Raw genomic sequence first — 57,158 nt, forward strand, 5'->3', positions numbered from 1 at the left:
CCGCTGACCGGCTGCCGGCTGCCCCGCCTGTGCTTTACGGCGGCAGCGTCAACCCCGGCAACGCGGCCGAACTTATCGGCCAGCCGCATATTGATGGCCTGTTCATCGGCCGCTCGGCGTGGCAAGCGGAAGGCTATATCGACATTCTGAGAAAGGCGTCGGCCGCCATCGCGCGCTAACCGCGCGAGCAATTCCGGGAAAGTGTGAAGCGGTTTTCCGTCCGGAATTGCGTCAAATCAAAGAGACAGAGACAAAAGCAAAGGAGTTCATCATCATGAAGATCGCACTCGGAGCCGACAGCGCCGGCAAGCCGCTGCTCGATGTCATCGCCAAGCATCTCGCCACCAAGCCGGAGTTGCAGGTCGTCGACCTGAGCCAGGCCGGCTTCTACGCCGATATCGCCGCCTCGGTCGGCCACGAAATTCTCGACGGCAACTACGACCGGGCCATCCTGTTTTGTGGCACCGGCATCGGCGTCAGCATCTCTGCCAACAAGGTGCCGGGCATTCGCGCCGCGTTGACCCACGATACCTATTCCGCGGAGCGCGCCGCCAAGTCCAACAACGCCCAGATCATCACCATGGGCGCCCGCGTCATCGGTCCCGAACTGGCGAAATCGATCGCCGACGCATGGCTTGCCTCCGAGTTTGATCCGAATGGCCCATCTGCCGCGAACGTGCAGGCCGTCGACAAGCTCGACGCCAAGCGCTGAAAGACGCGGCAAGTCCGCTGATGATCAGTCGGTCAAGGCGGTCCGCATCGCCTCGATCACGGTGACGGCGGACGCAGCGCCCGGATCCATATGGCCAAGCGAACGTTCGCCGAGGCGTGATGCCCGGCCCTTGGTGGCCACCATCGCTTTGGTCGCTTCCGCGCCTGTCTCTGCCGCCTGGGCGGCGGCCTTGAGACTGGCGGCCAGATCCTTGCCTGAGGCCAGCGCTTCGCCCGCCGCTTGCCCCGCCGGCGCCCATGCATCGATCATCGTCTTTTCGCCAAGCTCTGCCTTGCCGCGATCCTGAATGCCCTTGGCCATGGCCTGGAACAGGGCGACCACATCCGCGTCGTCGAGCGCCGTCTTGCCCTTGACGGCTGCCGCGGCGCGCATGAGCGCGGTCGCATAGAGCGGACCGGAGGAGGCGCCGACCGCATTCAGGAACGACTTTGCCGCCGTGTTCAGCAAGGTGGTCGGATCGGTCGCCGCGGTGTCCAGTCCGGCCACCGCATCGCGCGCAGCGGAAAATCCAAGCTCCATCGCGATGCCGTGGTCGGCGTCACCGATAACCCCGTCAAGCGCGCACAGCCTGTCCCTGTCTGCTGACATGGAGTTTGCGATCGCCGCGAACATCGTGACAAGGCGGGCAGTATCGATTGTCGTCATGTCTTAGTCCTTGCCACAGAGTGGGTTTAGCCGGCGCGAAACATGGCGCAGTCGCAGGGGTGGTCCAGCATCGTCTGCAACTCGCCGTCCAGCCGATGCAGCGTGATCGAGGCCCCGGCCATTTCGAGCGAGGTGCAGTAATTGCCGACCCAGCTTGCGTGGATGGACACACCGATCTCATCAAGCCTCTGCTTCACGCGCAGGTTCATGATGTAGAGTTCCATCAGCGGCGTTGAGCCCAGCGAATTGACGAGCACCGCGACCTTGTCGCCGCGCGCCGGCGCCATCTCGTCGAGGATCCTGTCCAGCATCTCGTCGGTGATCTCATCGGCTGTTTTCAACTTTTCGCGTGCGATGCCGGGCTCGCCGTGGATGCCCATGCCGATCTCCATCTCGTCCGGCCCGATCTCGAAATTTGGCCGGCGGGTCTGCGGCAGCGAACAGGGCGACAGCGCCACGCCCATGGTGAAGGTGTGGTCGTTGGCCTTGCCGGCGATGCGCTCGCATTCGTCGAACGACAACATCCGGTCGCAGGCGGCGCCGGCCGCCTTGAAGATGAAGAAATTGCCGGCGACGCCGCGCCTCTTGTGCCGCTGGTCGCGCGGTGCCGAGGCGACGTCGTCGGTGCTCAGCACCGTGCGCACCTCGATGTCGTCCATCGCCGCCATCTCGGCCGCCATGTCGAAATTCATCACGTCGCCGGCATAATTGCCGTACATGAACAGCACGCCGGCGCCGCCGCTGACCGCCTTGGCGCATTCGAGGATCGGGTCCGGCGGCGGCGAGGCAAAGACATTGCCGATGGCCGCAGCGTCAGCCAAGCCCTTGCCGACAAAGCCGAGAAAGCTCGGCTCGTGGCCCGAGCCGCCGCCGATGACCAGGCCCACCTTGCCCTGGCGCGGCCCGTCGCGGGCGACGATGGAGCGTGGACTGCCGTCCACGCTTTTGAGATGGCGGGGATGCGCTGCCAGGATGCCTTCCAGCATCTCGTCGACGGCGCGGTTGCCATCGTTGATGATCTTCTTGGTCTGCACCCGGCATCCTCCCGACTTCGGCATTTTCGCAGATAATACCGGGTGTTACCGGGATTTCCACCCGGCAAGGCGTATTTCGCGCGCTGAGATGTTCCCACGGCCAACACCTGGACGCAGGCGCTGGCTGTTTCAACCGCCGAGGCCGTCGCGGATGGCTGAGAAATAGCGATCGGTCCCGACCTGGCCGCCCTTGAGCGCGACCTCCAGTCCGTCGATCGCCTTGACGCGCGAGTGGGCAACGCAAAGCGGGGAACCCGGCGAAGCGGGCAGCGGCATGCGAATTGTCAGGGCATCGACGCCCGTCTCGCCGAGTGCGTGGCTCGACGTGTCGCCGCCTGCAATGACCACGCGACGCAGGCTCTGTTCCACCGTCAGGTTGCGAAGGATTTCTCCGAGGCCGCGGCCAAGCCTGTGGCGGGCGCCTTCCTCCCGGTCGATTTCGGCGCCCCTGTCGGCAGTGGGGCCAAGCGCGGTGTAGAGGATGACGCTGCGCCCGGCTTGCAGACTGGCACGGCCGCTTGCCGTTGCGCGCGTGATCGCCTGCTGCGAGGCCTCCGAAACCAGTTCGACCGGATCGACCTCGATGCCGTCGAAACCGTCGGTCAGGGCATGCCGGATCTGTCGTTCGGTGGTCGGCGAGCAACTGCCCGACACGACGGCTATCCGCTCGGCAGCGCCCGGCGGTGTGAAGCCTGGCCCAGCGCTGACGACGCCATTCGACGTCCATTCGGCCAGCAGCGCATATTCGACACCGGACGAGCCGACGACAAAAGAACCGCCGGGCTTGCGAACGCGCCACAGTTCCTTGCCGGCCAAAACCTGCGTCTCCAGACTGTCGACATCGACAAGCACGATGGCGGTGCCGTTTCCGGTCAGGCGATCGAACGCCGCCGACCGCGATGCCGACTGCAGCGTCGCAAGATCGACCAGCCCGGAGCTCAGCGCCGTCTGCCGCGACAGATGGATCAGCAGATCGGACTCATCCATTGGCGTCGTCGGGTGACGGCTCATCACCGGGTGGCGATCAATGCGGAAATATTGGTCGCGATAGGCCGCGAACAGATGGCCGAAAGCGGTATAGCGCTTGAGCTGCGGCGCGCCGACCAGCAGCGGCACGCTATCCTGCGCGAACACCGAGCGGCCGACCTCGATGGCTCGGCCGATGCTGCCGATCGTCGGGCTGGAATCGAAGGTCGAGCAGACCTTGTAGTGGCAAATCTCGGCGTTAAGCGTCTTCAGCCAGGCGAAGGCATCGCGCAGATGCGTGTCCATCCATTGCGGCGTCTCACTGCGGCTGGTGCCGGCCAGCCCTATCGCCCGGCAATGGCCAAACCGGGACAGCAGGGCCGCGTCCGGCTGGCGCATGAACAGCACGGTCGGCACGCCACCGAGCTCGAGCGCCTCCATGACATCGGTCGAGCCGGTCAGGTCGTCGCCATAATAGCTGAGAAGCAGGTCCTGCATCGTCTCAGGCTGCCTTGCCGTCGCCGAATTTTTCGATCGACCGCGCCAGTTCGGGATGGTTCAAGGCGAAGTCGGCCAGCGGAATGCCGTCGACCGCCGATTGCCAGGCTTGCTGCACGGCACGTACGCCGGCGCCCGGTCCGTCCGGATGGCTGACGATGCCGCCGCCGCAGAGATAGAGAAGATCCACGGTCCGGCCGGTTCGTGCATATGTCTCGGGCGCCTGACCGCCCCACTGGCCGGAACCTGCCACCGGTAATGCGCAGTCCCCAGCCGAAAAGATCGGCGTCGTCACCGCCTTGAAGGATTCGACGAAAGAGTCATCCGGTTCCCAGTATTTCGAGGCGATGCCGTTGATCTGGAACTGGTCGACGCCGAGCAGTCGCCAGAATTGCTGCCAGACCTTGAAGTCCATGCCGAGGCCGGGGTGACGGGTGAGGATGTCCCAGCCGTTGCGATGAGCATGCAGCACCAGGCCGGAGCGTTTTCTCAGGAATGCCATGCCGCCAAAGCCGATCGAATTGATGTTGATAACAGCACAATTGCCGCCGGCCTTCGCCACCAGATCGTGGTTGCGCATCATCTCGTCGGGATCGGCGTGCGAAATGCCGAAGGCATACATCACCTTCTTGCCGGTCTTCTGCTCGTGATCGAGGATCAGCGGCATGATTGCCTTCACCCGTTCCGACAGGGGCGAATAGGCCGGGCTCATCAGCTTCTCGTCATCCTTGATGAAGTCGACGCCGGCGGCGATCAGTTCCGCCACCATTGCCGCCGTCTCGTGCGGCCGCAATCCTAGCGCCGGCTTGACGATCGTGCCGATGATCGGGCGGTCAGTCACATTGGTCAGCCGGCGGCTGCCGGCGACACCGAACTGTGGGCCGGGATGTGCCCCGCGATACTCCTCCGGCAATTTCATGTCGACGACGCGAATCCCGGTAAGGCCCTTGATCGAATAGGTGCCGCCGATGGCAATCGTCATCAGCGCCGAAAGGTCGGTGCCGATGGCATCGAACGGAAAGGCGATGTCGACATCGGCGCGCCTGAACGGCCCCTTACCGTCATTGGGAAGCGACGGCCGCTCGGCATCGGGCAGAGGCCGAATCGCCAGCACACGTGCCGCCACCCGGGCCTTCAGTTCCTCGGTCTCGCCGGGCAGCGCTACGAAGGTGCCGGTCGACTGATCGCTGGCGATCTTGGCCGCCAGCGCTTCGATGCTTCCAGGCGTTTCGATGCGGTAGGTGAGGGTGATCATGGTCCGCTGTCTCAAGCCGAGGCGTTCGAAAAAGGTTCACTGGTGTTTCGAATCTGGTATAATGAGTACATAAGTATTGCAAGTCATATCCGGCAGCGGGATCGACAGACGGCAATTCCGGGAATTGTGGCGGCAGTGTTAGATAGGGCCGGGTCAAGGGAGTGATTCGCGGCGATGAACCGTTCGGAACCGATTGTCCGGCGCAAGCTTTCCGATGAGGTCTTCTTGCGGCTGAAGCGCCTGATCACCAGCGGCGAGCTGATGCCAGGCGACGACATGCCCTCGGAGCGCGAGCTGATGGAGCGCTTCGAGGTCGGCCGCCCCGCGATCCGCGAGGCGATGCAGGCGCTGAGCAATATGGGGCTGGTTGCGATCTCGCATGGCGAACGCGCCAAGGTGCTGCAACTCACCGCCAAGTCGATCATCAAGCAGGTCGACGGCGCCGCCAAGATCATCCTGTCGTCATCGAAAGACACGCTGGAGCACCTGAAGACCGCGCGCATCTTCTTCGAGCGTGGCATGGTCAGGGAAGCCGCCGAAAAGGCCACCGCCGAGGATGTGCTGCGGCTGCGGGCCACCGTTGCCGAACAGCGCGGCTTTCGCGGCGATTCCGAAGCCTTCATCTCCGCCGACATGAAGTTCCATACACAGATCGCCGCGATCTCCGGCAACCCGATCTATGTCGCCGTCAGCGAGGCGATGCTCGGCTGGCTGAAGGAATACCACACCGAAATGCTGATCTGGACCGGCAAGGAAAAGTTCACGCTCACCGAGCACGAAGAGATCATCGGCCGCATCGAGAAGAAGGATGCCGATGGCGCCGAGAAGGCGATGATCAAGCATCTCGAACGCTCGCGCGCGCTCTATGTGATGAACTCCGAAAAATAACGTCAGTCGATCCGGACGATCTCGTAAGGCGTCATCACGAGATGGCCTCGGCCAAAAGCTGAAATGTCGACTTGCACGTCGTCCGCCGTCAGGTTCGCCAGCCACACGACAGTGTCGCCCGAGGCCGAGCGTCCAGCCAGCGCCAGCACCTTGGTCTCATCGCTCGTCCCTGCGGCCACATGCGCAAGGCCGGCCAGTTCGCAAAGCCCCTTGATGGCTCTGAAGAGCGGCCGGGGCGATCCTTCCGCGACGGGTTCTCCGGATGACGCCAGCACGCCGAACGGTCCGGTGAAGCTGGAGAGCGTGAGCTGTTCCAGCCCAGCGGCTGCGACGCGCGCGGCATAGCCGACCGTCCAAGCCGCCGCGAACTGGCCGGCATGGCGCGGATCGCTGTCGGCCATGGCAATGCGCTGTCCCCCGGGATTGGGTTTGGTCGCTCCGCCATAAGGGTTCTGGCGCATGGCAATCGTCGACGGTCCGATCCGGTAGGGCTTTGCCCCGAAGATAGCCCGTGCCGATTGGGTGATGAAAGGCAGCGCCTCCAGCGACTGCATGACGCTGAGATCGTCGGCGGCGTGCACGATCGGGCAGGTGCAATGGGTGACGAAATCGAGCTGGTCTGCCGGAACGCGCTTGCGGTTGAGTTCGGTGAAATAGCTGAACATGCCGCCGCCGAGGCGGATATCGGGGAATGCCCGCCGCGCTGCGGCATAAATGTCGTCGAGCGGCGGGCATTCCGGCCACGCGCTGCCCGGCGGTGTCGACTGCCGGTCGACCGACGGCGACACGGCAATGGCCGAGAGTTTTAGCCCGGCCCGGCGAACCAGGTCGGCGACGCCGGACAACTCGGCGTCAAGATCACCAGCGCAGGCAACGACGCATTCGAGGGTGGTTTCGGCTGCGTAGGCAGTTGCGAGCCGGGCGAAAGCGCGCAAGGCATCGAGCCCGTGGCCGCGCGTCGGATCGTGGTGAAACAGCAGCTGTTGTGGGCCGAGTGCCGCCAGCGTGGAGAGGTTCGCCAGCGCCGTCTCGACATCCTCGGGATAGATGACCACGCCGACATCGGGCAGCCTTGCTCCCGCCTCGCCGAGTTCGACCCTGACCGGTTCGCTGGCCACTGCGGCAGCCGGCGCTTTGCCTTCACCTGCGATGCGCAGGCTGATCGTCTGGCTCAGGGGCTGGCCGGCAGGCAGCACATACGGCCACGGCAGCACCAGCGGCCGCACATAGGTCTTGTAGGAGGCGTCCGACCAGTTGCGCTGGTCCTCCATTTCGAAAGTATCGCCTTCCATCCGGCACTCAGCGATGACACCAGGCCGAACCTGATGGGAGATGGCGCGGATATCCTTGAAAGGCTGCCAGGGGTCGATCAGCTGGGGAAGTTTCGTCGCCACCACGCTGCCGTCTGTGTGCTCGACCATGACCGGGCTACCGGCGAGGTCGGCGATCGGGTGCAGGATACAGAAGCCGCAGCGGTTGGTTTCGAAATCGTTTTCGGGAAGGGCGCTGACGTCGAAGACCAGACGGCCGTCGGCAGAGCCTTTGATGGTGGCGCGGAAGCCGAGCCGGTTTCCATCGGGGGCCAGGCAGCTTGCCGAATAGCTGACCGAAAAAGCGTCGGCACCCTGCTCGATCACCAGGTCCGTCAAATTTGGCTCATAGGTGCCCCAGTCGCGGTCACGCACGATATAGGCGATGGCGCGCAGCACTTCGGTGCCGCCATGGCGGATGGTGCGCAGATTGCCGTTGACGAAGTCGGCGCTGAGCGAGCCTGCGCTGAGCCTGACCGGCTCGGCCTCGACCACGCGCGTGCCGTAGAGCAGGAAAGTGCCGGCGGTCATTTCGGCAAGGCGTCGAGTTGCACCGGTTGCCGGCTCGCGGCCCCAGCATAGGCGGCCTCGACCAGCGCGAATGTCCTAAGATTGTCGGCGCCCGAGGTCGCCGGCTCGGTCCCCTTTGCCAGGCAGTCGACCCAGTGCTGCTGGATGGCTACGACGCTTTCCTGGATGTTGTGCCAGGGCCGCGACGCCCAGGCCAGCAGCGGCGGCGAGACGTCGGTGACGGCCGTGCCGCTCTTGCCGGTGACGGTCAGCCGGTATCCCTGCGCCAGCCGGATCGTGCCGTCGCTGCCATCGATCTCGATCAGCGTTTCGGGAAACGGCTCGGTGGCGAGCTTGGTCGCGTAGCTGCAGTCGACCACGGAGGTTGCGCCGCTCTTGTGGTCCATCAGCATGGTCGCCACATCCTCGCCCGCAATGGCGGGATTGATGCGGGCGATTCGTGTCGTGATGGTCGAGACGTCGCCGAGCAGGAAACGGGCGATATCGAGGATATGGATACCGAGGTCCTCGATGATGAAGCGCTTTCCCGTCGCCAGATAGGGCTGACCGGAAAACACGTCATAGGCCGAGCGGAAGGAGATACGCCCGAAGAAGGGCGTGCCGATCTCGCCGCTATCGAGCACGGTCCGCACCGCCTGGATAGGTGACTGCCAGCGAAAATTCTCATGCACCATCAGCGGAACGCCGGCTTCCGCGCATGCCTTGACCATCGCCTTTGCGTCGGCAAGCGTCGGCGCGAACGGCTTTTGGCAGATCACCGGAACGCGGTGGGCGGCCGCCATTTCGACAAGCGGACGATGGCTGGGCGCGGTGGTGGCGATATCGACGAAGTCCAGGCTTTCGCCGGCAAATAGTTCCGCCGCATCGGTATAGCGCTTCGCAATGCCGAACTGGTCACCGACGATCCGCAACCGTTCCGGGTCACGGTCGCAGATGGCGATGATCGAGGCGCCCGCTATGTCGCGCCAGGCATGCATCTGGTTGACGGCAAAGAAGCCGCAGCCGATCAGCGCTCCCCGCAGTTCCGCCATGCTCAGCCTGCCTTTGCCATCTGCATCAAGGTGACACGTTGCTGAAGCCGGCGCTGTGCCTGGTCGACGACGACGGCGACGATGATGACGAGGCCCTTGATCACCATCTGCCAGAACGAACTCACGCCCATCATCACCAACCCGTCCGAAAGAATGCCGATGACGAAGGCGCCGACGATGGTGCCGCCGATCGTGCCGCGGCCGCCCGACATCGAGGTGCCGCCGAGCACTGCCGCCGCAATGGCGTTGAGCTCGAAGCTTTCGCCCGTCGCCGGATGCGAGGCCATCAGCTCGGACGAGATGATCAGGCCGACGATCGCCGCGCAGAAACCGGAGAACATATAGACGAACATCTTGACCATGTTGACCCGGACGCCCGAAATCCGCGACGCCCGTTCATTGCCGCCGACGGCGAAGATATGGCGACCGAGTGGCGTGTACTTGGCGAGATAGGCGGCTCCCAGTGCAACGACGATGAGGATCCAGATCGCCACCGGCAGGCCAAGCAGCCGACCGGCCCCGAGGAAGCCGAAGCCGGTGGTGCCAAGCTCCGGCTTGCCGACGAGGTTGGGAAAGGTGCGGCCATCCGACGACAGCAGCGCCAGGCCGCGCGCGACATAGAGCACGCCGAGCGTGGCGATGAACGGCGCGACGTTTAGCCTGGTGATCAGCAAGCCGTTGACGGCGCCGATCAATATGCCGACGGCAAGCGTGATCAGCGCGATCTCAAAGACGTTGAAATAGATGGTGTAGCCGATCTGCAGGTCGATGCCGTTGAGCACGAGATACCCGGCCACCATACCGCACAGGCCGACGATCGAACCGACCGAAAGGTCGATGCCGCCGGTGATAATGACGAAGGTCATGCCCATCGCCAGGAACGCATTCAGCGCCACGTGCTTCGACATCAGGATCAGATTGGCGGTCGACAGGAAATTAGGCGCCGCGATCGAAAAGAAGATCAAGACGGCGATGAGCGCGATGAAGGTTCTCGCCTTCATCAGCGTCAGCAGCAGCGAGCCGCTCGAGACGGAGGGGACAGCCGCCTTGGCCGGGATGTCAGTCATGGGCGGTTTTCTCCGTGTGCGGGGTCGGCCCGTGGCCAAGTGCCGAGGCGGAGACAAGGGCTGCCTCCGTCGCCTCGGAGCGATCGAACATGCCCGTCAGTTTTCCGTTGCTCATCACCGCAATGCGGTCTGACAGCGCCATCACCTCATCGAGATCCGAGGTGGCGAAGAGAATGCCCAATCCATCGCGCGACAGTTTGCGCATGGTGCGGAAGACGTCGGCCTTGGCGCCGACATCGATGCCTCGGCTGGGCTCGTCCATCAGCAGCACCTTGGGCCCGGTGAGCAGCGCCTTGCCGATCACCACCTTCTGCTGGTTGCCGCCCGACAGCGACGACACCTCTTGCGCCGGGTCGGCGACCCTGATCGCCAACTCCCGCACCACCTGCGTCACCGCCTGCCTTTCGTCAGCGCCACGGATGTGGAACAGGCGGGCAAAGCGCGACAGGCTGGCCAGCGTCAAATTGCTGGCGACCGAAAGGATCGAGACAAGCCCTTCGCGCTGGCGATCCTCGGGGATCAGCGCCAGCCCGCGCCGGATGCGCCGCGTCGTATCGCGCTCCTTGACCTTTCTACCGCCAATGAAGATGTCGCCGGTCGAATGGCCGTGGCGGCCCATGATGCAGTCGAACAGTTCGCTGCGCCCGGCGCCCATCAAGCCGTATATGCCGAGGATCTCGCCGGCACGCAGCGACAACGACACATGGTCGACGGCAAGTCCGCCGGTGGCACGAGGCAGGCAGATCTCCTCGGCACGAAAAATCTCTTCGCCCGGAAGATGGCCGTCGGCCTTGGCGAAGTCCTTGGCGTCGGAGCCGATCATCTGGCGAACGATCCACTGCGTGTCGACGTTCTTCATCTCTTCCTGGCCGGTGATGCGGCCGTCACGCAGCACGGTGATGTAGTCGCCGATGCGGATCAGCTCTTCGAGCCGGTGCGAAATGTAGACGATCGCCACGCCGCGCGCCTTGAGGTCGGCGATCACCTTGAACAGGATCTCGACTTCCGCAGCACTCAGCGCCGAGGTCGGCTCGTCCATGATCAGGATGCGTGCATCGAGCGAAACCGCCTTGGCGATCTCGACCAGCTGCTGCTGGCCGATGCGCAGATCCTCGACCAGCATGTCGGGCCGGATGCCGGCCTGTAGGCGTTCCAGAAATTCCGCAGCGCGGTTTTCCTGTTGCGCGTGGTCGATTTTGCCGAAGCGGTTGGTGATTTCTCGGGTGGCGAAAATATTCTCGGCGACGCTCATATTGCCGAACAGGTTCAGCTCCTGGAACACCATGCCGATGCCACGGTTCACCGCGTCACCGGATGACGAGAAGGAAACCTCTTCGCCTTCCAGCAGGATGCGGCCGGCGGTCGGCCGTTCGACACCGGCGATGATCTTCATCAGCGTCGACTTGCCGGCGCCGTTCTCGCCGACCAGCACGTTGACCGCGCCCTTGCGCACCTCGAAATTGGCGCGCTTGACCGCAACGGTGCCGGAATAGACCTTGGAGACGTCCTCGAGCTTCAGAATGATTTCGCGCTCCGCGATCGCGCTCATGGCTTCGGCCCGATCTCTGCCTCCGCCGGCGTCACCAGCGGCAGGTCCTGGCCGCTCCCCAGCGTATAGGCGCCGAGCACCTTGGCACTGCGGCCTTCCAGCGCCTCGCGCGGCAGCTTGGAAAGCACCGTCTTGTCGGCATAAGCGTTGAAAGCCTTGCCGAACTGGGCGAAGTCGATCTGGTTGGTGAAGTCGTTGAACTGGATGAAGTCCAGGCTGTCGCGCAGCGCGGTACCGCGCACCGCCGGTCCGATCTGCACCCGTGCATCGGCTTTGCCGTCGCCGTCGACATCGACGTCGACCGTTGCCGCACGCGACTGTGTGTTGGCCGCGATAATCTTGCCTTCCAGCCGAACCGCGAAAGTCCAAGGCGAATTCGCCTGCTTGTTCGGATTGCCGTATTTGGCGCCGGCAGCCGCTGGGTCGGTTGTCGCCAGTGTGTGAACCTGCGCAAACGGTCCGGCTTTCTGCTGGAGATAGGGCACGACCTTTGCCGCCCATATCTCTTCGACCATCTTGTCTGGATTGAAGGTGGCAGCGTTGTTGCCGTCGTCCGATTTCGTCGGCAGGATCTTGCAGGCGGTCAGGCTGATGCCGACCATCACGGTAAGGATCGGCCAGTTCGGCTTGGTGTTCAGCATGGCGGCCTGTCGTTCAGCATCGTGGGCGGCCCACGGAAAATGGCGGCGAGGGGCGATCCTGGGTTCGCCCCTCGCTATTCAAATCACGCTGGCTCAGTTCGTCAGCGCGAAGGTCTCCAGCTTGGCGGCATTGTCGCCATTGACCAGAACGCAGTCCATCAATTGCTTTTCCTTGGCCGGCGACTTCTTGTTCTTGATGAAGTCGTTGGCCTGCTCGACCGCCATCTGCGCCTGCGCGAAGGCGGGCTGCAGCACCGTTGCCTTGATGCCGCCCGAGGTGATGGAGTCGCGAACATCGTTCGATCCGTCGAAGCCGACGACGATGACATCCTTGCGGTTCGCCGCGGCAAGTGCCGCATAGGCGCCCATCGCCATCGTATCGTTGCCGGAGATCACGCCCTTGATGTCGGGGTTGGCCTGCAGGATCGATTCCATCTTGGAATAGGCTTCCGTCTGGCTCCAGTTGGCCGACTGCTGGGCGACCATCTTCAGGTCCGGATAGTCGTCGATGACGTCGTGATAACCCTTGGAACGAATGCCGGCATTGGTGTCGGATTCCTTGCCGACCAGCTCGACGAAATTGCCCTTCTCGCCCATCAGCTTGACGAATTCCTGCGCGCCGAGCTGGGCGCCCTGGTAGTTATTGGAGACGATCTGCGCGACGGCGACGCCGGTGGCGTTGATCTCGCGGTCGATCAGGAAGGACGGAATGCCTGCGTCCTTGGCCTTCTGTACCGCGGCGACGGTGGCGTCGGCGCCGGCATTGTCGAGGATGATCGCCTTGGCGCCGCGGCCGATCGCGGTGTCGATCAGCTCGGACTGCTTGTTGGCGTCGTCGTCATGGACCAGCACCAGCGCCTCGTAGCCGAGTTCCTTGGCCTTGGCTTCGGCGCCGACGGCTTCCGCCTTGAAGAACGGATTGTCGTGCGAGGGCGTGATGATGGCAATGAGATCCGCCGCATAGGCGGGCACGGCCGTGCCAAGCGCCAGCATGCCGGCGAAAGCCGCAAGCGTCATTCTGCGTGTAAGTTTCATGAAGTCCTCCCGTTTGAAAAATTGCCTTGGTTACCGAAAGCATCTGTCGGCATCCGAATTCGTCAGGCGGCGCGGGCGGCGGATCGCTTCGGGGCTAAAGAGCCGTTTGCCGGCTTCCCTCCACGGATCGTTGCTCCCCAGCCATCCTCCACTCGCCCACCGTACTCCTGCCAAAACCCTGTCGATCCGAGCCATGAACAGCTAAGCCAACTGGTATGATGAGTCAACCACGAATTCAGGTGATATGTACCTGATGAGCTACGATGCCGAGCGTCGGCAACGGTACGGCGACGTCGCGGCGGCAGCGCCTCTCCTCTTCAGGTGATACGCTGAATGCTGGCGGCGATCTCTTCCGGCTCGAACACGCGCTTCCAGTCGTCCCGCATCAGCACCGGCTTGCCGAACTCGATCGCCTTGTTGCAGGCATCCGAGAAAACGCCCTTGGTCTCGCCGAAAATGACGGCGCCCAGCACGTTCATATGGCCGAGCAGGAAGTCGAGCGCCGCCTGCTGGTCGACGCCGCGTGCCACGACCTCGTCGACGGCTTCCTTCATGACCACCAGCAGCGAGGCGCACACCGTCTCCGAAAGCCCGGGTTCCAGCAGCGCCATCTGTTCGACGCTGACGCGGTGCGAACGCATGACCGGCGCCCAGATGATCTTCGCGATCGCCTCGCCCTTGGCGTAATCCTCTTCCGGCCCCTGCATCAAGGCGCTGACCATATGCTGCTTGGCCTTGACGCCGCCGAAATAGTCCTTCTTTGCCGCCATATCTGTTTCGTCGTTGAAGATCGGCGGATGGCAGGGGTGGGTGACGAAATAGGTGAGGTCCGGTCGATTCGGCAGGTGGCCGGCGAAGGGTGCCGCCGCGTCGAGCACCACCACCATGGTGCCCGGCGCCAGCTTGCTCTCGATGCTGGTCGCCACCTTGCCGATATGCGTGTCGGGAACGGCCAGGATCACCACATCGGCGCCCTTGAGCGCTTCGTCGGCGCTGACAGTATCGAAACCCAGCCCGGTCTTCAGCCGTTCGCGGCCGGCATCGCTGACCTCGACATGGCGTATTGTGTAGGGCGACCCGCGAAAATTGGTCGACAGGCGGTAGCCCATTTTCCCACCGGCACCGAACAGCGCAATCGTTGTCATTTGGTCACTACTCCTGATCTCAGCGGACGGTATCGCCCGTCGTCAACTGATCAACTGGTATAATCACGCTACCACATTTTGGCAATCCGATAATGACAATGAGGATGCGGGTCATGTGCTTCGCCGCGTCATCGGCTGCCGCCCTCGCAAGCTCAAGCACGAGAACCATGGATGACGCGCTCGGGATATGATCTCTAGATCACCAGAAGAAGCCCGCGCTTGCCCGCTGAGTGCGCATGAGCGCTGCTCTGCCATCCCCAGAAATAGGAGGCATGTGATAGGGGTCGGAGGTCGGGCCGGGCGCTACTTCAAAAGATCGACCAGCATGTCGAAAGCCGCATCGATATCGCCGCGAACCGCCGCCTGAACTGCCTGCTCGTCCCGGTCGCGCAGGGCCGCAAACATCTGTTGATGGTATGTGTTCGCGGTCGAGTAGGATCCATGCAGCATATTGAAATAGGGGCTGATCTGCAGCCATAGATCCTTGATGATCTTGAGCAGGGTTTCGGATCCCGCTGCTCGGTAGATTGCGAAGTGGAAGGTATAATTCGCCCTGAGATAGGCCTTTACGTCGTCCGCGCCATTCGCGCGTTCCAGTGAGTCCAGATCGCGCGCGAAAATCGCAAGATCCGCATCACTGCGGTTCTGTGAGGCCCAGCCGGCGGCGATGGCCTCTATCTCAAAACGTACATTTCGCAAATCGGTGAGCCGCTCGCGGCTGAGCGCCGGAATACCAATGGAGCGCCCGGATACTACCGTCAGCGCGTTGGCTGCCGTCAGGCGCCGCAGCGCTTCCCTGACCGGCATCGGACTGACGCCAAAGGCGTCGGCGAGGCTCTGAACCGTGACCATCTCGCCCGGCACGATGCTGCCGTCGAGAATCAGTTCGGTGACCTGGTTGTAGACCCGGTCCTGCAGAGTTTCCTTGGACAGTGGAATGATCTCGACACCAGGCTTCCTGAACGCCGATCCAGCCATCTCCGGTCAACCTTCCCGCCCATGGGCGACACTATTGCTTGTGCCGGAATGCAAGGTTCGTGGTGCCACGTCAAGCGGCCGACATAGCCCGTTTTGATATAAACGATTTCATCATTGATATTTGATCAAATCATGATACGGTCGCTGGCATCGAATGACAAGGGTTTACGTTTTGTGCCCTTGGGAGGCATTTGGTCGTTCTGTTTGGGAGGAGTTCCACATGGGTATCGGATCGAAAGTCCGGCGGCTCGCGCTGCTGGCCGGCATGGCTGCGTGCGCCTTCGGCCTGTCCGCCGCGCAGGCCGCCGAGAAGCACAAGATCTTTCTCAGCATGAGCTACATCGGCAATGATTGGCAGGCGGAGGCGGCCAATATGGTCAAGGCCATGGCCGCTCATAAGAGCCTGGCCGACAAGGTCGACCTGCAGGTCCAGGTCGCTGGCCCCAACGCGCAACGCCAGATTCAGCAGATCAACGCAATGGTGCAAAGCGGCGCCGAAGCCATTGTCGTGTATCCGATCTCGCCGACCGCGCTCAACCAGGTCGTCAAGAATGCCTGCGACAAGGGCGTGAAGGTCTTTGCGTACGACGCCGAGATCACCGAGCCTTGTGCCTACAACGTCCACATAGACCAGCTGGAAGCGGGCAGGGTGACCGCCGAATGGCTGGTCAAGAAGCTCAATGGCAAGGGCAACATCATCGCCATCACGGGCGTCCCGGGAACATCCGTTGACGATCAGCGGACAAAGGCCGCCAAGGAAGTCTTCGCCAAGTATCCTGATATCAAGATCGTCGGCGAGGCTGTCGGCATGTGGAGCCAGGCGGTCGCCCGCACCGAACTTTCGAAAATCCTGGCCACCCGCAATTGGGACGACATCAACGGACTGTGGATGCAGGTCGGCTGCTTCACCGCCAACTCGATGCAGCTCGAGGCTGGCAAGAAGACCAGCGAACTCCTGCCTTGCGCCGGCGAAGGTTCCAATGGCGGCCGCATCCAGATGCTGCCGGAGGGCACCGAAGTCGAAGGTGCCGCTCCTCCTTATGCACCGGCGGGCGCACAACGCATTTCCTATGCCTCGCCGCCTTATTCGGGTGCGCTGGCGCTGAAGCTTGCCGTCGAGGCGATCGAAGGCAAGGACGTGCCGAAGACCACCATCCTGCCGCTGCCGGTCGTTACCAATGAGACGATCAAGCTGTGCGACGAAGGCACATGGGCGGAGATGAAGGCCGGCTGCAACGCCTTCAAGCCGTCGCTGGTCTCCAATCCGGGCTGGTTTGCCTCGATCTTCTCGGACCAGACACCCGAGGTCGGCCTTAATGCTGCCCTCGTCGGACAACCGGAGAACTAAGCCTCCCAAGGCCCGTGTGACGATGCACGGACAACTGTCCGTGCGTCGTCAATCCATGCCAAGCCGGCGATCGAGGACAATGACAGAACACTCCGAGCTCCCCGCCGTCGAGATCGACGGCATCAGCAAGGCGTTCGGCCCGACCGTCGCGCTGGACGGCGTGTCGTTTGCGATCGCGCCCGGCAGCGTCCATGCCCTGCTCGGTGAAAACGGAGCCGGCAAGTCGACACTGGTGAAGCTGCTGTCCGGGCTGGTCCGGCCGAGCCAAGGCCATGTCCGTGTCTTCGGCAAGGAGATCGCTTACGGCGCACCGCGCGCAGCACATGCGCTCGGCATGCAGACAGCATTCCAGGAGATGACCCTGGTGCGCGATCTCTCCGTGCTCGACAACATGCTGCTGCCTTACGCCCCCGTCGGCATCTCCGGCCTGATCCGCCGCGGTGCCGCCCGCAAGGCCGTCCGCCGCCATATCGAAGATCTCGGTTTTTCCGTCGATCTCGATGCCGAGGTGAGCGAGCTCGAGCTTTCGGTGCGCCAGAAGATCGAGATCGCGCGCGCCGTCTACCGCAAGCCGCGCATCCTTTTGCTCGACGAACCGACCTCGACGCTCGCCGGACGCGACGTCGACTGGCTGGGCGACATCATCGCCAGGCTGAAGACGGCGGGTACCACCATCGTCTTCATCACCCACCGCATGCGCGAGGTCCGCGCTTTTTGCGACACGCTGACGATCCTGAGAAACGGCCGCCACATCGTCACCGCGCCGGTCGCCGATGTCTCGGATGCCGACGTCATCGAAAAGATCATCGGCCGCAGCATCGAGCAGACCTTTCCGCCCAAGCCGGACAGCGCCCAGGCCTTCGGTCCGCCGGTTCTGGGCGTGCGCGACCTCAAGGTCGGACGCAAGCTCGACGGCGCCGGCTTCGATCTGCGCAAGGGCGAAATCCTCGGCGTCGCCGGGTTGCAAGGCATGGGCCAGCAGGACCTGTTCCTGGCCTGCTTTGGCATGGCCGAGATCGAGCGCGGCCACATCCTCGTCGACGGCCGCAAGGTCTGGCTCGGTTCGCCGGCCGATGCCTTGCGCCCCAACATGGCCATCGGCCTGGTGCCGGAAGACCGCAAATCCGAAGGCCTGTTCCTGAAATTGTCGGGCAGCCAGAACGCCACGCTGCCGGTGATATCGCGCTTCACACGGCTAGGCCTTGTCGACGCGCAAGCCGAGACCCGCTCCGTCGAGGCGGCATTCGCCACTGTCGAGGTCGACCGCCGCGCGCTGTGGACGCGGGCCGGTGCGTTTTCCGGCGGCAACCAGCAGAAGATCGCCATCGCCAAGTGGCTGGTGGCGCAGAGCCGCATCCTGCTGTTGTTCGATCCCACCCGAGGCATCGACGTTGGCACCAAGCACGAGCTTTATGTGATGATGCGAAACTACGTGGCTTCGGGCGGTTCGATCCTGCTGCACTCGACGGAGATCCCCGAACTCGTTCACCAATGCGACAGGGTGCTGGTCCTCTATGACGGGCGCATCGCCGCCGAACTCGAAGGCGACGCTATCACCGAACCGGCCATCATGCGCCCGGCGCTCGGCCATGCCGGGGAAGCCGCCGCATGAGCAGCGCAGCAGCCTCATCCCCTGTTCCCGGCGGCTTCGGACTGCGCCGTGCGCTGGTGCGCAATCGCGGCGCGCTGATCGCCGCGGCCGTCCTGGCGATCCTGCTCTTCGTCGTCGACTGGATCAGCGCTGGGCCGCTGACCTATTTCGATGTGTCGTTCCTGTCGAGCGGCGGCGCCACCTCGGCGCTCGCGGCGATCGGCCAGACGATCGTGATCCTGTCGGGCGGCTTCGACCTGTCCGCCGGCGCGGTGATATCGCTGGTCAATGCCGTGCTGGCATCGAGCATGGATCCGATGGCGCCAGGCGCAAGCATCCTCCTGTGGACCACCGTCGGCATCGGCGTCGGCATGGCGGTGGGCGCCTTCAACGGCTTCTTCATCGCGGTGCTGCGCATGCAGCCGATCGTGGTGACGCTGTCCACCATGTTCATCCTGCAAGGTGTCACGCTGCTGGTGATGGACAAGCCCGGCGGCTTCGTGTCGCCCGATCTCGGCACCTTCTATCTCGGCGACGCGATCGCCGGCTGGCTGCCGATGCCGCTGGTGGTGATCGGTGTCGTCCTGCTCGCCTGGTTCTGGCTGAAGGGAACCCGCTTCGGCACAGCACTCTACGCGCTTGGCAGCGATCCGGAGTCGGCCGCTTCCGTCGGCATCAATGTCGTTCTGGTGCGCTTTGCCGTCTATGTCATCGCCGGCGGCTGCTATGGCCTTGCCGGCGTGTTCATCAGCGCCCAGACCGGCAGCGGCGATCCGCTGGTCGGCAATCCGCTGCTCTTGTCGATGTTCGCGGCGGTCGTCGTCGGCGGCACGCGCCTCGGTGGCGGGCAGGGCGGCCCGGTGGGCTCTGTCTTCGGCGCCTTTATCCTGATGATCGTGGTGAACATCCTGCTGGTGCTCAACGTATCGGCCTATTATGCGACCATCGCCGAAGGCACCATTCTGGTACTGGCGGCACTTGCCGGCTCGATCTCGCATGCATCGGTGCTTGCCGTGCAACTGCGCGCCGCGCGTGCCCGGCTCGCCGCCTGGCGCGCCGGCATATTGCCCTCGCAACTCGAGCGCGTGGACCGGCGTCTCAAGATCGCCGAGCCAGCCCATGCCCAGCGCAGTCCGGCATCGCCGCGCCCTGCCTTCCATCTGCGCAATGCGGAAACGCTGCGCTATGCGCTGCCGGCCTATGTCTGCCTGCTGCTCATCGTGCTTGTCACCCAGATCTGGCTCGGCCGCGCCATCCTCAATCCGGGCTATTGGAATTCGCTGCTGGTGCTATCCTCCTTCCTAGCCGTCCTGGCGCTCGGACAGGGAACCGTCATCCTGACCGGAGGCCTCGATCTCTCCGTGCCGTGGACGATCGGCATCTCCGGCATCATCCTGGCGGGCATGGTCAACGGCTCCGACGCCGCCCTTGTCTACGCCTTGCCGGTCGTCCTGGTGATGGCCTGCGCCATCGGCTTCGCCAATGGTTTCGGCATCGTCTATCTCGGCATCTCGCCGATCGTCATGACGCTCGCCACCAACGGCATTCTGCAAGGCTGTGCGCTGCTCTATTCGCAGGGAACGCCGGCCGGGTTTTCCTCGCCGATGCTGCGCTGGGTCATGACGGCCAAGCTCGCCGGCCTGCTGACTCCAATCGTGCTGCTGATGGTCGTCTTTGTCGTCGCAGCGGTACTCCTGCTTGGCCGCACCCCGTTCGGAAGGCGCGTCTACGGCATCGGCAACGGGCTGCGCGCGGCGCGCTTGTCGGGCATCGGCGTCGAGCGCACGCTGATCCTGGTCTACATGCTTTCGGCCGTCTGCGCGGCTGTTGTCGGCGTCATGCTGACCGGCTTTTCGGGTCAGGCGAGCCTCGGCATGGGCGACGACTATCTATTGCCGTCGATCGCCGTGGTGGTGGTCGGCGGCGCGCTGATCACCGGCGGGCGCGGCCACTATCTCGGCATGCTCGGCGGCGTGTTGTTGCTGACGGCACTGCAGATGCTGCTCGCCGGCACCACGCTTCCCTATGCCACGAGGGCAATTCTTTACGGACTGGTCGTTCTGGGCGCCGTCATGGCGCTGCGCGAACGGCGGCTGCAATGAGAAGGACATGACCATGAGCACAAGGGCGCCGGCATCGGCGGACGAATTTTTGACCGGGCTGAAAGGCCAGCGCGTGCTGGTGACGGCGGGCGCAGGCGGCATCGGGTTTGCCATAGCCGACACGCTGTCACGCCTCGGCGCCCGCATCGTCGTCTGCGACGTTTCCGACGAGGCGCTGGCCGCTGCTCCCAGCAAGATCGACCTGGTCGCGGCGGTCAAGGCCGACGTCTCGCGCGACGAGGACGTCGACCGTCTGTTCGAGGCGGTCGAGAAAAAACTCGGCGGGCTCGATGCGCTGATCAACAATGCCGGCATTGCCGGGCCGACCGGCGGTGTCGACGAGATCGATCCGGCGGACTGGCGGCGCTGCATCGACATCTGCCTGACCGGCCAGTTCCTGTGCGCCCGGCGCGCGGTGCCGCTGATCAAGGCGGCGGGCGGCGGTTCGATCGTCTCGATGTCGTCGGCCGCCGGCCGCCATGGCTACGCCTTCCGCACACCCTATTCGGCGGCCAAGTTCGGTGTCATCGGTTTCACGCAAAGCTTGGCCAAAGAGCTCGGGCCGCACGCCATCAGGGTCAACGCCATCCTGCCCGGCATCATCGAGGGCCCCCGCATCGAAGGTGTTATCTCGGCGCGCGCCAAGCAGGTCGGTATCAGCCACGAGGAGATGACCGGGCGCTATCTGCAGAACATCTCGCTGCGTCGCATGACCAGCCCCTATGATGTCGCGTCGATGGTCGCCTTCCTGCTCTCCGATGCGGGGATCAACATTTCCGGCCAGTCGCTCGGCGTCGACGGCAACGTCGAAACACTTTGAGGAACAAACCATGGCCAATGTCGCGATCGTCGGAAGCGGGTTCATCGGGCGGGCCTGGGCGATCAGCTTCGCCCGCGCCGGCCATGACGTGCGGATGTGGGACCAGTCGCCCACTGCCCCAGGTGGAGCCCGCGACTACATTGCCGGCGTGCTCGGCGATCTCGCCCAGAACGATCTTCTGCGGGGACAGCAAGCCGGTGAGGTTCTTGACCGTATCTCCGTTGTCGCCGAGCTTGAAGAGGCGTTGGCAGGTGCCGTGCATATCCAGGAGAACACGCCCGAGAATCTCGAGGTGAAGCGCAAGGTGTTCTCCTTGATCGACACGCTTGCCGATCCGCGAACAGTCATCGCCAGTTCCACCTCGGCGCTGTTGCCGTCGAAATTCACCGACCATCTGCAAGGGCGGCAGCGCTGCCTGGTCGTGCATCCGATCAACCCGCCCTATCTCATTCCGGCGGCCGAAATCGTGCCGGCGCCGTGGACCTCGGCCGAGACGGTCGAGAGAACCCGCGCCTTCCTCGTCGACGCCGGCCACGCGCCACTGGTCATGCAGCACGAGCTTGACGGCTTCATCATGAATCGCCTGCAAGGCGCATTGCTTGAGGAAGCTTTCCGGCTTGTCGCCGATGGCTACGCCAGTGTCGAGGATGTCGACGTCGGCATCCGCGACGGGCTGGCGCTGCGCTGGTCGTTCATGGGGCCGTTCGAGACCATCGATCTCAATGCACCCGGCGGCGTGCGCGACTATGTCGAGCGCTATCAGGGCATCTATTCCAACATCTTTCCCCAGACGCAGCGGCGCGTCGACTGGGCCGGCAAGGTCATCGATACAGTCGAGGCTGATCGCCGCAAGCGACTGCCACAGCAAAGCCTAGGCGACCGGCAGGTGTGGCGTGACCGCCGGCTCATGGCGCTCGCCGCCCACAAGAGAAAATCGGATCAGGAGTTTGGAGAATGACGCAAACCAGTCGCAAGCCGGGACCTGCACAGACCAGGGGCAAGGTCATCATCACCTGCGCGGTGACGGGCGCCATCCACACGCCGACCATGTCGCCCTATCTGCCGATCACGCCCGACCAGATCGCTTCGGAGGCGATCGCGGCGGCGGAAGCCGGTGCCGCGATCCTGCATCTGCATGCCCGCGATCCGGAAACCGGCAAGCCCGACCAAACGCCGGAGGCCTTCGCCCGCTTCCTGCCGCGCGTCAAGCAAGGCACCAACGCCGCCATCAACATCACCACCGGTGGCAGCCCCTACATGAAGGTCGAGGAGCGCGTGCGCCCGGCCGCCCAGTTCAAGCCGGAAGTCGCCTCGCTCAACATGGGCTCGATCAATTTCGGGCTCTATCACCTGGCCGACAAATACGAGACCTTCAAGTTCGATTGGGAAAAGCCGCATCTGGAAGCGACGCGCGACCTCGTCTTCCGCAACTCATTCAAGGACATCGAGTACATTCTGGCGACCTGCTACGACAACGGCACGCGCTTCGAGTTCGAGTGCTACGACATCGCCCATCTGTACAACCTTTCCCACTTCGCCGACCGTGGGCTGGTGAAGCCGCCTTTCTTCGTGCAGTCGGTGTTCGGGCTGCTCGGCGGCATCGGCACGCATCCAGAAGACGTCGCCCATATGAAGCGCACTGCCGACCGGCTGTTTGGCGACCAGTTCCGGTGGTCGGTGCTGGGCGCCGGCGCCAGCCAACTGCGCATCGCCGCGCAATCGGCGGCCCTTGGCGGCAACATCCGCGTCGGGCTGGAGGACAGTCTGTGGGCGGGCAAGGGCAAGCTTGCCAAATCGAACGCCGAGCAGGTCTTGCTGGCCCGCAAGATCATCGAAGGACTCGGCATGGAGGTGGCGACGCCCGACGAGGCACGCGAAATCCTGTCATTGAAAGGCGGGGACAAGGTCGCTTTCTGAGGCGGCCCGAGCAATCGCCGCGAGACGCAAAACGGAGGAGGACGGCATGAAGATCGAAGTCGTGGTGGACGTGAAGACCACACTGGGCGAAGGACCGCTGTGGGACGTCGAACAGGAACGACTCTACTGGATCGACAGCTTCGACGGGCGCGTGTTTCGGGCGACCGCCGACGGGCGCGAGATCCGGTCATGGGACGTGCCGATGAAGATCGGCTCAATGGCGCTGCGCAAGGACGGCGGCGGCGCTGTCGTCTCGCTGCAGCGCGGCTTCCATCTGCTCGATTTCGCCACCGGCGAGGTGACGCTGATCCACGATCCCGAGCCGGACAAGCCGATGAACCGGCTCAACGACGGCAAGGTCGACCGGCGCGGCCGTTTCTTCGCCGGCTCCATGGATACGATGGAAGAGGGGCCGTCCGGCGGTCTCTACAGGCTCGATCCGGATTTTTCCGTCACCCGGATCGATTCCGGCATCATCTGCTCCAACGGTCCATGCTGGAGCCCCGACGACCGCACCTTCTATTTCGCCGATACCTGGACCGGCGAGATATGGGCCTACGACTACGATATCGCCACCGGTGCCGCCACCAACAGGCGTACCTTCGTGCGCGTCGACACCAGCCGAGGCGGTGCGGCGGACGGCTCGACCGTCGATGCCGAGGGCTATCTCTGGAATGCGCTGGTCTATGACGGAAGGCTGGTGCGCTACGCGCCCGATGGCAGCATCGATCGCATCATCGACATGCCGGTCAAGAAGATCACCAGCGTCATGTTCGGCGGACCGAAGCTCGACACCCTCTACGTCACCTCGATGGCCAAGCCGCCGCTGCCGCGTTTTCCCGGCGACGGCGTTTTGCGCGGCAGCCTGTTCGCCATATCAGGCCTTGGCGTTAGGGGCGTTGCGGAACCGCGCTTCGGCGGCTGACGCCAGGCAAGCGAAGCGCCGGTAAAATACGCAGATCAGGCCTTGGCGCAGGAATTCGGGCAAGTCTGGCAATTGATGCCGAACGTGTGCATATACAGGCATACATATATCCATGCAGAGGGGTTTCCGTTAGGCTGAGCGCCCCGCGTCAAACGGGAGCATCGATTGCCAGGATTTGCGGAAAGCGTGATGCAGGGGCCGCGAACCGTGGCCGAACAGGTCGCCAATGTCCTGCGCGAAGCGATTGCCAGTGGCACCATCAAGGCGGGCACTTCGCTGCGCCAGGACGAATTGGCCGAGCAGTTTGGCTTCAGCCGCATGCCAATTCGTGACGCCCTTCGCCAATTGGAAGCCGAAGGCATTGTTTCCATCCATCCGACAAAAGGCGCGCAGGTCGCCCGGATGGACAGCGCCGAGATCAGTGAAATCTATGCACTGCGCGAATTGCTCGAATGCGAGGCGTTGCGGCTTTCGCTTCCCAATCTCGCCGGTGACAGGCTCGACGAGGCGGAACAGGTTCTCGATCAGATCGACGCGGAGCGCAATGTCGGCCGATGGGGCGCGCTGAACCGTGCCTTTCATCTGGCTCTCTACGATGCCTGCGGCAACAATCGATTGCTGGCCTTAATCGAGGCGCACCACAATGCCGCCGATCGCTACGTCCGCATCCTGCTGTCGAACCTGGACTATCGCAGCCGCTCGCAGACGGAGCACCGCGATCTGCTGGCCGCCTGCCGGCGGCGCGACGGCGACAGGGCCATAGGCATTCTGAGGCAGCATCTTCGCGAGGGAAGCGAGACGCTGGTCAGCGCGATCAGGGAAGATGGCCTGTCGCGAAAATCCTGACGACATGGCTTGAGTTGCCTCTGCGCACGATCACTGCCACATATTGCAACATCGCTACTCGATCCGAGGATCATCATGTCCCCCGACAGCAGCCTGCCGGCGCGCGCCCTTGCTCCACGTCGCCACGAAGAGATCCTGCGGCGGCTGGGCGCCCAGGGGTCTGTCAGTGTCGCCGAACTGGCCGGGTTCTTCGATGTCTCGCGCGAAACCATCCGCCGTGATTTGAAGCTGCTGTCGGATAAGGGACGGCTCGGCATCGTCCATGGCGGCGCCGCCCGCTTCGAGCCGAGCGAACCGGCAATGAGCTTGCGCAGCCACGAAAATGCCGGAGGCAAGGCCGCGATCGGCAGGCTGGCCGCCGGTCTTGTAAAGGACGGCATGGTGGTGTTCCTCGATTCCGGCACCACCACATTGGCCATCGCACAAGCCATGGCCGACCTGCGCGATCTCACCATCTGCACGGCGAGCCTGAAGATCGCGCTTCTGCTGTGCCACGTCTCAGGCATGCGCGTGCATGTGCTGGGTGGCGAAGTCGATCCGGGCGAGGAAGCGGCCTCGGGAATCGACATGCTCGAAGCCATGTCGCGCTTTCGCGTCGACATCGCGTTCCTCGGTGGTGGCGCGCTGTCGCCCGACGGCGAGGTGACCGATTTCACCCGCGCCGGCGCCGAACAGCGCAGCCGCATGATCGCGCTTGCCGCCAAAACCTACTTCGTTCTCGACAGCAGCAAGTTCGCAAAGCTGACGCCGCTCAGGATTCCGAATTTTCAACGCGCCGCCGGCGTGATCGTCGACGCGAAACCGCAGGCTGACATCGCTGAAGCGCTTGCGCGCAAAGGGCCTGAGCTGATGATTGCCTCTTTGATGTGATATTTTGTGGTATTTTGTGTTGATATTTGGAATTCGGCTGCTATGATCCAACCGGTGTCAAAACGGCAGGATGTCCCATGGCAAACGAATTCCCTACGCAAGCGCGCGTCGTCATCGTCGGCGGCGGTATCATTGGCTGCTCGGTCGCCTATCATCTGACGAAGCTCGGTTGGACCGATGTCGTGCTGCTCGAACAGGGGCAACTCAGCGGTGGCACCACCTGGCACGCCGCAGGGCTTGTCGGCCAGTTGCGCAGTCATTCCAACATGACCAGCCTGATCAAATACTCCACGCAGCTCTATGGCGAGCTGGAGGCCGAGACCGGGCTCGCCACCGGTTGGAAGAATTGTGGCTCGCTGTCGGTGGCGCGGACCGCCGACCGCATGACGGTGCTGAAGCGCACGGCCGCATCGGCTCGCGCCCAAGGCGTCGAGATCGACGTGATTTCGCCGAAGGAGGCGGCCGATCTATGGCCGGTCATGGCGACCGACGATCTGGTCGGAGCCGTCTGGCTGCCGGGCGACGGCAAGGCCAATCCGACCGATCTCACGCAATCGCTGGCCAAGGGTGCGCGCAATCGCGGCGCGAAAATTTTCGAGCGGGTCAAGGTCACCGGCATCAGCGTGAAGAACGGCGTCGCCTGCGGTGTCGAGACGGACCGCGGCAACATTGCCGCCGAGATCGTCGTCAATTGCGCCGGCCAGTGGGCGCGCAAGGTCGGGCTGATGTGCGGCGTCTCGGTGCCGCTGCATTCGGCCGAGCACATGTACATCGTTACCGGCAGGATCGAGGGCGTGCATCCGGACCTGCCGGTCATGCGCGACCCCGACGGGTTCATCTATTTCAAGGAAGAGGTCGGCGGCCTGGTCATGGGTGGCTTTGAGCCGCACGCCAAGCCGTGGGGCATGAATGGCATTCCCGAAAATTTCGAGTTCGCGCTGTTGCCGGACGATTGGGATCAGTTCGAGATCCTGATGGAAAACGCGCTGGTCCGCGTGCCGCAATTGGCCAAGGCCGAGGTCAAGAAATTCTACAACGGTCCCGAAAGCTTCACGCCGGACAACAATTTTCTCCTCGGCGAGGCGCCGGAACTGAAGAATTTCTATGTCGGCGCCGGCTTCAACTCCATGGGCATCGCCAGCGCCGGCGGCGCGGGCAGGGCGCTGGCGGAATGGATCGTCAACAGCGCGCCGACCATGGATTTGTGGCCGGTCGACATCAGGCGTTTCGCCTCCTTCAACAACAATCCGCGCTGGCTGCATGACCGTGTCAAGGAAACGCTCGGCTTGCATTACGCCATGCCGTGGCCGAACCGTGAACTGGACACGGCGCGGCCGTTCCGCCGCTCGCCGCTCTACGACCGGGTCGCCGCCAAAGGTGCCTGCTTCGGTTCCAAGATGGGCTGGGAGCGCGCCAACTGGTTCGCGGCACCGGGAGAGAAGACCGAGAACGACTATGCCTTCGGCCGCCAGAACTGGCACGAGGCGGTCAAGCGCGAAATGAAGGCGACACGCGAAGCCGTCGCCGTCTTCGACCAGACCTCTTTCGCCAAGCTCCTCGTGCAGGGCCGCGATGCCTGCGCCGTGCTCAACTGGATCTGCGCCGGAAATATTGAGGTACCGGACGGTACGTCTGTTTACACGGGCGTGCTCAATGCACGCGGTGGCTATGAGAGCGATCTCACCGTTATGCGGCTCGGCGCGGAGAAATTCCTCATCGTCACCGGGTCCGCACAAGCTGTCCACGATGCCGACTGGATCGTCAAAAACATTCCATCCGACGCGCATGCAATCGTGACCGACGTCACCTCGTCCTACGCGGTGCTGGCGTTGATGGGACCGCGATCACGCGATCTGCTGGGCAAACTCTCCTCGGCCGATCTTTCCAACGCCGGCTTTCCCTTCGCCACCATCCGCGAGATCGATATCGGCTATGCCACCGCCTATGCCAACCGTATGACCTATGTCGGCGAACTGGGCTGGGAACTGATCGTGCCGACAGAATTCGCCGTCGGCGTCTATGAGGCGTTGCATGAGGCGGGCCGTGAATTCGGTCTGCTGGACGCCGGCTACTATGCGCTCGATGCCTTGCGCATCGAAAAGGGTTTTCGCGCCTGGGGCAGGGAGTTGACGCCTGATATCGACCCCTGGCAGGCCGGGCTTGGCTTCGCCGTGGCGATGGACAAGCCAGGTGACTTTATCGGCCGCGACGCGCTGGTTGAGACGAAGCCATCGGCAGCACCGGCAAGACGCATCGTGCTGTTCACGCTCGATGATGCCGAGCCGATGCTGTGGGGCGGCGAACTGATCCTGCGCGACCGCAAGCCGGTCGGCGAAGTCCGCTCGGCCGCCTACGGCCACACGCTTGGCCGCTCGGTGGCGCTCGGCCTGATCGAGAACGAGGCGGGCGTCGACGCTGCATTTCTCACCGGTGGTCGTTTCGAGATCGACCTTGCCGGCGTTCGCCATGCCGCGACAGCACATCTGCGCAGCCCCTACGACCCGAAGTCGGAGCGGGTGAAGGCTGATGCGGTGGAGATCAGGGCCGCCGCTTAATCCGCTGACATCGAGCGCGCCATATCCAGGAAAGCCCGCACCAGTTTGCCGCCGCTGCGTTCACGCAGGCAGATCAACGCCTCGTCCATCAGGGTCTCGGGAGCATCGATGGTGATCGGCACCAGCCGCGAATCCTGGCCGAATTCGGCCGCCGAGACAAAGCCGATGCCGGCGCCCGAGGCGACGATCTCGCGGACGGCTTCGCGGCCCTCGGCTTCGATCGCCGGCCTCAATTCGATTTTCGAGGCGGCTGCGAGATCTTCGAGTTTCTGACGCGTCTTCGATCCACGCTCGCGCATGACCAGTGATTCCTGCGCGAGCTGCTTGAGGGTGAGCGACTTTTTCGCGGCCAGCGGGTGGTCGACGGATGCAAACGCGATGATCGGCGTCGAGTTGAGTTTCAGCACCTCGAAATCGCGCCCCGTCGGCACCTCGCCCAGCACGCCGATATCGGCATCGTAGCTGTAGAGGCTGCTGATCACCGTCTCGGTGTTGCCGGCGCGCACCGAAACCTGCACGCCGGGGTAGCGGGCCCGGAAGCTGCCGAGAATATGAAGCAGATGATGTGCGGCATCGGCGACGATGCGCAGCGTGCCGGAACGCAGGGCGCGGGACTCCGTCAGGAGTTCGAGCGCCTGTTGCTCGGTATCGAACATGCGGTGGGTTATTTCGAGCAATTTCTGGCCCGAATGGGTCAGCGTGACCTGCTTCTTGTTCCGGTTGAACAGCAGCACATCATACTCTTCCTCGAGCTTGCGCACCTGGTCCGAGATCGCCGGCTGGGTCAGGAAGAGCGCCTCGGCGGCGCGAGAAAAGCCACCGCAGATGGCCACCTGGTGAAAGGCTCGCAACTGGACGTAGCGCATCTCCCGTGCCTCCGACACTTCTGAAATCGCCGACATCTTATCATAAGGATTGCTTAGGAAAAGATCGAAAGGAACGATTTGACTTATGTTTTGCCGACCCTCAGCCTGAGCATGGGTCGACATCCCTGCCGGCCGTTGGCACCGGAGGCGTCGCCATGCAATTTTCCATCATCCTGCTGCATCTGGCGGGTGCGGTCATGCTGCTGCTCTGGGCCGTGCATATGGTGCGCACGGGTGTCGAGCGGGCCTGCGGGCCCGCTTTGCGTGATGCCCTGAGGCAAGCCCGGGGTGAGCGGATCAGATCGGCCGGCGTCGGCACCGTGCTTGCCGTGCTGCTGCAGAGCTCGACCGCCGTCGCTATCCTGGCGGCCGGGTTTGCCGCCAGCGGCATGGTTTCGGTGTCGGCCGGGCTGGCGATCCTGCTGGGCGCCGATCTCGGTTCCGCCCTGGTCGTGCAGGTGCTGTCGTTCGACCTCAGCTGGCTTGTGCCGGCGCTGATCCTGGTCGGCGGCGCGATGGCCCTGAAGTTCGAAGTGGCTGGCATCAGGCATAGCGGGCGAATCCTGATGGGGGTCGCCTTCGTCCTGTTGTCGCTGCATATGATCGGCGAGGCGACCGCACCGATGCGGCAGAGCACCTTGCTGCCACTGGTGATCTCCTATCTGCGCGCGGACTATTTCACCGCCTTTGCCGCCGCTGCCCTGTTCACATGGCTGATCCACTCCAGCGTCGCGGCGATCCTGCTGTTCGTCACGCTTGCCGCACAAGGCGTCTTGCCGGTCGAGGTCGGTCTGTTCTTCATCCTCGGCGCCAATTGCGGCGGCGCGCTGATCGCGGTTTGGCTGACGCGCGGCGAAGCCGTCGAGGCGCGCCGTATCCCGCTCGGCAATCTGATCTTTCGCGGCACGGCGGCGCTGGCGGCTTTGTTCGCGCTTCAGGCCGTGACCTTCCCGGCGCATCTGTTCGGCGCAACCGAAGGCCGCCAGCTGGTCAACCTGCACCTTGCCTTCAATCTGGTGCTGGTCATCTGCTGCTTGCCGTTCACCGGCATGATGGAGCGGCTGGTCGCCTTGTTGATCGCAGACAGGCCGGTGGCAAAGGCCGGAGAGGGTGGAGACCTGATGTCGCGCCGCACCAGCGCGCTCGACCGCACCGTCATGCGCACACCCGGTCTTGCGCTAGCCAGTGCCACCCGCGAGCTGCTGCGCATGGGCGAAGTCGTCGAGGTGATGCTGCGCCCAGTGATGGATTTCTTCGACGCCGGCACCGGCGACCAGATACGCCAGGCTCAAAAACTCGATGAGGAGGTCAACCGCGCCCATACCGAAATCAAGCTCTACATTGCCGAAGTCAATCGCGGCAGCATGAGCGTGGCCGAAGCGCAGCGCGGCATCGAGCTCACCGACTTCGCCATCAATCTCGAACGCGCCGGCGACATCGTCGCCAAGAACCTGCTCGTGCTCACCCAGGAGCTGCGTGACAAGAACCTGCGCTTCTCACGCGACGGCTGGAGCGAACTGGCCGGGCTTCACAACCGTGTCATGGCCAACATGCAGCTTGCACTCAATGTGCTGGTGTCGAGCGATCTCGATTCGGCGCGGCAACTCGTCGTCGAGAAGGAGCGGATGCGCAGACTGGAACGCACGAGCCACGACCGTCACCTCAAGCGCCTGCAATCGGGAATGCCGCAGAGCATCGACACCAGCGACATCCACCTGGAGGCCGTGCGGGCGCTGAAGGAGATCAACTCGCTGATGGCCTCGGTCGCTTATCCCTTGCTGACGCAGAGCGGTGATCTGCTCGAAAGCCGGCTGGCGAGAGGGGCTGCGGAAGTGAGGGCTCCTGCAATGGCCTGAGGACGGATTCCCGCCCGGCAGGCCATCACTAAAATCTATACATCGATACAAAATAACGATTTTACAAATAGATCATTCAGGCCAAGAATAAGGCCACATCGAACGCAGATCGAGCGGAGGACAACATGCTCGCCGAGACGAAATTTGCCGCGGAGCCGCTGGCCAGCCCGGCGCTGGGCGAGCCGTATCTTCTGACCCCGGGGCCGCTCACCACGGCCTATTCGGTCAAGCAGGCGATGTTGCGCGACTGGGGATCGTGGGACGGCGACTTCCGCGCCATGACATCGGATATGCGTCGCCGGCTGCTGGCGCTGACCGGGGACAGGAACGATGAGTTCGACTGCGTGCCGATGCAAGGCAGCGGTTCTTTCTGCGTCGAAGCGATGCTGGGGTCGTTCGTGCCCAGGGACGGCAAGGTTCTTGTGCTGGCCAACGGCGCCTACGGCCTGCGCGCCGCGCAGACCATGCAGTATCTCGGCCGCGCCTATACGCTGATCGACAAGGGTGACTATCTGCCCCCGCGCGGCGACGAGGTGGCAGCGGCCCTCGCGGCCGACCCTGATATCACCCATGTCATCGCCATCCATTGCGAGACCAGTTCCGGCATCCTCAACCCGGTCGCTGAAATTGCCGAAGCCGTCCATGCCAAGGGTCGCAAGCTGCTGGTCGATTCCATGAGTGCGTTCGGCGCCGTGGCGCTCGACGTCAACGAAATCCGCTATGAGGCGATGGTCTCGTCCGCCAACAAGTGCATCGAAGGCGTTCCGGGTTTTGGCTTCATCATCGCGCGCAAGAGCGAACTGGAGGCCGCCAAAGGCAGGAGCCATTCGCTGTCGCTCGATGTCCACGCCCAGTGGGCGCACCTGAACAAGACCGGCCAGTGGCGCTACACGCCGCCGACGCATGTCGTGGCCGCCTTCCTCGAAGCACTGCGCCAGCATGAGGCCGAAGGCGGCGTCGCCGGCCGTGGCGCCCGCTATACGAGGAACCGCGACGTTATGGTGGCCGGCATGCGCGACCTCGGTTTCGAGACACTGCTCCGGGATCGCTGGCTGTCGCCGATCATCGTCACCTTCTTCAACCCGGCTCATGCCAGTTTCGCGTTCGACCGTTTCTACGACCTGATGAAGGACAAGGGCTTCATCATCTATCCGGGCAAGCTGACCGCCGTGGATTCGTTCCGCGTCGGCTGCATCGGCCAGATGGACGAACATGTCATGCGCCGCGTCGTCGAGGCGGCAGCGTTCTCGCTTCATGAAATGGGCGTCGACACCGCCGCCCCACCCGCCGCGGCACTTGCCGAACGCGCCAAACTCGCCGCCTGAAGCGGCCGACTTCGAGGATATCAGATGAACCAGATGTCTCCTGTCACCGTGTCGGTCAACGGCCGCACCTATGCCTGGCCGCGCGTGCCGGCGATCGCCATCTGCCTTGACGGCTGCGAGCCGGCCTATCTCGACGAAGCGATAAAGGCCGGGCTGATGCCGGCTCTGGTCAGGATCAAGCAGAAGGGCACGGTGCGCTTTGCGCACTCTGTCATTCCGAGCTTCACCAACCCCAACAATCTGTCGATCGCCACCGGCCGGCCGCCGTCGGTGCATGGCATCTGCGGCAACTATCTCTATGAGCGCGAGACCGGCAAGGAAGTGATGATGAACGACCCGCGCTTCCTGCGCGCGTCGACCATCTTCCAGGCCTTCTACGATGCCGGCGCCAAGGTCGCCGTGGTCACCGCCAAGGACAAGCTGCGTGCGCTGCTCGGCAAGGGCCTCGCCTTCGACGAAGGCCGCGCGCTGTGCTTCTCTGCGGAAAAATCCGACACCACCAGCAAGGCCGAGCACGGCATCGACAATGCCTCGAAGCACTTTGGGCTGCCGGTGCCGGAGGTTTATTCGGCCGAGCTGTCGGAATTCGTCTTCGCCGCCGGCGTCCAGCTGCTGAAGGAATTCCGCCCCGACATCATGTATCTGACGACCACCGACTATGTGCAGCACAAATATGCGCCCGGCGTGCCGCAGGCCAACGCCTTCTACGAGATGTTCGACAAATACCTGACCGAGCTCGATGCGCTGGGTGCTGCCATCGTCGTCACCGCCGACCATGGCATGAAGCCCAAGCACAAGGCGGACGGTTCGCCTGATGTCGTCTATGTCCAGGACCTTCTCGACGAGTGGCTGGGCAAAGATGCCGCCCGCGTCATCCTGCCGATCACCGACCCCTATGTCGTGCATCATGGCGCGCTGGGTTCCTTCGCCACCGCCTATCTGCCTGATGGCGCCGACCAGGCCGATATCATGGCCAGGCTGGCCAAGATCGATAGCATCATGCTGGTCGTCGACAGCCCGACCGCCTGCGAGCGCTTCGAACTGCCGGCCGATCGCATCGGCGACATCGTGCTGATCTCGACCGAGAACAAGACGATCGGCACCTCGGAACATCGCCATGACCTGGCGGCTCTGAACGAGCCGCTACGGTCGCATGGCGGGCTGACCGAGCAGGAGGTGCCGTTCATCGTCAATCGTGTGCTGCCGGAATTTCCGAACGAGCCGACGCTGCGCAATTTCGATGCCTTCTACTACGCCACCATGGCGGCGGCGCTGGCTTGAGTCGAGCGTGATTGTCGACCCCCACTCCGCCGAGCTTCGCTCGGCACCTCTCCCCCGATCGACGGGGGAGAGGAAAGGCGCCAGGGTTAGCCGCGGCTTAACCTGGAAACGTTGAGGCACTGACCTCGCCTGATTTCCTCTCCCCCGTCGATCGGGGGAGAGGTGGCCCGAAGGGCCGGAGTGGGGGTCGAATCCTCCGCGCAACAAGAATCTGCTGGAGCAGAACCCATGACCAAGCTCGACCCCGCCATCAAAGTTCGCCACGAGCCGATGCGCATCGCCGGCAGACGAGTCGATGCCGAAGGCGTCGTCGAGGTTCGCTATCCCTGGAACGACACCGTCATCGGCACCGTTCCGGCCGGCCGCGCCGATCACGCCCGCCAGGCATTCGAGATCGCCGCCGGCTACAAATCGAAGCTGACCCGCTACGAGCGTCAGCAGATACTGTTCCGCACCGCCGAGGCATTGGCCTCGCGCCGCGATGAAATCTCCGATCTCATCACGCTCGAGCTCGGCATCTCCAAGACGGACTCGCTCTATGAGGTCGGCCGTGCCTATGACGTGTTCACGCTGTCGGCGCAGATGTGCATCCAGGATGACGGGCAGATCTTCTCCTGCGACCTCACCCCGCACGGGAAGGCGCGCAAGATCTTCACCACTCGCGAGCCGTTGAAGGCGATCTCGGCGATCACGCCGTTCAATCATCCGCTCAACATGGTCTCGCACAAGGTGGCGCCGGCGATCGCCACCAACAATTGCGTGGTGGTCAAGCCGACCGAACTGACGCCGATGACGGCGCTTCTCTTGGCCGACATTCTCTATGAAGCCGGTTTGCCGCCTGAAATGCTGTCGGTGGTGACCGGCTGGCCGGCCGATATCGGCAACGAGATGATCACCAATGAAAACATCGACCTGATCACCTTCACCGGCGGCGTGCCGGTCGGCAAGATGATCGCCCGCACCGCCGGCTACAAGCGCCAGGTGCTGGAGCTCGGCGGCAACGACCCGCTGATCATCCTCAACGATTTGTCGGACGAGGATCTGGCAAAGGCGGCGGACCTAGCAGTGGCCGGAGCGACGAAAAACTCCGGCCAGCGCTGCACGGCGGTCAAGCGCATCCTGGTCCAGGAAAGCGTCGCCGACCGCTTCGTGCCGCTGGTGCTGGAGCGGGCGAAGAAGATCCGCTTCGGCGATCCGATGGACCGCGCGACCGACCTTGGCACCGTCGTGCACGAGAAGGCGGCGGCGCTGTTCGAAGCCCGCGTCCACATGGCTGCCGAGCAAGGCGCCGAAATCCTCTACAATCCGGGTCGTCAGGGCGCGTTGCTGCCGCCGATCGTCGTCGATCGCGTGCCGCATACATCCGAGCTGGTCATGGAAGAAACCTTCGGGCCGATCATCCCGATCGTGCGTGCGCCGGACGATGACGAGGCGTTGATTGCGCTCTCCAACTCGACCGCCTTCGGCCTGTCGTCGGGCGTCTGCACCAACTCTTTTCCGCGCATGCAGAAATACATCGCCGGCCTTCAGGTCGGCACCGTCAACATCTGGGAAGTGCCGGGCTATCGCATCGAGATGTCGCCCTTCGGCGGCATCAAGGATTCGGGCAACGGCTACAAGGAAGGCGTCATCGAAGCGATGAAGAGCTACACCAATGTGAAGACATTTTCGCTGCCCTGGTCCTGACCGGACGGCATTGACGGATAGAACAATCGAGGGAGCGTTCGCCGCTCCCTCATTCGCATTTCGGAGACCATGATGGCCGCGATATCTGAACTTGTGCACACCGAAGGCGATTCCAACACCACAGCGGCTCGCGGTCGCTGGGATGCCGGGCAGGGCGATCCGCGGATCCGCGGCCTGCTCGATCGCGACGCGGCCGCCTTCATGCACCAGAGCCTGTCCAGCCCCTGTTTGTCGACGATCGCCAAGGCGCAAGGCATCTGGATCGAGGACACCGCCGGTCGCCGCTTCATGGATTTCCACGGCAACAGCGTCCATCACCTCGGCTATGGCCACCCGAGGCTTGTGGCCGCCATCAAGAAGCAGCTCGATCAGCTCTGCTTTGCGCCGCGCCGTTTCACCTGTGAGCCCGCCGTCGAACTGGCCGAGAAGCTGGCGGCATTGGCGCCCGGCAATCTCGGCAAAGTGCTGTTCACCACCGGCGGCTCGGACGCCATCGAGGTCGCGCTGAAGATCGCCCGCGCCGCGACCGGCCGCTTCAAGACGGTGTCGTTCTGGGATGCGTTCCATGGCGCCGGCTTCGGCGCAGCAAGCGTTGGTGGCGAGGCGACCTTCCGCTCGCACATATCAGGCCCGATGATGACCGGCACCGAGCACGTCGCGCCTTGGGACGGCTATCGCTGCCCCTATGGCCACGATTCCCTGGAAGCATCGGGCCTCGCCTGCGCCAACATGATTGCCTACGTCCTTGGCCGCGAGCAGGACGTGGCGGCGGTCGTCGCCGAACCGATGCGGGCGACGCCAAACCCGCCGCCGCCAGGCTTCTGGAAGCGGGTGCGCGAGGCCTGCGACCGGCACGGCACGCTCTTGATCTTCGACGAGATCCCGACCGGCCTTGGCAAGACCGGCAAATTCTTCGCGCACGAGCATGATGATGTGACGCCTGACATCGTCGTCCTCGGCAAGTCGCTCGGCGGCGGCGTCCTGCCGATCGCCGCCATCATCGCGCGCCGCGATCTCGACGTCACCGGTGGCTTCGCGATCGGCCACTACACCCACGAGAAGAACCCGGTGACGACCCGCGCCGCATTGACGACGATCGACATCATCCTGGAGGAAGGGCTGGTCGAGCGCGCGGCCGAACTCGGTCGGCACATGCTAGGGCGCATGCAGCACCTGATGGCGCGCTCGCCCCATGTCGGCGACGTCAGGGGCAGGGGACTGATGGTCGGCGTCGAGCTCGTCGAGGATCGCGATACGCGCCAGCCGGCACGCGATCTCGCCGAGCGCGTCTTCTATGCTTGCCTTGAACAGGGGCTGAGCTTCAAGATCAGCCAAGGCAACGTGTTGACGCTGTCGCCGCCGCTGGTCATTTCGAAAACCGACCTCGACGGCGCGCTCGACATTGTCGAGCGCACGGTGCTGGCGGCCTGACCGTGAAGGCCGTGCGCACCGACCGCGAACTCGAATGTCCCGGCATCGACGCCGGCTTGCGGGCGAGGGGGGTCGAACTGGTGACGCTGCCGGACGGCATCCCCGAAGCTGATCTCATGCAGGCCGTTGCGGACGCCGATCTTTTGCTGATGTGCTACACGCCGATCACCGCACGGGTGATCGAGGCGGCTCCCAGATTGAACGGCATTGTCAAATATGGCGTCGGCGTCGATGCCATCGACATCCCCGCCGCGATGCGGCGTGGCATTCCCGTTGTCAACGTGCCGGATTATGCTGAGGAAACCGTCGCCGAAGGCGCCTTCGCGCTGATGATCGCGCTGGCCAAGCGGCTGCCCTCCATCACCGCGGCGGTGTCACGTGATGGTTGGATCTGGCCCGAGCAACGCTGGCTGGGGCGCGACATGTCCGGCGCCACGCTTGGGCTCGTCGGCTGCGGCAAGATCGGCCGCAGCATGGCGCGCATGGCAGGCCAAGGATTTCATGCGCGCGTTCTCGGCTTCGATCCCGGTGTCGATGTCGCAACCATGCGCACCGCCGGCATCGAGAAGGTAGAAGACCTCCACGTCATGCTGCGCGCCTGCGATTTCGTTTCCCTCCACTGCGTGCTGAACGACAGGACGCGCGGCTTGATTGGTGAAGCCGAGCTCGCTTGCCTGAAGCCTTCCGCTATCATCGTCAACGTCTCGCGCGGCGCGCTGATCGACGAGGCCGCCCTTGTCGAGGCGATCATCTCGGGGCGCATCGGCGGCGCCGGGCTCGACGTCTATTCGGTCGAGCCGCTGGCCAAATCGGGCCATCCGATGAGCGCGCTGTTCGGCCGCGACAACGTCATCCTGTTTCCGCATCTCACCTTCTTCACGCAGGGGGCCATGCGCCGGCTCGAAGACGACACGCTCGCGCGCTGCTTCGAAATTCTCGAAGGCCGGCCGGTTACCGTTCGTTCGTTCGACCCGCGGCTGCGGGCGCAGACATCTGGGGTTTCATTTGGCTGACCATCACCATCTCTGCACCCAATCGCGGGCCTTCCGCGAGGCCGGAATCGAAGCCAGGCCAGCGTTGCGACAGTTCCATGACAACTATCAGGTAAAATTTGCCTCTCATAAAATAAATAGATTTTACTTATCGATCGTCAGTCCCCAAAGTCGGCACAACGACGAGATCGAACGGTGCCGCATAAGGCTCCGGCCTACAGGCGAGATCGTCACAGTGCATCGCAGAATGTGCCATCAATCACAGGGGAACTGAGCATGAAATCGCAAAAGGCAACCATAGCTACGGCCTTCGCCGCGTCGCTGTTGGCGTCGTCGGCTCTTGTCGGACCGGCACTCGCCGACGGCGTCGTCACCATCTATTCCGCCGACGGCCTGCATGACGGCAATGGCAGCTGGTTCGAGACCGAATTCGCCGCCTTCACCAAGGCCACCGGCATCACCGTGCAGTATATCGAGGCAGGTTCCGGCGGCGTCGTCGAGCGTGTCGCCAAGGAAAAGTCGAATCCGCAGGCCGACGTGCTGGTGACCTTGCCGCCCTTCGTGCAGCGGGCCGCGGCTGACGGCCTGCTGCAGGACTACAAGCCGGAAGCCGCCGACCAGATCGATGGCGGCACAGACAAGTACCGGCCGCTGGTCAACAACTATATGAACTTCATCTACAACAGTGCCGTCCTGCCGGAAGCGCCAAAGGCCTACAACGACCTGCTCGACCCGAAGTTCAAGGGCAAGATCCAGTATTCTACCCCCGGCCAGGCCGGTGACGGCACCGCCGTCATGCTGCAGATCATCCACGCCTTCGGCAGCGAGGATGCCGGCTTCGAGTTCATGAAGAAGCTGCAGGACAACAATGTCGGCCCCTCCGCTTCGACCGGCAAGCTGACCGCGCTGGTCAACAAGGGTGAGCTGCATGTTGCCAATGGCGATCTGCAGATGAACATGTCGCAGATGGCCGACAATCCCAATATCAAGGTGTTCTGGCCGGCTGGACCTGACGGTGTGCGCTCCACCTTCGCGCTGCCCTATGAAATCGGCCTGGTCACCGGCGCACCCAACGCAGACAACGGCAAGAAACTGATCGACTTCCTGCTCTCCAAGGAAGCCCAGTCGAGCATCAGTTCCGTTGCGCTCGGCATGCCGGCTCGCAAGGACGTCAAGCCGGATGACGCCAACTTCGCCAAGGCGCAGGAGGCGATGAAAGGCGTGACCATCTGGTCGCCGAACTGGGACGACGCGCTGAGCAAGCTACCCGATTATGTCAAGCGCTGGAACGAAGCGACCGGAAGTTGATCCGCAAGGGAAACCCGGAGGACCACGCCATGTCGGCCGCAGCGTTTACTGGTACCAGTGTCATGGACATCGACGCCGCGAAGGTTCGCGGCGCCGGCTCCAATGTCCATTTCGACAAGGTCAGCGTTGCCTATGGCGCGCATGTCGTCCTGCATCCGCTGACCCTGGATATCGCACCTGGCGAGATCCTGGCGATGATCGGCCCATCCGGCTCCGGCAAGACGACGGCCTTGCGCGCCGTGGCCGGCTTCGTGCGACCCGCCAGCGGGCGGATCCGCATCGGCGCCACCGATGTGACCGATCTGCCGCCCTACGAGCGCGGCCTTGGCATGGTGGTGCAGAACTACGCGCTGTTTCCGCATATGCGGGTCGAGGACAACGTTGCCTTCGGCCTCAGAGCACAGGGCGCCGACAAGGCGCTGATCGGTGAGCGGATCAAGGATGCGCTGGGCACTGTCGGCATGTCGGCCTATGCCCGGCGCTATCCGCGCGAGCTTTCGGGCGGCCAGCAGCAGCGCGTGGCGATTGCGCGTGCCTTGGCCGTGCGGCCGCGCGTGCTCCTGCTCGACGAGCCGCTCTCGGCGCTCGACGCCCAGATCCGCCGCAACATGGTCGAGGAGATTGCCCGGCTGCACCGCAGCCTGCCCGGCCTCACGATCCTCTATGTCACCCACGACCAGACCGAGGCACTGACGCTTGCCGACAAGATCGCCATCATGCGCGACGGCAGGGTCTGTTCGCATGGACCGACGACCGAACTCTACCGCCGCCCGCCAAACCGTTTTACGGCCGAGTTCCTCGGCCGCGCCAATCTTCTTCCGGTAACGGTTGCCGAGGCCGTCGGGTCGAAGGGATTTGCCACGGCAAGGCATGGTGACGCGCTGCTGACCGGCGCCGGCCGCAACGAGAAGGCCGGCGACAAGAGCCTGCTCTGTATCAGGCCGCAGCATCTCAGCCTGACCGCCGACAGCGACCATACCAACCGCATCGTGGGCACGCTCCAGGAAGTGCACTGGCAGGGCGAACTGACCCATCTCGTGCTCGACGTCGACGGCACGCCGGTGCGTGTCTCGGCGACCAGGCTGCCGATCGCCTTGCCCGAACCCGGCGCCAAGGTGCCGCTGTTCTTCGCGCCCGCCGACACCTCGCTTCTCCCGGAAGACGCCGGTGTCTGAGGCGGTCGCCATCCCTGCGCCGGCGATGAAGCTCTCGTCGGGTAAATTGTGGATAGTGCCACCGGCGGCCCTGCTGGCGCTGCTGTTCTTCTATCCGTTGGCACTGATTGCCCGCCAGGCCTTCCTCGACGACAGTGGCGTCGCCAATGTCGCCGAAGTCATCCGCGTGCTGCATTCGCGCTTCTTCCTCAACGCGCTGATCAACACGGTGTCGATCTCGGTCGCGGCGACGGCCGGATGTCTGGTCGTCGGCCTCGTGCTGGCGCTGATTCTGGCCTTCGTGCCGTTCCCCGGCAGCGGCTTCATCGCCCGGCTGATCGATACCTTCATCGCGCTGCCGACATTCCTGGTGACGCTTGCCTTCACCTTCCTCTATGGCTCCGCCGGCATGCTCAATGCCGGGCTGATGGAGACCTTTTCGCTGCCGCTGCCGCCCGTCGATTTCCTCTATTCCGCGTGGGGTGTGATCCTGGCCGAGGTCACTGTCTACACACCCTTCATCCTGCGGCCGCTGCTCGCCGCCTTTTCGCTGGTCGACCGTGGCCAGATCGAAGCGGCGAGCGTGCTCGGCGCGCGGCCGTTTCGCATCGTTCGCCAGGTGATCCTGCCGGCGGCAATCCCGGCACTCATCGCCGGCGGCAGCCTCTGCCTGTTGTTGACTGTCAACGAATTCGGCATCGTGCTGTTCATCGGCGCCAAGGGCGTCATCACCCTGCCGCTGCTGATCTATGGCAAGGCGATCCAGGAATCGGCCTATCAGGTCGCCTGTATCATCGCCGTCGTCAACATCGCGCTGTCGCTCGGCCTGTTTGGCCTCTACCGTTTCGCCGCCGGCCGGTTGGGAGCCTAGCCCATGCTGGTCTGGTCACGCTCCGGTCGTCTTGTCCTGTGGGTGCTCTTCGCACTGATCTTCGGCGTGCTGTTCCTGGCGCCGCTCGCGGTCATCCTCCTGTCCAGCCTCGCCGACCAGTGGAACGGCGTGCTGCCCAACGGCCTGACGACGGAGCACTACACCGATGTCATTTCCGGTGCCGCCGGCAGAGCGGTCAAGGCCAGCCTGGTCACCGGCTTCCTGGCCAGCGCGCTGGCGCTGGTCAGCGGCACCTGGGCGGCCCTGTCGCTGCGCCTCCAGGGCCATGCCTTGCGGCGGCTGCTCGGCCTTTTGTTCTTCATCCCAAGCGCGGTCCCTTCGGTGTCTGTCGGCCTTGGCCTGCTGGTTGCCTTCAGCCATCCGCCGCTGCTGCTCAACGGCACGATCGCGATCGTCATGATCGCGCATTTCGTGCTGATCTCGGCTTTCACCTTCGGCAATGTCTCGGCTGGACTGGCGCGGCTTTCGCCCGACTTCGAGCAGGTGGCATCGAGCCTCGGCGCTCGCCCGGCCTACCGGCTTTGGCACGTCACACTGCCCTTGCTCGCACCCTATCTGGTTGCCGCCTTCGGTCTCAGTTTCGCGCTGTCGATGGGGGAACTCGGCGCCACCGTCATGGTCTACCCGCCGGGTTGGGTGACGCTGCCGGTCTCGATCTTCAGCCTTACCGATCGCGGCGACATCTTTGCCGGTGCGGCACTGACAATGATCCTGGTCGTGGCGACGCTGGTTCTCTTGCTCGGGCTGGAGCGCATTACCAAGCGCGCTACCGGCTCGTAGGACTTTCCCGAGTCTCAGCCCTGCGCCGGCCTGCGTTCGACGATGTAGATGTGGTCTGCCGCCAGCACCACGTCGCCGCGCTGGTTGATCACCTCGCACCGCTCGATCACCCGTCCTGAACCCGGCCGCTTGGGATCGTCTTCCTTGACCGCGATGGTGGTGCGCGTGCGGATTGTGTCGCCGATGAACACCGGCTTGATGAAGCGCAGCCGGTCGTAGCCGTAGGAAAAGGCGACAGGGTTAACGACGCTCGCGGTCAGCCCGATGCCGACGGAGAACACCAGCGTGCCATGCGCGATGCGCTGGCCGAATGGCGTCGTCTTCATGTACTCGGCGTCCATGTGGTGCGGAAAGAAATCGCCGGTGTGGCCGGCATGGACGATGAAGTCGGTCTCGGTGATGGTGCGGCCGCTTGTTAGGCGCGACGCGCCAATCTCGTAATCCTCGAAATACTTGATCTGTTCCATCAGGGTCTTTCCGCGATCGGCGTCGCCGGTGCCGCGCTCGACTGGTAGGCGGCCTCGACCAGCGCCATCGTGCTCCAGGCATCTTCGACGGGGCTTATCAGCGTATCATCTTCTCCGGTCGCAAAGCGCTGGACATTGGCCATGCGGCCGACGAAGGCATCGGGAAACCACTCGCCGGCCAAGGGCACGGCGATCCAGCCCGTTCCGCCCTTCGGACAGATCTCCAATACATCCGGTTCGCCTGTGGGATAATCGAGGTTGAGACCCAGCTTGAGATAGGCGGCACCCTCTGTGCCGCAGATGCGGAACTCGCAGGCCTGATGCCGGCGACCGAATTTGTGGTCGTGGTTGATCGACAGCGCGCAACGCACGGTGTCGCCATAGTCGAGAATGGCGCTGGTGCGCGTCTGCGCCACCTTATGGTTGGGATGGCCGAGCGTCTTGGCGTGCACGCCTCTGGGGTCGCCGAGCAACTGCCGGATCAGGTCGAGATAGTGGATCGAATGCATGGCGATCTCGACGCGCGGCGCCTTGAGCAGGAATTCCCAAAGCTCCCATGGTGTCGCCAGCGCCAGCCAGGCGTCGAAGTCGACGATCTCGCCGAGCCAGCCCTTGCCGATGGCATCCTTCAGCGCCAGCATCATTGGCGCGAAACGCAATTGGAAGTTCACCGCCGCGTGCAGCCTCCTGGCGCGGCAGATTTCGAGGATCGCGGTCGCCTCGGCAAGATTGCTGCCCATCGGCTTCTGGATCAGCGCCACCGCGCCGTCAGGCAAGGACTTCAGCACATCGGCATGATGCGACGGCGGGGTGGCAAGGTCGAAGATCGCGCCCTCGACAGCAGTCGCTTCTTCGACCGAGCCAAAGGCCGTCACGCCCCATTGGCTGGCCAGCTTTTCAGCCCTGACATGATCAGGATCATAAAGCCCGGCAACCGGAAAGCCGGCCTTCCGGTAGGCTGGGAAATGCGCGTCGCCGACGATCGATCCCGCGCCGAAGGTGACGATCGGCCGGGGTCTTGAGGGTTTTGGCCAGGATTGAACGAGCAAGGCAGGGTCGAAGCCGCCTTCAGTCATGATGGAAGACCTCATCCATCTCGGCCCACCACTCGCCCTCCTTGCGGGTCGCCAGCGGCTCCTGGCAGGGCATGCAGACGGCCCACCATTCCTGCGTCTTCGGGTCGGCCGCCATCTTGGCCATGTCGGCGGCATAGTCGGTGCCGTGGTATTCAAAATAGGAAAACAGCAGGTTCTCCGGCCGCTTCAGGTAGATCGAATAGTTCTTGATGTTGCAGGCCGAGATCATGGTCAGCACGCCGGGCCAGACGGCGGCATGGAGCCGAACATACTCATCGACCTTTTCCGGCTTCAGTCCGAGAATCATCCCCATCCGCTGCATATCAGTCTCCTATTTCGTGATCGCCGTGGTGAATTCGGCGATGCTCATGGCCTTGACCGCGTCCCAGTCCCAATCGATGCCGATGCCCGGTTCGTCGGGCGCCAGCGCCTGGCCATCTTCGATGCGCATGCGCTTGCCGGTCAACTGGTCGAGCTGCGGAATGTACTCGACATATCGGCCGTTCTGAACAGCGCAGGTCAGGCTGACATGCAGTTCCATCAGGAAATGCGGGCAGACCGGAATGTCGAAGGCCTCTGCCGCGTGCGCAATCTTGAGCCAGGGCGTGATGCCGCCGATACGGCCGACATCGACCTGCACGATCGAGCAGGCGCCTTTCTGCATGTACTCGCGAAAATGGCGGAGGGAGTAGAGCGACTCGCCGATGGCGATCGGCGTCGGCGTCGAGTTCGACAACCGCACATGCCCGTCGATGTCGTCGGCCGGCAGCGGTTCCTCGATCCAGGCGAGGTCGAGCTCACGCAGCCTCGCAGCGCGCCGGATCGCTTCGTCGACCGAAAACCCCTGATTGGCGTCGGTCATGATCTCGTAGCCGTCGCCGACCGCCTTGCGCACCGCCGACAGGCGGGCAAGATCCTCCGACCCGTGCGGCCTGCCGATCTTGACTTTCGAGCCGCGAAATCCCTTCGCCTTGGCGGCCAGCGCATCGTCGACCAGCGCCTGCGTCTCGATGTGCAGCCAACCGCCTTCGGTGGTGTAAAGCGGACAACGATCCTTGGCGCCGCCGGCCAGTTTCCACAAAGGCAGGTTTTGCTTCTTGGCCCGCAGATCCCAGAGTGCTGTATCGATGGCGGCGATCGCGATGGCGGTGATGGCACCGATGGTCGTGGCATGGGTGGCGAATTCGAGATCGTGCCAGATCGCCTCGATCATGTCGGGATCGCGGCCGATCAGGCGCGGCACCAGATGGTCCGAGAGCAGCCGCATCACCGACGAACCGCCGGTGCCGATCGTGTAGCTGTAACCGGTGCCGACCGCACCGTCGGAATCGGTGATCGTGACGATCGGCGTTTCCTGACTGACGAAGCTCTGGATCGCGTCGGTGCGCTTGACCTTGGGCACAAGGTCCACCATGCAAAGGTCGACTTTCTCGATTCTGGCCATGCCGATCAGCTCCGCAGTGTCTTTCCGGTCTCAGTGGCAAACAGATGCGCCTGCGACATGTCGAGGCTCATGGCGACCCGCTCGCCCGGCCGCAGTGGCCTCGGGTTCAGCATGCGCGACACCCAGTCCGTGCCGTTGAATTCAACGAACACCAGCGTCTCGTTGCCGAGCGGTTCGGTGACCGTGATCGGCAGCTCGATCTGGTGGACATCGGCCGCGCCACCGGAACTGATGCCATGGCCGGTCGGGTAGATGTCGTCCGGCCGCAGCCCGAACACCACCTTGTCGCCGGTCGTGACATTGGCCTTGAACTGAGCGGGCAGCGGCAGCCTTTCGCCGCTGGCGAAAACCATCTGGCCGTCATCGATCGTCGCCTCGTGCAGATTCATCGGCGGTGAGCCAATGAAGCCGGCGACGAAGCGCGTCGCGGGCCGCCGGAACACCTCGTCGGGCGTGCCGACCTGTTCGATATGACCGTCGCGCATGATGACGATGCGATCGGCAAGCGTCATCGCCTCGACCTGGTCGTGGGTGACGTAGATCACTGTCGACTGCACCTTGGCATGCAGCTTCTTGATCTCGGTGCGCATCTGCGTGCGCAATTTGGCGTCGAGATTGGAAAGCGGTTCGTCGAACAGAAACACATCGGGGTCGCGCACGATGGCGCGGCCCATCGCGACGCGCTGGCGCTGACCGCCGGACAGTTGCGACGGGCGGCGGTCGAGCAACGTGTCGAGGCCGAGGATGGCCGAGGCCTCGGCGACGCGGCGGTCCATGTCTTCTTTGGCGGCGCCGGCGATCTTCAGGGAGAAGCCGAGATTCTCGCGCACCGTCATGTGCGGATAGAGCGCATAGGATTGGAACACCATCGAGATGTTGCGCGAGCGTGGCGGCAAATCGTTGACGATGCGTCCGCCGATCTCGATCGAGCCGGCGCTGATTTCCTCCAGCCCGGCGATCATGCGCAGCGTCGTCGACTTGCCGCAGCCGGACGGGCCGACCAGCGCAATGAACTCGCGGTCGGCAATGTCGAGATCGATGCCGTGCACGATCCCAATAGTGCCGTAGCGCTTGGTCAGCTTGGTGAGGGTAACGGTTGCCATGGGATCAGCCTTTCACCGCGCCGGAGGTCAGGCCGCCGACAAGGTGTTTCTGGACTATGTAGGTGAGGGTGAGCGCCGGGATGATCATCACCACGGCCAGCGCGCACATGCCGCGCCAATCGATGGTGAACTCGGCCGTGTAGTCGAGCAGGCCGACCGGCAGCGTCTTGGCGCTCACCGAGCGGGTCAGCTGCGAGGCCAGCGCGAACTCGTTCCAGCAGGTCAGGAAGGCGAAGATCGCGGCCGACGCAATGCCCGGTCCGGCGAGCGGAAACTCGACCTGCCAGAACGCCTGCCAGCGGGTGCAGCCATCGATCTGCGCTGCTTCCGCGAGGTCCTTGGGCACCTGGCGGAAGAAGCCGTCGATCAGCCAGATGGTGAACGGCACGTTGAGCGCGACATAGGCGAGGATCAGCCCGAAATGGGTGTCGATGATGCCGAGCCGCACATAGAGGAAGAACAGCGGCAGCGAGAGCGCGATGCCCGGCACGGTGCGCGTCAGCATCAGGCCGAGGAAGACGCTCGATTTACCGCGAAAACGATAGCGGGCGAACGCATAGCCGCCTGCCATGCCGATGGCCACCGCAATCACCGTCGAGGTCACCGAGATGATCAGCGAGTTGCGGAAATATTCAATCACCGGGATGCCGCCCTTGCCGATGCCTGAGAACATCGCGACATAGGCGTCGAACGAAATCTCCTGTGGGATCCACACCGGTGGCTTTGCCATGATCTCGACCGTCGGCCGCAGCGACGACAGCACGATCCACAGGCCCGGCAGGCAGATGGTCAGCATCGCCAGGAACAGGCCGATGCGATAGATGATGCCGAGCAGCCGGCGCTTCAGGCGGGCGGAAGAATTCTCGTCCATCTTCACCACTCCGCACCGATCTGCGTGCGCGCCGCGGCGAGCTTGTTGAAGAAGTAGACGGTGAAGGCGATCGACAGCAGGATCGAAAAATAGGCCATGGCGTTGGCCATGCCCATGCGCCCGTCGCTGTAGGCGGTGCGGGCCACCAAGGTCCATAGCAGTTCGGTGCGGCCAGCCGGTCCGCCATCGGTCATGATCTTGACGATGTCATAGGCGCGCGCCACGTCGAGCGAACGGATGGTCATGGCGATGTAGGCGAAGGGCATGACGAATGGCCACGTCACATAGCGGAATGTCTGCCACGGCGTGCAGCCGTCGACCCGCGCCGCCTCGATCGGCTCCTTGGGCATGGCGAGCAGGCCGGCGAGGATCAGGATGGCGAAGATCGCCGTCGACGACCAGATCTCGGCGATCGAGATGGCGATGAAGGCGAGATGGCCCTCGATCAGCCACGGTATGGCGTCTCGCGTGATGCCGAGCGACTGCAGCGCATTGTTCACCAGGCCGATATTGTCGTTGAACATGAACTTGAATTGGAAGCCGACCAGGATCGGCGAGAACATCATCGGAAACATCATCAGCGTGCGCAGGATGCGCTGGCCGCGCGTCGCCTTCTCGACCAGCATGGCGAGGCCGAGCCCGAGCAGCATTTCGAGATTGAGCGCGATGGTCAGCAGCAGAACCGTGCGGCCGAAGGCCCACCAGAAGTCGGTGTTGGACAGGATCGAAAGATAGTTCCGGATGCCGATGAAGACGTAGAACGTTTCGGGCCGCGTCAGGCGGAACGGGGTGAAGCTCGAATAGAGCGACAGAAGCAGCGGCACCACCACCACCGCCGCCAGCACGATCATGGCCGGAAGCAGCAGCAGGAATGGCGCGGATGGCTTGAAGCCCTTCATCAGAATCCTTGAGTGTTTGTATTTGGACGGCGGTGCGTTGGCTGGGCGCGAAGGGTTAGCGTAAACCGCTGGCATCCCGCGCAACGCGATCGCCTCCCCCATTGCTGATGGGGGAGGCAGCCCTGGGAGCCGTTGCTAGAGCTTGCCGGCGTCCTGGAGGATTTGTGTCGCCTTGGCGGCGGCTTCATCCAGTGCCTGCTTCGAGGTCTTGTCGCCGAGGATCGCCGCCTGCAGCTCGGGATAGACGGCGTTCGAGATCTCGATCCATTCAGGCGTCTGCGGCACGGCGAAGGCGTGCTTGGCCTCTTCCTGGAAAGCGGTAAGAACCTCCTTCTTGTAAGGATCGTTTTCGGCCTGCTTCAGGTCCCAGTCCCAGACCGCGGTGCGGGTCGGCAGCGGACCGGCGGCGGCCTCGAGCTTCTGGCTGTCCTCGTTGGTCAGCCACCAAACCAGGGAAGCCGCGGCCTCCTTGTTCGGGCAGTTCTCGGTCACCGAGAAGCCATGGAAGCCGGACCAGCCGGTGCGCTTGCCGGACGAACCCTTCGGCGCGACTTTGACGCCGACATTGCCGGCGACCTTCGACGACTTCGGATCGTTGAAGAAGCCGGCCCAGCCCGGCCAATCCAGGTTGATGGCGACAGTGCCGGACGCAAAGCCTTGGCCGAGATCGTCCCAGAGATAGTTGGTGGTGCCGGCCGGCACGGCCTTGGCCTTGTAGAGGTTGACGAACCAGTCGAGCGCCCGGATGCCGGCCTCGGAGTTGAAGACCGGCTTGCCGTCCTTGTCGAGATATTCGCCGCCCTCGGCGACGACCATCTCGTAGAAGCGGCCGTTGATCGCCTCTTCCTTGCCGGCGAACTGGGTGCCGTAGAAATTGGGCGGGTTGGCGAAGAACTCGGCCTGGTCGGTGACTTCCTTCCAGGTGTCCGGCGGCACCAGATCATAGCCGTATTTCGCCTTGAACTTGGTCTTGTTGTCGGCGTTCTCGTACAGGCTCTTCTGGTAGTAGAGCGCCGAAACGTCGAACTGCGCGCGCGGCAGCATCTCCAGCTTGCCGTCGATGGTAGCCGACTTGATGGTCGACGGCACGAAGGCGTCGATCTCTTCCTTCGGCAGCAACTTGCTGAGGTCGGTGTAGAGGCCGGTATATTGCGGCGCGAAGGAGGAATGGTTCCAGCCGACGCACCAGTTGGTGCTGCCCGAGGCGATGTCGGACTTGAGCTCCTTGTCGATATCGAAGCCGTTCTTCTTGGTCAGGATGTTGACCTTGGCGCCAGTCGCCTTCTCCCATTCCGGGATCCGTTCGTAGAGCTTTTCATATTGCTGGCCGCCGATCAGCTTCACGTCGACGGTCACGCCTTCGAACTTGCCGGGCAGGTCGCCGGCAAGGGCTGCGCCTGCACCAAATGCAAGCAACAATGCACCGGCGGAGACGCCGGAAAGCAGTCTGTTCATTGGTATCCTCCCTGGGTGCGCCTTGGCCGGCGACCGCAACTCGTCTGATGACAAGAAGTGCTACATTCATATACAAACAAAACATTCATAGACACGTCAAGGCGAAATTTGTTTCCGCCGCGCACGTTCCTGCGTATATGACGGGCGAAATTCACTGGAGGATGAGCCCATGGACGACAGCGAAGACGAGCGCTATCGCGCACCGGCGCTCGACAAGGGGCTCGATATCCTTGAACTGCTGGCGGGCGTCGACGGTGGCCTGACCCAGGCCGAAATCGCCAAGAAACTCGACCGCAGTCCCAACGAATTCTATCGCATGCTGGACCGGCTGGTGCGGCGTGGCTACGTCACGCGCCTCGACGGCGACCGCTATTCGCTGACGCTCAAGCTGTTCGGCCTGGCACAGCTGCACGCGCCGGTACGGCGGCTGGTCTCCTATGCGACGCCGCTGATGCGTGAGCTTGCCGAGACATCGCAGCAGGCCAACCAACTCGTTGTTTTTGATCGTGGTTCTGCCGTCGTCATCGGTCAGCAGGAAGCACCGAACTACTGGGGCATATCGATCCGGGTCGGCTCCCATATCAGTCTATTCGATACTGGCTCGGGACATGTGCTGCTCGCCTTCCGCTCACCGGAAGAGCGCCAGATGATGATTTCCGAACACGTCCGCAGCACCGACAAGACGGCACAATCGAGCGAGTTCTTCACCCGTCTCGACCAGATCCGCGACCGTGGCTACGAGATGATGGCTTCGATGCAGACAGCCGGCGTCTTCAACCTGTCGGCCCCGGTGCGCAGTTCCGACGGCAAGGCGATCGCCGCGCTGTCGATTCCCTACATCACGGTGGTCAACGCGCCTTCCGCACCCGATATCACCAGGACAATCGAACTGTTGCTGGCAACGTGTGAAAAGCTGTCGCACCTTGCTGGATCAGCAGTCGGCTCATCGGTGTGAATTCTTATTTGAATGAAGAATTCTCTCGTGAGATGATTTGAAAAGCCAGAGGGAGGAGCCTCGCCATGATCATCGACACCCATCTTCACCTCATCGATCGCTCGGCCCTGCGCTATCCCTGGCTCGCCGGCGTGCCGGCGCTCAACCGCGATTTCTCTTATGAAGACTACGCGACGGAGGCGCAGCGTGTCGGCGTCGAGCGCGTGCTGCATATGGAGGTCGATGTCGATCCGGCCGACATCGAAGCCGAGACGGCTCGTGTGGAAGGACTGTCACGGCAGCCCGGCAGCATGCTGGCCGGGGTGATCGCGTCCTGCCGTCCTGAGGAAGGAGACTTCGCGGCCTATCTCGAACGGCAGCGGGCAAACCCGTTCGTAAAGGGCTTTCGCCGCGTCCTTCATGTCGCGCCCGACGAGCTCTCGGAAGGTGCGGTGTTCCGCGACAGCATCAAGCGGCTTGGCGGCACCGGCCTGACCTTCGATCTCGTCGTGCTGCCGCACCAGATTCCCAAGGCTATCGTGCTTGCCGACCTGGCACCCGATGTGACGTTCGTCCTCGACCATTGCGGCGTGCCCGACATCAAGGGCAACAGGGAACATCCATGGCGCGAGCATATGAGCGAGATCGCCCGGCGCCCGAATGTCATGGCCAAGATTTCCGGTGTCGTCGCCTATGCCGATGCCGGCAGCTGGACGGTCGAGACGTTGCGGCCGTACGTCGAGCACACCATCAATTCATTCGGCTGGGACCGCGTCGTCTGGGGCAGCGACTGGCCGGTCTGCACGCTAGGCGGCGGCCTGTCGACCTGGGTGGCGGCGACCCATGCATTGCTCTCGGGCTGCAGCATTGCCGAGCGCGACAGGCTGTTGTCCGGCAATGCCCGCAAGCTGTGGCGGCTCGACTGACAGGTCCTTTCAGATGGTTGCCGAGACGTGCCGTTCGCGGCCATAGAGCGAAACCAGCAGCACGATGACGAAGCCGAGCGCGGCCTGCACTGCCGCGGGCTGGAAGCCGAGGCCGATGAGCAGCGTGTTGATCTCGGTCAGCACCAGCACGCCGGCGATCGTGCCGAGATAGCTGCCCCGGCCGCCGACCAGTGCTGCGCCGCCGACGACGACCGCTGCGATGGTCTGGAACAGATAGGGCTGGCCGACATCGCCATAGGCCGAGCCGGTGAAGCCGAGCAGCAGCACGCCCGCGACAGCGGCGAAGAAGGCGCTTGCTGCATAGGTGATGACCCACATGCGAACCGGGTCGATCAGCGCCAGCGGCGCCGCTCCCGGATTGCTGCCCAACGCATAGAGCCGGCGGCCATAGGGCGTCCGCTCCAGCACCAGCACGACCAGCGCCGCCAGCACGACCAGGCTCGGCACCAGCCACGGCACCGGCAGCGGGCCGGCCGATCCGCCGATCGAGACGAAGCTGGAAACCGCTTGTGGCGCGGAGCCTGACGGGAAGCCGGCTGTCCACAGCAGCACCAGCCCTTGCACGACCATGCCGATGCCGAGCGTGACGATGAGCGGCTGGATGTCGAGGCTGCGCGAGATCAGCCCGTTCAGCCCGCCGATGACGAGCGCCAGCGCGCCGACCAGGCCGCAGACGAGAAAAAAGTTCCAGCCATCGCCATAAAGCTGCGCAGCCACGACATTGGCAAAGCCGATGACGAAGGGGATCGAAAGGTCAATGCCGCCCATGATGACGACCAGCGTCTGGCCAATCGAGGCCACGGCGAGCAGCGAGGCGAGCACCAGCATGGCCCGTATCGCAAACGGCGCCGAGTAGCCGGGAATGAGAATTGTGCCGGCAAGGTGCAGAAGGGCGGCGACGCAGAAGGCGCCGACGACACGGGCGTTGGTTGTCGCGAAGAGGTTTTGGCGCAAAACCATGTCAGCGTCTCCCCATGGCAAGACGTTCCTGCAGCGCTGTCAGCATCACCGCCAGCACCAGGATCGCGCCGTAGGCGATCTGCAGCACGAAGGTCGAGACGTTGAACGTCGTCAGCACGCTCTGCAGCAGGAAGATGTCGATGGCGCCGATGGCGGCACCCGCCACGCCACCACGGCCGCCGGCCAGGCTGACGCCGCCGAGCGCTACGGCGGCGATGGCGATCAGCGTGTAGGTCGGCCCTATGTTGGGGTCGGCGGAGCCGATCAGCGCGGTCAGCATCAGCCCGGCGCATCCGCCGAGGATGCCGGTCATGACATAGGCGATGAAGCGCACGCGCGTGACATCGACACCGGCGGTGTAGGCGGCGCGGTCGTCGCTGCCGACCGCCATAAGCTGGTCGTAGTATGGTGTGCGCCGCACCAGCCACCAGGCAATGAACATCAGTGCCAGCGGCAGCATCGACAGCGGGCCGGACAGCGCCTTAAGCCAGGCCGGCGCTGGGCCGATCGGCGCCGGCAGGATTGTCAGCGTCACGCCGGTCAGGATCAGATAGGTGCCGAGCGTGGCGACGATCGGCTGAATGCGCACGATTGTCGCCAGGAAGCCGTTCGCCGCGCCCACCAGCGCGCCGACGAGCAACGCCGCCGGAACGAGCACCAAGGGCGACGAGATGCCGGTGCCGAGGAACAGCACCTGGATCGTCAAAGCGTTGACAAAGCCCATCAATGGCCCAACCGAGATGTCGATTCCGCCACGCCCGGCGAGGATGACAGGCGTGGAGGCGATGGCAGCACCGATCAAGGGCGCCGCCAATCCGACCAGCGCCCCCCAGGAACCCGGCTGGAATCGTCCCGGGCTGAGGATGAGATTGACCGCAAGCAGCACGACCAGCAGCACGACGGCGAAGCCGAAATTTCGCCCAAGGGACAGGAGGCGCGCAACAGGGCTCATGCCGCACGTCCGAACATGGCTGATATCACGCCGTCGGTGGTGAGGGCGTTGCCGGCGATCTCGGCCGCGACTTCATTCTCACGGAACACCAGCACGCGCTGGCACAGGAGAAGAATCTCCTCGATTTCGCTGGACAGGATGACGAGCCCCATGCCGTCGGCCGCCAGCCCGCGAAACACGTCGTAGAGAACATGCCGCGTCGCCACGTCGACGCCACGCGTCGGATCGTTGAGGAGCAGGATCGCGGGCTCCAGCGCCAAGGCCCGCGCCAGCAGCACCTTCTGCTGGTTGCCGCCCGACAAAGTGGTGATCGTGGCATCGGGCCGGGGTGCGGCGATTGACAGTTTTTCGCGGTAGATGTCGTAGCGCGCCTTGCGCGCCGCCGGGCTGATCAGGCCGAGCCGTGTGTCGCGCGACAGAGTCGAAACGGCGAAGTTGTCGAGCACCGACTGCGTCGGGAAAATGCCGTTGGCGCGTCGGTCGCGCGGCAAATAGGCGATGCCGCTGGCGACAGCCTTGCGAAACCCGGTGATCTTACGGGACGCATCCGATGCACCGAGCTCGATCGAGCCGCCATGCGGCGGTTCCAGGCCAGCAAGCATCTTGAGAAACAGCTCCTGGCCATGACCATCGAGGCCGGCAAGCCCGACGATCTCACCCGGAGCGATTGCCTGCGTGATCGGGCTGGCGCCGGGCGCGATGACGAGTTCGCGAACGGCAAGACCACCAAAATCGAGAGCGGTGCGATCAGCCATGCGCAAGCTCCGCGGCGGTACGTGGCGCCATTGTCTTGAGAAGCTCAGCCGGCGTCGAAGCGCCGCGCTCTTCGGTGCGCACCACGCTGCCGCCCCGCAGGATCGAGATGCGATCCGAAAGCGACATCACCTCGTCCATGCGGTGGGTGATGAACAGGATCAGGCAGCCCTCGCCGGCAAGCGCACGCATCAACGAAAAAACGGATTCGCGATCGGCGAAGTCGAGCGCGGCGGTGACCTCGTCGAGGATCAGGATCTTTGGGTTGCGCACGATCGCGCGAGCAAGGACGACCAATTGCTGCGCGGCGAGCGGCAGCAGGCCGGCTGGCATGTCGAGAGGGACGTCGGTGACCGCGAAGCGCTTAAGCGCAGCTTTCGCCCGGTCACGGCGCTCGTTGCGGGGCACAGCGCGCCGGACCAGCCCGTCGAGGCCGAGCAGGATGTTGTCGGTCACGCTGCGATCCGGCGCGATCAGCACCTCCTGGAACACCGTGGCGAAGCCTTGCGCCTGGAAGGCCGAGGGGTTGGCGCCCGAGAACGGCTTGCCGTGCAGGAGGATCGCGCCGCTGTCCGGCTGGACGATGCCGGACAACAGCTTGACCATCGTGCTCTTGCCCGAACCGTTCTCGCCCAGGATGGTGTGGATGGTTCCCGCCCGAAACGCGATCGATGCGTCCGCGAGCGCGATCGTCTCGCCATAGCGTTTGGATATGGTTTTGACTTCAAGCATGTCGCATTTCGATGCTGGCAGGCCGGCTCCCCGAAAGGAGCCGGCCTGTTGAGAGATTAGCAGGCGTCACTTTGCACAGGCATCGGGCACCTTCGAATAGTCCCAGCCCTTGGTTGGCGCCGGGTTCGAGAAATAGGCGTCGAGCCATTCCTCCGGCATCGGATCTTTCGGCGGGATCGGGAAGATAGACACGGCGTCCGTCGTCATGCAGTCCTTGTACCAGGCACCGAGATCGGCGGTGTGGACAGGCGGGATCGGGATCAGCAGCGTGTTCAGCTTCGGCTTCTGCCCGTCGAGCATGCGCTCGCCGACGCGGAACAGCGTCTGCGCGGTCCAATGCGGCAGCACCGCATGGCCTTCGAAGCGGTACTTGTCGGGGTTGGCCTTCCAGTAGCCCAGCGCATCGCCGGTGATCGAGCCGGTGATCAATGGTGCGGGCCGGCCGGCTTCTGCGAAGGCTTCGGCGACGACGCGGCTTTCGCTGCCTGTCGTCCACACTGCATCGATCGGCGCCGGGTTGGTGGCGATCGCCTGCAGCACCACGGTCTTGGTGACGTTGGCTGTCCAGTTGCCATTGACATTGCGCGAGATCTTCAGCTTCGGATTTTCAGTCAGCGCCTTGTCCGCGCCCTGGCGCTCCTGCACCACGATCGGGTGTCCGGCGATGCCTTCGACCAGAAGGATGCTGGCGCCGTCCGGCTGCGCCTTGCCGATCGCCGCCATCATGTCGTAGCCCCAGCGCGCATAGTTGGAATCGACATTGATGGCGTTCGGGCTGGTCACCGAACCGGCAGCGGTGATGAACGGAATGCCGGCTTTGGCGGCAGCGTCGATCGCATCATCGAGTGCCGTCGCCGAGCCCGGGATCGAGGTGATGATCGAGCACTTCTTGTCGATGAAGGCGCGGATCTGGTTGATCTGCTGGCTGGCGTCATTGTTGGAATCAGACACCTCGAAGCTGGACACCGTTCCGTCGGCGATCAGCCCGTCGACGAGACGCTTCAATTCCTTGGTCACCGTGACCCGCCACGGATTGCCCTGGTAGGATTCCGAGTGGCACCATTTCCACGGTTTCGGCGGCGCTGTGAAATTGTCCCAGGCCGAAGGCAGCACCTTCTGCGGCGCGCCGTCATATTGCGCCTTGAGTTCGGTCGGCAGCCCGCCGATGACGCCTTGCACATCCTGCGCAAAGGCGGTCGTTGCAAGCGAGGCAAGCGCGGTTGCGGCCAGCAGGCCGCGGATCATTCCTGTCATCTCGTTCTCCTCCGTTCGGTTTGGTTCAGGCTCCTCCACCGGCAGCGCCGGACACCTGCACCGGGGAACTCTCCCGAAACAGGCGATTGAGATCGGCAACAACCTGTCGGGCTTGATGCCGGGAGGTCATGCCGGAAAGGATGCGTTCGGATGCTGCTTGCTGGAAAGTCATGTAGCCGTCGTGGCGCGGCCGCACCCATGCACCCTCCAGCGTCGCGCGCGTATCCCGATAGAAGTCGCCGGTCGCTTCATTGACAGCCTGGTCCTCCCAGGCCGCTGCATGGCCGGGCTGGCCGCCGGCGGCGGCATAGGCGCCACGCTGGACATCGCCGCTCGCGACCCAATAGGCGAAGTCGATCGCGGCATCCCTGGCTTTGGAAAAGGCTGATACGGCTATGCCGGTGCCGCCAAGCGCCGAACCGACCGGGCCGCCGGAACCGATGACCGGAACATCGGCAAAGGCCAGCCGGTTCGCCCGAAAGCCAGCCGTCGCATAGGAAACGTAACCATAGATCAGTGGCGCGCAGACGAACCTGGAACCGGCCTCCGCCATACGTTCGGAGACGGCAATCGGGTCCATCTCGAAACACGCGGGATCGACCAGCGCTGCGATCTCGCGCATTGCCTCGAAGACTTGGCTACCGATCTCCACATCGATCAGATCGTCGGATGGATCGGTCGTGCAGGCATGCCCGAGATTCCCGGCAAGCGTGTAGAACACCATCAACACGTGAGGCGGCCGCAGCGGCAGCAGCACGCGGCCTTGCCGGGCGAGATCGAGCACCTCGCTCCAGCGCGCCGGTGGCGCACCGATCGCATCCGGACGCCATGCCTGGACCTGCGTTGCCGCATCGATCGGGAAAGCCCATTGCCGTCCTTGCCAGTTGTAGCTCGGATAGGACTGGCCGATGCTGCCCGAGGCAAGGGCCGTGCGTTCCGCCTCGCGTCCGGCGACATCCAGCGGCTCCAGGCAGCCTTCGGCCGTGATCTGGCCGACATGCGGATGGTCGATGACGATGAGGTCATAGGCGCGCGCCAGTTCTTCGACCGGGAAGGATTCGAAGTCCTGCAGCGAGCGCTTGTCCCATTCGATGGCAATACCGGTCTTCTGCTGCCACAGCGCCGAGCAGGCGACCATCGGATCATAGCCACGCGGATGGCTCCAGGTCATGCCTTTGAGCTTGGGCGAACTCACAGGCCGAACTCCGCGCGGATGGCGGCACTGTGCTCGCCGATGCGGGGCGCCGCCCGATCGGCCTTGGCTCTTATGCCATCGACCCGGAGCGGCGAACTGGTGGTGAGGATCGAGACATCGTCCTCGCGCGTCACAGTCTGCAGCATGCCGAGGGAATGGAACCCTTCGCTCGCCAGCATCTCCGGCCAGGTCAGCACTTTGGCGCACCAGATGTCGGCCGGCTCGAGGATATCAAGCCACTCGTCGATCGTCTTGGTGGCGATCC

At 63.7% G+C, this 57,158-nt stretch carries 53 protein-coding genes (1 of these 53 running past the window's edge); 25 read left to right on the plus strand and 28 right to left on the minus strand.

Annotated features, from left to right (window positions below; translation table 11 throughout):
• A partial coding sequence (locus EOC83_RS28405) for a triose-phosphate isomerase (RefSeq protein WP_206516557.1) occupies positions 1 to 179 on the plus strand: 179 nt, incomplete at its 5' end.
• A gap of 95 nt (positions 180 to 274) precedes the next feature.
• Positions 275 to 712 (plus strand): RpiB/LacA/LacB family sugar-phosphate isomerase, encoded by a 438-nt coding sequence (locus EOC83_RS28410; RefSeq protein WP_024502451.1) that lies wholly within the window; start codon positions 275 to 277, stop codon positions 710 to 712.
• 24 nt (positions 713 to 736) lie between these two features.
• On the opposite strand, the gene dhaL is transcribed toward EOC83_RS28410, so the two are convergent.
• The 4 genes from dhaL to oiaX all read right to left on the minus strand — a co-directional run bounded on the left by dhaL (position 737) and on the right by oiaX (position 5,131).
• Positions 737 to 1,378: a dihydroxyacetone kinase subunit DhaL gene (dhaL, locus tag EOC83_RS28415; protein ID WP_027163948.1), complete on the minus strand. Its 642-nt coding sequence runs from the start codon at positions 1,376 to 1,378 to the stop codon at positions 737 to 739.
• A 26-nt stretch (positions 1,379 to 1,404) separates the two neighbouring features.
• Complete coding sequence (locus EOC83_RS28420) at positions 1,405 to 2,412, minus strand: dihydroxyacetone kinase subunit DhaK (protein ID WP_063167518.1); 1,008 nt, start codon at positions 2,410 to 2,412, stop codon at positions 1,405 to 1,407.
• A 129-nt stretch (positions 2,413 to 2,541) separates the two neighbouring features.
• Positions 2,542 to 3,876, minus strand: coding sequence for a four-carbon acid sugar kinase family protein (locus EOC83_RS28425; RefSeq protein WP_027163946.1), 1,335 nt, complete (start codon positions 3,874 to 3,876; stop codon positions 2,542 to 2,544).
• Positions 3,877 to 3,880: 4 nt separating this feature from the next.
• Positions 3,881 to 5,131 (minus strand): 3-oxo-isoapionate-4-phosphate decarboxylase OiaX, encoded by a 1,251-nt coding sequence (gene oiaX, locus EOC83_RS28430; protein WP_063167519.1) that lies wholly within the window; start codon positions 5,129 to 5,131, stop codon positions 3,881 to 3,883.
• 174 nt (positions 5,132 to 5,305) lie between these two features.
• Here oiaX and EOC83_RS28435 point away from each other — a divergent pair, with 174 nt between their 5' ends.
• Positions 5,306 to 6,019 carry a transcriptional regulator NanR gene (locus EOC83_RS28435; RefSeq protein WP_063167520.1) on the plus strand — a complete coding sequence of 238 codons (714 nt, stop codon included), beginning with the start codon at positions 5,306 to 5,308 and terminating at the stop codon, positions 6,017 to 6,019.
• 2 nt (positions 6,020 to 6,021) lie between these two features.
• Here EOC83_RS28435 and EOC83_RS28440 read toward each other — a convergent pair whose 3' ends face one another.
• From EOC83_RS28440 to EOC83_RS28480, 8 genes are all read right to left on the minus strand, one after another.
• The gene (locus EOC83_RS28440; RefSeq protein ID WP_063167521.1) at positions 6,022 to 7,860 is read right to left on the minus strand and encodes a hypothetical protein; all 1,839 of its coding nucleotides are present in this window, start codon (positions 7,858 to 7,860) and stop codon (positions 6,022 to 6,024) included.
• On the minus strand, positions 7,857 to 8,891 hold the full coding sequence (locus EOC83_RS28445) for a Gfo/Idh/MocA family oxidoreductase (protein ID WP_063167522.1): 1,035 nt from the start codon (positions 8,889 to 8,891) through the stop codon (positions 7,857 to 7,859). The genes EOC83_RS28440 and EOC83_RS28445 overlap by 4 nt, the downstream gene beginning before the upstream one ends.
• 2 nt (positions 8,892 to 8,893) lie before the next feature.
• On the minus strand, positions 8,894 to 9,958 hold the full coding sequence (locus EOC83_RS28450; RefSeq protein WP_032809713.1) for an ABC transporter permease: 1,065 nt from the start codon (positions 9,956 to 9,958) through the stop codon (positions 8,894 to 8,896).
• Positions 9,951 to 11,507: a sugar ABC transporter ATP-binding protein gene (locus tag EOC83_RS28455; protein ID WP_027163942.1), complete on the minus strand. Its 1,557-nt coding sequence runs from the start codon at positions 11,505 to 11,507 to the stop codon at positions 9,951 to 9,953. Before EOC83_RS28455 ends, EOC83_RS28450 begins: the two co-directional genes overlap by 8 nt.
• Positions 11,504 to 12,148 carry a DUF2291 family protein gene (locus EOC83_RS28460; protein ID WP_027163941.1) on the minus strand — a complete coding sequence of 215 codons (645 nt, stop codon included), beginning with the start codon at positions 12,146 to 12,148 and terminating at the stop codon, positions 11,504 to 11,506. The genes EOC83_RS28455 and EOC83_RS28460 overlap by 4 nt, the downstream gene beginning before the upstream one ends.
• A gap of 93 nt (positions 12,149 to 12,241) precedes the next feature.
• Positions 12,242 to 13,183, minus strand: a complete 942-nt coding sequence (locus tag EOC83_RS28465; protein WP_024502459.1) for a D-ribose ABC transporter substrate-binding protein — start codon at positions 13,181 to 13,183, stop codon at positions 12,242 to 12,244.
• Between the two features lie 317 nt (positions 13,184 to 13,500).
• Positions 13,501 to 14,328, minus strand: a complete 828-nt coding sequence (locus tag EOC83_RS28470) for a phosphogluconate dehydrogenase C-terminal domain-containing protein (protein WP_063167523.1) — start codon at positions 14,326 to 14,328, stop codon at positions 13,501 to 13,503.
• 303 nt (positions 14,329 to 14,631) lie between these two features.
• The gene (locus tag EOC83_RS28480) at positions 14,632 to 15,306 is read right to left on the minus strand and encodes a GntR family transcriptional regulator (RefSeq protein ID WP_013533053.1); all 675 of its coding nucleotides are present in this window, start codon (positions 15,304 to 15,306) and stop codon (positions 14,632 to 14,634) included.
• A 220-nt stretch (positions 15,307 to 15,526) separates the two neighbouring features.
• Between EOC83_RS28480 and EOC83_RS28485 the strand changes: the two genes are divergently transcribed.
• From EOC83_RS28485 to EOC83_RS28530, 10 genes are all read left to right on the plus strand, one after another.
• On the plus strand, positions 15,527 to 16,654 hold the full coding sequence (locus tag EOC83_RS28485) for a sugar ABC transporter substrate-binding protein (RefSeq protein WP_013533052.1): 1,128 nt from the start codon (positions 15,527 to 15,529) through the stop codon (positions 16,652 to 16,654).
• A gap of 79 nt (positions 16,655 to 16,733) precedes the next feature.
• A complete protein-coding gene (locus tag EOC83_RS28490; RefSeq protein WP_063167524.1) occupies positions 16,734 to 18,266 on the plus strand; it encodes a sugar ABC transporter ATP-binding protein in 1,533 nt (510 codons plus the stop codon).
• Positions 18,263 to 20,347, plus strand: coding sequence for an ABC transporter permease (locus tag EOC83_RS28495; protein ID WP_063167525.1), 2,085 nt, complete (start codon positions 18,263 to 18,265; stop codon positions 20,345 to 20,347). Before EOC83_RS28490 ends, EOC83_RS28495 begins: the two co-directional genes overlap by 4 nt.
• Positions 20,348 to 20,360: 13 nt before the next feature.
• Entirely contained in the window at positions 20,361 to 21,167 is an 807-nt protein-coding gene (locus EOC83_RS28500; protein ID WP_024502463.1) for an SDR family oxidoreductase, read from the plus strand.
• A 10-nt stretch (positions 21,168 to 21,177) separates the two neighbouring features.
• The gene (locus EOC83_RS28505) at positions 21,178 to 22,125 is read left to right on the plus strand and encodes a 3-hydroxyacyl-CoA dehydrogenase (protein WP_063167526.1); all 948 of its coding nucleotides are present in this window, start codon (positions 21,178 to 21,180) and stop codon (positions 22,123 to 22,125) included.
• The gene (locus EOC83_RS28510) at positions 22,122 to 23,084 is read left to right on the plus strand and encodes a 3-keto-5-aminohexanoate cleavage protein (RefSeq protein WP_063167527.1); all 963 of its coding nucleotides are present in this window, start codon (positions 22,122 to 22,124) and stop codon (positions 23,082 to 23,084) included. The genes EOC83_RS28505 and EOC83_RS28510 overlap by 4 nt, the downstream gene beginning before the upstream one ends.
• Positions 23,085 to 23,130: 46 nt before the next feature.
• Positions 23,131 to 24,009 carry an SMP-30/gluconolactonase/LRE family protein gene (locus EOC83_RS28515; RefSeq protein ID WP_013533046.1) on the plus strand — a complete coding sequence of 293 codons (879 nt, stop codon included), beginning with the start codon at positions 23,131 to 23,133 and terminating at the stop codon, positions 24,007 to 24,009.
• A 189-nt stretch (positions 24,010 to 24,198) separates the two neighbouring features.
• Positions 24,199 to 24,855, plus strand: coding sequence for a GntR family transcriptional regulator (locus EOC83_RS28520; protein WP_063167528.1), 657 nt, complete (start codon positions 24,199 to 24,201; stop codon positions 24,853 to 24,855).
• Positions 24,856 to 24,930: 75 nt separating this feature from the next.
• Complete coding sequence (locus tag EOC83_RS28525) at positions 24,931 to 25,725, plus strand: DeoR/GlpR family DNA-binding transcription regulator (protein ID WP_063167529.1); 795 nt, start codon at positions 24,931 to 24,933, stop codon at positions 25,723 to 25,725.
• Between the two features lie 77 nt (positions 25,726 to 25,802).
• On the plus strand, positions 25,803 to 28,280 hold the full coding sequence (locus EOC83_RS28530) for an FAD-dependent oxidoreductase (protein WP_063167530.1): 2,478 nt from the start codon (positions 25,803 to 25,805) through the stop codon (positions 28,278 to 28,280).
• On the opposite strand, the gene EOC83_RS28535 is transcribed toward EOC83_RS28530, so the two are convergent.
• Positions 28,277 to 29,146, minus strand: a complete 870-nt coding sequence (locus EOC83_RS28535; RefSeq protein ID WP_013533042.1) for a LysR substrate-binding domain-containing protein — start codon at positions 29,144 to 29,146, stop codon at positions 28,277 to 28,279. The genes EOC83_RS28530 and EOC83_RS28535 overlap by 4 nt on opposite strands.
• Before the next feature lie 155 nt (positions 29,147 to 29,301).
• On the opposite strand from EOC83_RS28535, the gene EOC83_RS28540 reads away from it, so the two are divergent.
• The 10 genes from EOC83_RS28540 to EOC83_RS28585 all read left to right on the plus strand — a co-directional run bounded on the left by EOC83_RS28540 (position 29,302) and on the right by EOC83_RS28585 (position 41,851).
• Complete coding sequence (locus EOC83_RS28540) at positions 29,302 to 31,002, plus strand: Na/Pi cotransporter family protein (RefSeq protein ID WP_063167531.1); 1,701 nt, start codon at positions 29,302 to 29,304, stop codon at positions 31,000 to 31,002.
• A 125-nt stretch (positions 31,003 to 31,127) separates the two neighbouring features.
• Positions 31,128 to 32,327, plus strand: a complete 1,200-nt coding sequence (locus tag EOC83_RS28545; protein ID WP_063167532.1) for a 2-aminoethylphosphonate--pyruvate transaminase — start codon at positions 31,128 to 31,130, stop codon at positions 32,325 to 32,327.
• Positions 32,328 to 32,351: 24 nt separating this feature from the next.
• Positions 32,352 to 33,608, plus strand: coding sequence for a phosphonoacetate hydrolase (phnA, locus tag EOC83_RS28550; RefSeq protein ID WP_063167533.1), 1,257 nt, complete (start codon positions 32,352 to 32,354; stop codon positions 33,606 to 33,608).
• Between the two features lie 228 nt (positions 33,609 to 33,836).
• The gene (phnY, locus tag EOC83_RS28555) at positions 33,837 to 35,294 is read left to right on the plus strand and encodes a phosphonoacetaldehyde dehydrogenase (protein WP_063167534.1); all 1,458 of its coding nucleotides are present in this window, start codon (positions 33,837 to 33,839) and stop codon (positions 35,292 to 35,294) included.
• Between the two features lie 72 nt (positions 35,295 to 35,366).
• A complete protein-coding gene (locus EOC83_RS28560; protein ID WP_063167535.1) occupies positions 35,367 to 36,725 on the plus strand; it encodes an aspartate aminotransferase family protein in 1,359 nt (452 codons plus the stop codon).
• 2 nt (positions 36,726 to 36,727) lie between these two features.
• Positions 36,728 to 37,738, plus strand: coding sequence for a C-terminal binding protein (locus tag EOC83_RS28565; RefSeq protein WP_013533036.1), 1,011 nt, complete (start codon positions 36,728 to 36,730; stop codon positions 37,736 to 37,738).
• Positions 37,739 to 37,993: 255 nt separating this feature from the next.
• Positions 37,994 to 39,025: a 2-aminoethylphosphonate ABC transporter substrate-binding protein gene (locus EOC83_RS28570; protein WP_063167536.1), complete on the plus strand. Its 1,032-nt coding sequence runs from the start codon at positions 37,994 to 37,996 to the stop codon at positions 39,023 to 39,025.
• A 29-nt stretch (positions 39,026 to 39,054) separates the two neighbouring features.
• The gene (locus EOC83_RS28575; protein ID WP_024502486.1) at positions 39,055 to 40,200 is read left to right on the plus strand and encodes an ATP-binding cassette domain-containing protein; all 1,146 of its coding nucleotides are present in this window, start codon (positions 39,055 to 39,057) and stop codon (positions 40,198 to 40,200) included.
• Positions 40,193 to 41,050 (plus strand): 2-aminoethylphosphonate ABC transporter permease subunit, encoded by an 858-nt coding sequence (locus tag EOC83_RS28580; protein WP_063167537.1) that lies wholly within the window; start codon positions 40,193 to 40,195, stop codon positions 41,048 to 41,050. The genes EOC83_RS28575 and EOC83_RS28580 overlap by 8 nt, the downstream gene beginning before the upstream one ends.
• A 3-nt stretch (positions 41,051 to 41,053) precedes the next feature.
• Entirely contained in the window at positions 41,054 to 41,851 is a 798-nt protein-coding gene (locus EOC83_RS28585; protein WP_013533032.1) for an ABC transporter permease subunit, read from the plus strand.
• 14 nt (positions 41,852 to 41,865) lie between these two features.
• Here the strand turns inward: EOC83_RS28585 and EOC83_RS28590 are convergent, their stop codons facing one another.
• The 8 genes from EOC83_RS28590 to EOC83_RS28625 all read right to left on the minus strand — a co-directional run bounded on the left by EOC83_RS28590 (position 41,866) and on the right by EOC83_RS28625 (position 49,166).
• Complete coding sequence (locus EOC83_RS28590; protein WP_063167538.1) at positions 41,866 to 42,321, minus strand: MaoC/PaaZ C-terminal domain-containing protein; 456 nt, start codon at positions 42,319 to 42,321, stop codon at positions 41,866 to 41,868.
• Complete coding sequence (locus EOC83_RS28595; protein ID WP_063167539.1) at positions 42,318 to 43,394, minus strand: Gfo/Idh/MocA family oxidoreductase; 1,077 nt, start codon at positions 43,392 to 43,394, stop codon at positions 42,318 to 42,320. Before EOC83_RS28595 ends, EOC83_RS28590 begins: the two co-directional genes overlap by 4 nt.
• Complete coding sequence (locus tag EOC83_RS28600) at positions 43,387 to 43,716, minus strand: L-rhamnose mutarotase (RefSeq protein WP_063167540.1); 330 nt, start codon at positions 43,714 to 43,716, stop codon at positions 43,387 to 43,389. Before EOC83_RS28600 ends, EOC83_RS28595 begins: the two co-directional genes overlap by 8 nt.
• A 9-nt stretch (positions 43,717 to 43,725) precedes the next feature.
• Positions 43,726 to 44,838 carry a mandelate racemase/muconate lactonizing enzyme family protein gene (locus EOC83_RS28605; protein ID WP_063167541.1) on the minus strand — a complete coding sequence of 371 codons (1,113 nt, stop codon included), beginning with the start codon at positions 44,836 to 44,838 and terminating at the stop codon, positions 43,726 to 43,728.
• A gap of 5 nt (positions 44,839 to 44,843) precedes the next feature.
• Positions 44,844 to 45,941 (minus strand): sn-glycerol-3-phosphate ABC transporter ATP-binding protein UgpC, encoded by a 1,098-nt coding sequence (gene ugpC, locus EOC83_RS28610; RefSeq protein WP_063167542.1) that lies wholly within the window; start codon positions 45,939 to 45,941, stop codon positions 44,844 to 44,846.
• Between the two features lie 4 nt (positions 45,942 to 45,945).
• Positions 45,946 to 46,812 (minus strand): carbohydrate ABC transporter permease, encoded by an 867-nt coding sequence (locus tag EOC83_RS28615; protein ID WP_013533026.1) that lies wholly within the window; start codon positions 46,810 to 46,812, stop codon positions 45,946 to 45,948.
• 2 nt (positions 46,813 to 46,814) lie between these two features.
• Entirely contained in the window at positions 46,815 to 47,711 is an 897-nt protein-coding gene (locus EOC83_RS28620) for a sugar ABC transporter permease (protein WP_013533025.1), read from the minus strand.
• Between the two features lie 135 nt (positions 47,712 to 47,846).
• Positions 47,847 to 49,166, minus strand: a complete 1,320-nt coding sequence (locus tag EOC83_RS28625) for a sugar ABC transporter substrate-binding protein (RefSeq protein ID WP_063167543.1) — start codon at positions 49,164 to 49,166, stop codon at positions 47,847 to 47,849.
• A 169-nt stretch (positions 49,167 to 49,335) separates the two neighbouring features.
• On the opposite strand from EOC83_RS28625, the gene EOC83_RS28630 reads away from it, so the two are divergent.
• Positions 49,336 to 50,121, plus strand: a complete 786-nt coding sequence (locus tag EOC83_RS28630) for an IclR family transcriptional regulator (RefSeq protein ID WP_013533023.1) — start codon at positions 49,336 to 49,338, stop codon at positions 50,119 to 50,121.
• A 65-nt stretch (positions 50,122 to 50,186) separates the two neighbouring features.
• Positions 50,187 to 51,026: an amidohydrolase gene (locus EOC83_RS28635; RefSeq protein ID WP_063167544.1), complete on the plus strand. Its 840-nt coding sequence runs from the start codon at positions 50,187 to 50,189 to the stop codon at positions 51,024 to 51,026.
• A gap of 9 nt (positions 51,027 to 51,035) precedes the next feature.
• On the opposite strand, the gene EOC83_RS28640 is transcribed toward EOC83_RS28635, so the two are convergent.
• The 7 genes from EOC83_RS28640 to EOC83_RS28670 all read right to left on the minus strand — a co-directional run.
• A complete protein-coding gene (locus EOC83_RS28640; protein ID WP_013533021.1) occupies positions 51,036 to 52,007 on the minus strand; it encodes an ABC transporter permease in 972 nt (323 codons plus the stop codon).
• Between the two features lies 1 nt (position 52,008).
• The gene (locus EOC83_RS28645) at positions 52,009 to 52,959 is read right to left on the minus strand and encodes an ABC transporter permease (protein WP_027163923.1); all 951 of its coding nucleotides are present in this window, start codon (positions 52,957 to 52,959) and stop codon (positions 52,009 to 52,011) included.
• Positions 52,956 to 53,714 (minus strand): ATP-binding cassette domain-containing protein, encoded by a 759-nt coding sequence (locus tag EOC83_RS28650; RefSeq protein WP_063167545.1) that lies wholly within the window; start codon positions 53,712 to 53,714, stop codon positions 52,956 to 52,958. Before EOC83_RS28650 ends, EOC83_RS28645 begins: the two co-directional genes overlap by 4 nt.
• A complete protein-coding gene (locus tag EOC83_RS28655; protein ID WP_013533018.1) occupies positions 53,707 to 54,444 on the minus strand; it encodes an ATP-binding cassette domain-containing protein in 738 nt (245 codons plus the stop codon). The genes EOC83_RS28650 and EOC83_RS28655 overlap by 8 nt, the downstream gene beginning before the upstream one ends.
• A gap of 66 nt (positions 54,445 to 54,510) precedes the next feature.
• A complete protein-coding gene (locus tag EOC83_RS28660) occupies positions 54,511 to 55,698 on the minus strand; it encodes an ABC transporter substrate-binding protein (protein WP_024502499.1) in 1,188 nt (395 codons plus the stop codon).
• Between the two features lie 25 nt (positions 55,699 to 55,723).
• A complete protein-coding gene (locus tag EOC83_RS28665) occupies positions 55,724 to 56,893 on the minus strand; it encodes an extracellular solute-binding protein (protein ID WP_063167546.1) in 1,170 nt (389 codons plus the stop codon).
• Positions 56,890 to 57,158: the 3' end of a CaiB/BaiF CoA-transferase family protein gene (locus tag EOC83_RS28670; protein ID WP_063167547.1), read on the minus strand. 892 nt of this gene lie beyond the right edge of the window; only the last 269 of its 1,161 coding nucleotides appear in the window; its start codon lies beyond the right edge, outside the window; its stop codon occupies positions 56,890 to 56,892. The genes EOC83_RS28665 and EOC83_RS28670 overlap by 4 nt, the downstream gene beginning before the upstream one ends.

Source organism: Mesorhizobium sp. Primo-A (assembly GCF_003997175.1).
GTDB lineage: Bacteria > Pseudomonadota > Alphaproteobacteria > Rhizobiales > Rhizobiaceae > Mesorhizobium > Mesorhizobium ciceri.

Coding starts and splice junctions, on each gene's coding strand:
- EOC83_RS28645 (WP_027163923.1), bottom strand. CDS start 52,959: ATGAGCCCTGTTGCGCGCCTCCTGTCCCTTGGGCGAAATTTCGGCTTC.
- EOC83_RS28500 (WP_024502463.1), top strand. CDS start 20,361: ATGAGCACAAGGGCGCCGGCATCGGCGGACGAATTTTTGACCGGGCTG.
- EOC83_RS28495 (WP_063167525.1), top strand. CDS start 18,263: ATGAGCAGCGCAGCAGCCTCATCCCCTGTTCCCGGCGGCTTCGGACTG.
- EOC83_RS28530 (WP_063167530.1), top strand. CDS start 25,803: ATGGCAAACGAATTCCCTACGCAAGCGCGCGTCGTCATCGTCGGCGGC.
- EOC83_RS28525 (WP_063167529.1), top strand. CDS start 24,931: ATGTCCCCCGACAGCAGCCTGCCGGCGCGCGCCCTTGCTCCACGTCGC.
- EOC83_RS28515 (WP_013533046.1), top strand. CDS start 23,131: ATGAAGATCGAAGTCGTGGTGGACGTGAAGACCACACTGGGCGAAGGA.
- EOC83_RS28635 (WP_063167544.1), top strand. CDS start 50,187: ATGATCATCGACACCCATCTTCACCTCATCGATCGCTCGGCCCTGCGC.
- EOC83_RS28575 (WP_024502486.1), top strand. CDS start 39,055: ATGTCGGCCGCAGCGTTTACTGGTACCAGTGTCATGGACATCGACGCC.
- oiaX (WP_063167519.1), bottom strand. CDS start 5,131: ATGATCACCCTCACCTACCGCATCGAAACGCCTGGAAGCATCGAAGCG.
- EOC83_RS28535 (WP_013533042.1), bottom strand. CDS start 29,146: ATGCGCTACGTCCAGTTGCGAGCCTTTCACCAGGTGGCCATCTGCGGT.
- EOC83_RS28615 (WP_013533026.1), bottom strand. CDS start 46,812: ATGGACGAGAATTCTTCCGCCCGCCTGAAGCGCCGGCTGCTCGGCATC.
- ugpC (WP_063167542.1), bottom strand. CDS start 45,941: ATGGCAACCGTTACCCTCACCAAGCTGACCAAGCGCTACGGCACTATT.
- EOC83_RS28620 (WP_013533025.1), bottom strand. CDS start 47,711: ATGAAGGGCTTCAAGCCATCCGCGCCATTCCTGCTGCTGCTTCCGGCC.
- EOC83_RS28660 (WP_024502499.1), bottom strand. CDS start 55,698: ATGACAGGAATGATCCGCGGCCTGCTGGCCGCAACCGCGCTTGCCTCG.
- EOC83_RS28510 (WP_063167527.1), top strand. CDS start 22,122: ATGACGCAAACCAGTCGCAAGCCGGGACCTGCACAGACCAGGGGCAAG.
- EOC83_RS28410 (WP_024502451.1), top strand. CDS start 275: ATGAAGATCGCACTCGGAGCCGACAGCGCCGGCAAGCCGCTGCTCGAT.
- EOC83_RS28435 (WP_063167520.1), top strand. CDS start 5,306: ATGAACCGTTCGGAACCGATTGTCCGGCGCAAGCTTTCCGATGAGGTC.
- EOC83_RS28560 (WP_063167535.1), top strand. CDS start 35,367: ATGGCCGCGATATCTGAACTTGTGCACACCGAAGGCGATTCCAACACC.
- EOC83_RS28440 (WP_063167521.1), bottom strand. CDS start 7,860: ATGACCGCCGGCACTTTCCTGCTCTACGGCACGCGCGTGGTCGAGGCC.
- EOC83_RS28470 (WP_063167523.1), bottom strand. CDS start 14,328: ATGACAACGATTGCGCTGTTCGGTGCCGGTGGGAAAATGGGCTACCGC.
- EOC83_RS28460 (WP_027163941.1), bottom strand. CDS start 12,148: ATGCTGAACACCAAGCCGAACTGGCCGATCCTTACCGTGATGGTCGGC.
- EOC83_RS28605 (WP_063167541.1), bottom strand. CDS start 44,838: ATGGCCAGAATCGAGAAAGTCGACCTTTGCATGGTGGACCTTGTGCCC.
- EOC83_RS28570 (WP_063167536.1), top strand. CDS start 37,994: ATGAAATCGCAAAAGGCAACCATAGCTACGGCCTTCGCCGCGTCGCTG.
- EOC83_RS28425 (WP_027163946.1), bottom strand. CDS start 3,876: ATGCAGGACCTGCTTCTCAGCTATTATGGCGACGACCTGACCGGCTCG.
- EOC83_RS28650 (WP_063167545.1), bottom strand. CDS start 53,714: ATGGCTGATCGCACCGCTCTCGATTTTGGTGGTCTTGCCGTTCGCGAA.
- EOC83_RS28505 (WP_063167526.1), top strand. CDS start 21,178: ATGGCCAATGTCGCGATCGTCGGAAGCGGGTTCATCGGGCGGGCCTGG.
- EOC83_RS28540 (WP_063167531.1), top strand. CDS start 29,302: ATGCAATTTTCCATCATCCTGCTGCATCTGGCGGGTGCGGTCATGCTG.
- EOC83_RS28545 (WP_063167532.1), top strand. CDS start 31,128: ATGCTCGCCGAGACGAAATTTGCCGCGGAGCCGCTGGCCAGCCCGGCG.
- EOC83_RS28485 (WP_013533052.1), top strand. CDS start 15,527: ATGGGTATCGGATCGAAAGTCCGGCGGCTCGCGCTGCTGGCCGGCATG.
- EOC83_RS28655 (WP_013533018.1), bottom strand. CDS start 54,444: ATGCTTGAAGTCAAAACCATATCCAAACGCTATGGCGAGACGATCGCG.
- EOC83_RS28520 (WP_063167528.1), top strand. CDS start 24,199: ATGCAGGGGCCGCGAACCGTGGCCGAACAGGTCGCCAATGTCCTGCGC.
- EOC83_RS28465 (WP_024502459.1), bottom strand. CDS start 13,183: ATGAAACTTACACGCAGAATGACGCTTGCGGCTTTCGCCGGCATGCTG.
- phnY (WP_063167534.1), top strand. CDS start 33,837: ATGACCAAGCTCGACCCCGCCATCAAAGTTCGCCACGAGCCGATGCGC.
- EOC83_RS28455 (WP_027163942.1), bottom strand. CDS start 11,507: ATGAGCGCGATCGCGGAGCGCGAAATCATTCTGAAGCTCGAGGACGTC.
- EOC83_RS28625 (WP_063167543.1), bottom strand. CDS start 49,166: ATGAACAGACTGCTTTCCGGCGTCTCCGCCGGTGCATTGTTGCTTGCA.
- EOC83_RS28480 (WP_013533053.1), bottom strand. CDS start 15,306: ATGGCTGGATCGGCGTTCAGGAAGCCTGGTGTCGAGATCATTCCACTG.
- EOC83_RS28600 (WP_063167540.1), bottom strand. CDS start 43,716: ATGCAGCGGATGGGGATGATTCTCGGACTGAAGCCGGAAAAGGTCGAT.
- EOC83_RS28640 (WP_013533021.1), bottom strand. CDS start 52,007: ATGGTTTTGCGCCAAAACCTCTTCGCGACAACCAACGCCCGTGTCGTC.
- EOC83_RS28490 (WP_063167524.1), top strand. CDS start 16,734: ATGACAGAACACTCCGAGCTCCCCGCCGTCGAGATCGACGGCATCAGC.
- EOC83_RS28450 (WP_032809713.1), bottom strand. CDS start 9,958: ATGACTGACATCCCGGCCAAGGCGGCTGTCCCCTCCGTCTCGAGCGGC.
- EOC83_RS28595 (WP_063167539.1), bottom strand. CDS start 43,394: ATGACTGAAGGCGGCTTCGACCCTGCCTTGCTCGTTCAATCCTGGCCA.
- EOC83_RS28585 (WP_013533032.1), top strand. CDS start 41,054: ATGCTGGTCTGGTCACGCTCCGGTCGTCTTGTCCTGTGGGTGCTCTTC.
- EOC83_RS28445 (WP_063167522.1), bottom strand. CDS start 8,891: ATGGCGGAACTGCGGGGAGCGCTGATCGGCTGCGGCTTCTTTGCCGTC.
- EOC83_RS28630 (WP_013533023.1), top strand. CDS start 49,336: ATGGACGACAGCGAAGACGAGCGCTATCGCGCACCGGCGCTCGACAAG.
- phnA (WP_063167533.1), top strand. CDS start 32,352: ATGAACCAGATGTCTCCTGTCACCGTGTCGGTCAACGGCCGCACCTAT.
- dhaL (WP_027163948.1), bottom strand. CDS start 1,378: ATGACGACAATCGATACTGCCCGCCTTGTCACGATGTTCGCGGCGATC.